Source organism: Pantoea sp., assembly GCF_028283705.1.
Taxonomy (GTDB): domain Bacteria; phylum Pseudomonadota; class Gammaproteobacteria; order Enterobacterales; family Enterobacteriaceae; genus Pantoea.
On sequence record NZ_JAPWKD010000014.1, the window covers coordinates 115,343 to 170,361 of the forward strand.

Consider the following 55,019-nt stretch of genomic DNA (forward strand, 5'->3'; position numbering starts at 1 on the left):
CCGAAGAAGTGAATCAGGGAAACAGTAAAAAACCGTTATTTCTTTTTGGCGCTTTAATCATTGCTGGTCTTATTTTCACTGGAACTCAATTCCTTGGCGATATTCAGCAAACCGGGCTGACATTTAGCAGCTATCTGCCCATCGTTCTTTTAGGTATTGCGCTGCTGGCCGCGCTGGGCTTTGAGTTCGTCAATGGCTTTCACGATACCGCCAACGCGGTCGCCACTGTCATTTATACCCGTTCGCTATCGCCCACTGTTGCAGTGGTGTGGTCCGGCATCTTTAACTTTCTCGGTGTCCTGTGCTCAACCGGGGCGGTCGCCTTTGGCATCATTTCTCTTTTGCCGGTGGAATTAATTATTCAGGGGGGCAGCAGTGAAAGTTTTGTCATGATTTATGCGCTGTTGTTCTCTGCCATCATCTGGAATCTGGCGACATGGTGGCTCGGGTTGCCTGCGTCCTCTTCCCATACGCTGATTGGCTCGATTATTGGTGTCGGTATTGCCAATGCGGTGATGCATGGCCGTAGCGCAATGAGCGGAGTGAACTGGGGCCAGGCGTTAAATATCGGTAACGCGCTTATCCTTTCGCCGATCGTAGGCTTTGTCTGTGCGGCTCTGCTGTTGATGCTGATGAAGCGGTTGGTGAAAAAACCAGAACTGTTTCAGACGGCGAAAGAGAAGGGCGCTCCGCCATTATGGATCCGTGGTCTGATGGTGCTGACCTGTACTGGTGTCTCTTTTGCCCATGGTTCGAATGACGGGCAGAAGGGGATGGGACTGATGATGCTGATTCTGGTTGCTGCGCTGCCGGTGACCTATTCCCTTAACCGTGCCCTCCCGCAGTCTGAAGTTCCGCATATGATTGCGCTGGCAGACAGCAGCAAAACTCAGCTGTTACAGCAAACGTCGGTTGCCCTCTCTGCACCCGCGGCGGATGTGCTGACCACCTATCTGCGTACGGGTGAAAGCAATGCCATGGTGCCAGCCGCGCTGGCGCAGACCACGGGACGAATTGGGGACACGCTGAGCCACTATGGTTCGTTGCAAACCATTCCTGCTGAACAGATGCCTGCTGTGCGCGATGATATGTATCTTGCCGCGCAGACCATCAAACATCTGACAACCGATAAGACGCTGACCTTACCGGCTACCACGCACCAGACTCTTCAGGCACTGGAGAAAGCACTGAATGCGGCCACGCAGTTTATCCCGACCTGGGTCAAAGTGGCCGTGGCGCTGGCGCTCGGGCTGGGCACCATGGTGGGCTGGCGTCGCATTGTCGCTACTCTGGGAGAGAAAATTGGCAAAAGCCACCTTAACTACGCGCAGGGCGTCAGTGCTCAACTGGTCGCAATGGGCACCATCGGGGCGGCTGATGCCTTTGGTTTGCCGGTGTCCACCACACATGTGCTCTCCTCAGGCATTGCAGGCACCATGGCGGCTAACAAAAGCGGCCTGCAGCTGGGGACGATTCGCAACATGGTGCTGGCCTGGGTATTAACGCTGCCTGCTGCTGCACTGCTCTCCGCTGCTCTCTACTGGATGATGGTCTCACTGTAACGCTCGCTTCGACAGGGATATAAGACGATGTCTGCACATGAAATTGATTACAACAATAAATCTGATGCGCGTTTTTTGCAGGAGTTCTTTGACAGTTACGATGAAGCGCTTGAGCTGGAACTGGAGGATCTGGATCCGGCAGCACGGCCTGACCCGCATGAAATGGCCTGGCGCCGCCGTTACTTTGGCGAGCTTCTGCATCTGCAGGGTGAATTAGTCAAGCTGCAAAACTGGGTGGTCCGCACGGGCCATCGTCTGGTGGTGATTTTTGAAGGCCGCGATGCGGCCGGTAAAGGGGGCGTCATCAAGCGCATCATGCAGCGACTGAACCCCCGCTATTGTCGGGTGGCCGCGCTGCCTGCACCCAGCGAGCGTGAACGTTCGCAGTGGTATTTCCAGCGTTATGTGTCACATCTGCCTGCGGCGGGGGAGATCGTGCTGTTTGACCGCAGCTGGTACAACCGCGCTGGCGTGGAAAAAGTGATGGGATTTTGTAGCGACGAGGAGTACGAAGAGTTTTTTCATAGCGCCCCGGAGTTTGAACGGTTACTGGTCCGCAGCGGCATTCAGATCGTGAAGTACTGGATTTCAATCACCGATGAAGAACAGGAGACGCGTTTCCTGAGCCGTATCCATGATCCATTAAAACAGTGGAAGCTAAGTCCTATGGATCTGGAGAGCCGCCGCCGCTGGGAGGACTACACCGCAGCCAAAGAAATCATGCTGGAACGGACCAACATTGAGGAAGCCCGCTGGTGGATCGTGCAGGGCGTGGATAAGAAAAAAGCCCGCCTCAACTGTATTTCCCATCTGTTGCAGCAGGTGCCTTACGAGGCTGAAGAAGGTACTCCAATTACCTTACCCTCGCGCATTCATCATGCTGATTATGCCCGGCACCCCGTTCCGGAGAGTATGCTGGTACCAGACTGTTATTAAATGCGTAGCCAGCTGGTCGGGAAATGATCACCTCTCCGCCAGCTGGCATCCTGCGCGGCATTATCTTTGTTATCCACAGGGTGTTGAGCCGGATATGCACCTTAACTGTGGATAACTGAGTCAGACATCCACTTAATATTCCACTCGATTTTTACCGCAAGAGTAATCAAGATGATTGAGGTCTCCCTGTGGCTGCAAACTCGCTCAGCCACAGGTCTCACCGCATAAAAAAACTAAGGAAGAAGAATGTTTTGGGAATCAGAGCGGTTACTGTACAGGCACTCAACTCCTGCCGATCTCGATGATTTGTTCAGAATATATGGTGACCCGGAAACGCATAAATTTAATCCCCGGGGACCTCATCCTGATATTGAATATTCACGTCATGCGCTGGAACGTACTTTGAATATCTACAGAGAGCACGGCTTCGGTGACTGGACGATATTTGAAAAGTCCAGTCCCGACAAAATTATCGGTTTTGGCGGTGTCTTCGTCAGCCAGTTTGATGGTCGCCAGACGAACAATCTGGGTTACCGCTTTGCCCCCGACGCCTGGGGAAAAGGGTATGCGACCGAGCTTTCCTTAAGAGCGCTGCGCTATGGGTTTGAAGAAGTCGGTCTGGAAGAAATTGTGGGTGTCGTTCGTGAGCACCACCTTGCCTCACGCAGGGTGCTGGAGAAAGCGGGACTGACATTTCTCAAAAAGGTCTGCGATTTTGATGGGTTGCCACCAAGCCTGATGTTTAACATCACCCGTGATCAATGGCACGGAGAGTAATGGTATTGCTGTTCCTCTCCTTTACAGCTTTTCTGGCTGCACCCGGAAATAGAACAGGCGTCACAGTTATTGCGCATGTATGAACCATAAAAAAGGGGCCGCCCCTGTGGCGACCCCTTCTGGTACTGCTAAGTAACATGAACTGTTATTTGTACAGTTCAGCAGTCATATGCACGAAGTTATTGTTGCTGGCTTCAGTAATTTTATAATGTGCGCCCTGTTGTGCTGCCTGAGCAGCGATTTGCGCTTCAGCACCATCCAGAGTTAAGTCAGAAGCAGTGACGCTCTGAGCGAAGCTACCGAATGACATCAGAGAAAGAGTGGCGACAGCGGCGATGGACATTGCTTTGATAGTTTTCATGGTCATTTCCTTAGTTTGTTTGGGTGGGAGACTGTGTGCCTCCGATGGGGATAATGATAACCATGGTTACTATTGCAATATTATCAATAAATGCTGAAATTGTTAACATGCTAACTATCACGGCAATAGGTGCTGCCAGTTGAAACCACCTTATTTTATTACCATGCGTAGGCTTCAGGTGCTTGTCCACCCGGACCCGGCCAGATTTCATCAAGGCAACGCAGCGTGTCTTCAGATAAAGAAATATCTAATGCCCGTAATGATTGGGTGAGCTGATCCGGTATTCTGGGGCCAACAATGGGTGCGGTAACTGCGGAATTATGCAAGAGCCAGGCGAGAGCCACATCTGACGGACGTTCGCCGAGATCATTGCAGAGCGTTTCCCAGGCTTCCAGTTGCTCGCGAAAACGCGCAATTTTTTTCTCCATAGCCGGAGATGCCCTGCGGCCTTCGCGTGTCTTCTGCAATACACCACCGAGTAATCCGCCGCCCAGAGGACTCCACGGAATCAGGCCCAGGCCAAAATGGCGAATGGCAGGGATCACTTCAAGTTCGATGCTTCTTTGCGTCAGGTTATACAGGCTTTGTTCTGATGACAGGCCGAGGACATGACGTGAGATGGCTGAGCATTGCGCTGTGGCAATATTCCAGCCTGCGAAGTTGCTGCTGCCCACATAAGTAATCTTACCTTCGCGGATCAGTTGCTCCATCGCCTGCCATATTTCTTCCCAGGGCGTAGACCGGTCAATATGGTGCATTTGGTACAGATCGATGTGGTCTGTTTTCAGACGCCTCAGACTTTCATCACAGGCACGGCGTATATGATAAGCCGAAAGGTATTTATCGTTGGGTCCGGTTTCCATCGGCTGATAGACTTTAGTCGCCAGTACAATCCGGTTTCGTTTACCACTTCGGGCAAGCCAGCGGCCAATAATCTCTTCAGATAAACCATAACCTTTGGCCATGTCCGGAGATTGTGGACCGCCATAAACATCGGCAGAATCGAAAAAGTTAATTCCAGCGTCGATCGCGGCATCCATAATATTGAAACTGGTTTGTTCATCAGTTGTATCGCCAAAATTCATGGTGCCGAGACAAAGGCGGCTGACTTTCAGTCCGGCACGGCCGAGATGGGTATATTGCATATAAAATTTCCTGTTAACTTAATTAATTCCCGTAACAATGAAGTACGGGAATCAATAAAATGTTAATCCCTGAAAGTTAAACCGGGGAGAGCATGAGCGGCTGATCTGACAGTGGCGGAATAATGCCATCGACAGGATGTGGCACATAAGGTGCCTCCAGCGCAGCAATTTCTTCATCAGATAGCGAAAAGTTCAGTGCGCCAAGAGCGGTTGAAAGATGGTCTGGTTTTGTTGCGCCAATAATCGGGGATGTGATTGCTGATTTTGAAAGCAACCAGGCCAGCGCGACATGGGCGCGCGGCACACCATGATAGGTTGCGATACGCGTGACGACTTCGACGACCTGCCGGTCATGTTCTGCGGTGTTCTGATACATCTTAAGCGCAAAAGCATCGTTCTGGGTACGGAGCGTTGCTTCGCCCCAGTCTCTGGTGAGCCTGCCACGCGCCATTGGACTCCAGGGAATAACACCGACACCCTGGTCTTCACACAACGGCAGCATCTCGCGTTCTTCTTCCCGGTAGAGCAGGTTATATTGCGGTTGCATGGAAATGAATCGTGTCCAGCCGTGGCGTTCAGCGACGTATTGCATTTTGGAAAAACGCCATGCTTCCATTGATGAAGCACCGATATAGCGGGCTTTACCAGCCTTCACAATATCATGTAAGGCCTCCATGGTTTCTTCGACAGGCGTACTATGATCGAAGCGATGGATCTGGAATAAATCGACATAATCCATACCCAGGCGAGTGAGGCTGTTGTCAATTGACTGCATCAGTGATTTCCGCGAAAGAAAGCCAGCATTGGGTGAGTTTTTCCAGGGAAAGAACGCTTTGGTCGCCACAACTATCTCATCACGTCGCGCCATGTCGTTAAGCGCTCGGCCGACAATTTCTTCTGAACTGCCGCCGGAATAGATATTCGCCGTATCAAAAAAATTAATTCCGGCCTCCAGCGCCTGACGGAAAAAAGGGCGTGACGCTTCTTCATCAAGTGACCAGGCCTGTGGCAGACGATTGGGTTCTCCATAACTCATACACCCCAGACAAAGTCGTGAAACCTTCAGACCGCTGCGTCCAAGATTGATATATTGCATAGATGGTCTCCTGAGAAAATATCATCGCTTAATGATTTTTATCATAATTTCTCAGGCACCATGAAACCAGCTATGCTTATTTAACGTCGTGCTGAGTTTTTCTCATCAATCAATTACAAGCCGAGCGGCTGAATTTTTCGTATTAAATCGATTAATAGTCTCAGACCTGTTGGTAACTGGCGGCGACTGGAGTAGTAGATATGAAAACCGGAACCCATTGAGGCCCAATCGGTAAGCACCAGTCGCAGGCTGCCTTCTTTGACGTATTTAGCAATTAACGGCTCAGGGTAATACATCAGGCCCACGCCTTTCAGTACCGCGACAAGCCCGGTCTCAGCCTGATCTACCGTGATTAGCGGCGGTACTTTAATCGCCAGCGATTCGTCGCCCCGGTCGAATTCCCACCGATAGATGCGGTTGTCGCCCAACCGGTTACTGACACACCGATGTTTGTCGAGATCATTCGGGTGCAGGGGAGTCCCAAAACGATCGAGATATTCCGGAGAACCCGCCACCACCCAGCGGATATCAGCGGATAAGCGTTGGGCAATCATATCTTCCGGGATTGTGCCGCCGTAACGGATTCCGGCATCAAATCCTTCTTCCGTCATATCCACGATGCGGTTGGTGGCCACAATATCCAGTTCAACGTCAGGATAGAGGTCGACAAAATCAGGCAGTATCGGGGCCAGCAATAACGTCGACGCTTCAACAGCGACATTCAGGCGAATACGACCAGCAGGCGTGTCACGGAATAAATTAAGTTTCTCCAGTGCCGAATCGATTGTCTCAATGGGTGATTGCACCGTCTGTGCTAAGGTTTTTCCCGCTTCTGTCAGTGTGACGCTTTTTGTCGTTCTGTTCAGGAGACGAACACCCAGGCGAGCTTCAAACCCTTTCAGGGCATGGCTGAGTGCAGATGCGCTGACGCCCAGTTCAATGGCGGCCCGGCTGAAGCTTTGGTGCCGCGCGATGGCGCAAAAGTAGATTAAATCTGCCATATCGGCTCGGTTCATTTGCATAGTGGCGACTCAAAATGTGTGTTCTGGCAAATTATGAATGCAATCACCGCTGTTCCCAGAGACAGGCAAGCGGCCAGAATCAGGCTGATATGGAAACCCGGTATAAAAGACACGGATTGCGCAAGGATGGCACCAAATACGGCAATCGCCATCCCGCATGCTATTGATGCCAGCACAAAAAGGGATAGTCCGCCACCAAGGGCCATGCGCGCACCGATCAAATCACACAGCGAACCAGCAATAAGAAGCAGTGCGGCAAACGCGAGGGTATAGCTGTCCACAATCCACTGGAGATCGGTAATACTTGCCTTCAGTGCCGCCCTTGACTAGGCACCGTGCATCGATTCTATTTTCCAGCAACCGTCGCAAGGTGTTTCTCCAGCGCTTCGCGTGCGCGTTGTGCGGATTGTTCATCGACACGTTCCGCCAGTACCTGGGTCAGATGGCGTAACTGGTCTGCAGATAAACCGGTATTCATGCCGATCCGCATATGGGCCTGTATCTGAGCATCGACACCCTGAAGGGCAGACAACATGCTTATCGTCGCCAATTCACGGCTTTGCCAGTCGAGGTTATCCCGCTCAAAAATATCACCAAATAAATGTGTTCTGAGGTATTGGTTAATCGTTGGTGCAAAGTCGAACAGTGGTCCCTGGACAGGGGCACCAGACAAGCATGTCTGATTGTGGGTACCAGCCTCAAGCAATGCGCTTCCTTCGGGAATAGCCCGCGTCGGTTCATTACCTGGAACATCCTCAATTCCTTGCTGTTTACGTTTTTCCAGTACCTTCATCATCTCGCCAAGAGCATTCAGGCTGCGCGGAAAACCCGCGTAGGCATAGAGTTGAATCAAAACCTCTTTTACTTCATTGACTGTCAGGCCAGCATCCAGGCTTTCGCCCAGCGCGGTATTAAGTTTGTCTATGGTGCCTGCTGCACCGAATGCCGCCACTGGAATAATGGCTTGCTGGCGAGCAGACAAAATATCGGTTTTCACTTGCGTCGGGGAATTATCAGAACTTTGCATTGACTTTTTCTCACTAATGTCAGGGGCTGCATCGCTAAAAGCAGATGTCAAACCAAGAAGTGTAACGATGGCGAAATTTTTAGCGCGGTGATAATTAAAAAGGGAAGCGTTTAACATCGGATTAATTCTCCGTTATTAAATTGCATGACCAGACGATGTAATAAAATAGTGATGCCGCTAATTCTTTTCAGAAATAACAATAAGCTGAGGGGGTGAAAATCCAGCTAAATAGGTTTTGCCTGAATAGTGGAGGGACTATACCTGCAAACAAGGCATTTGATAAGCAACGATAAATTGAAAGTGTTATGAGAATTACTCATTAATCATGCTGCAAAATGTTAAGACTCCGATCGAATCCTGGTGTCAAGTAGAATGGTATCGCGGTTAAAAGTTTTGCCATCTGAACAAGTGAAAGGGGTCTTTTTGGCACGAGAAAATTTGAACGATCTTACGGCTTTTATTGTTGTCGCACGTTTGCAGAACTTCACTAAAGCTGCCGCGCAGCTTGGTATATCGCAATCCGCGTTGAGCCATAGCCTGCGAACGCTTGAAAGCCGGCTTGGTGTGAAACTTCTTACCCGAACAACACGCAGTGTCTCACTCACGACAGTCGGTGAGACGATGCTGAATGATATCGGGCCATACATCGATGGCATTCAGGATAAATTGCTGTCCCTGAAGGATTTGAGTAATCAACCCGCAGGCTGCATTCGTATATCAACATCGGATTACGCCATTAATACCCTGATTTGGCCCAAAGTTGGTCAGTTTTTACGCGATTACCCGGAAATTCAGCTGGAACTTATTGATGACTATACGCTGACTGATATTGTCTCTGGCCGTTTTGATGCAGGAATCCGCTTTGGGGAACAAATCGCCAATGGGATGGTATCCGTTAAGATTGGGCCAGATGTTCGTTTTGCTGTTGTCGGTGCGCCGGAATACTTTGCGAATCATGATAAACCGCAACAGCCTAACGACCTGCTCAAACACAGCTGTATCAATTTACGCTTTCCAACCCATGGGAATTTGTATGCGTGGGAATTTGAGAAAGAAGGTAAGGGGATTAATGTTAAAGTGCAGGGGCAACTCATATTTAGCCGGATCTACCAAATATTAAATGCTGCTATTGAAGGCTATGGCCTGGCTTATGTCCCACGGGATATTGCCCAGCAATATCTCGATTCAGGGGCGCTGATCAGCGTGCTTGACGACTGGTGTCCTTACTGGGATGGCTATTATATCTATTATCCAGGACGCAGACAGCCTTCAAAAGCCTTTAGTTTACTGCTTGATGCATTGCGGTTTTATAAATAATGACATTGAAAAGACCTGCCTGGTGAAATATCTATTTTTAATTTAAATCGTGAGTGTTGACCTTTTTATTCAATAACCTTATGGAGTTTATGATGCTTAAGAACAAAACTGCTGCATTTTCACTATCATTAGGCTTGTTGTTTTCGTTATCGGCACTGGCCAATGAGATGCCAGCGATGACGATTTCTAAAAGTGGCAGCCGTGATTTTATTCAGAGACCACAGGAAAACTTCACCGGCCGGGTATGGGTCGATCCCCTGTTCAGGCCTGCTGCTCCTCAGCGTACGTAAGGCACTGGCATGGCGCAACGTCAACAACCAGCGTTTCCCATATCGCTATTCAGGAAACCAGCAACGAAGGAACCAATGTTAACTGGCTGGAAAAAGTGGGAGACGAACAATATCTCCAGTGAGAGCGTGTATTCACCCGTCATCAGTCACTGGATGGGTTCAGCCACCAAAGGCGTGACTGCACAGGTCAGACACGCCTTGAACCGGTGAGGGTAATTAGAGTTCCTGGCTGGTGGGGCGATAAAGGATTTCGTTAATATCCACTTCCGCAGGCTGACAGATCGCAAATTCAACAACGCGTGCAAAAGAATCCGCGCCTACGGCATGCTGTTGGTAGAAATCACGGATACCCTGGCCAATGTCTTTTTCCGTAATATGATCGGTCAGTTCGGTTGCAACGGCGCCGGGCGAAATAATGGTGGTGCGCAGATTCCATGCTTTCACTTCAGAGCGCAGCCCTTCGCTGATAGCCCGGACGGCATGTTTGGTAGCGCAATACACTGAACCCGCTGGCGTCACTTTATGGCCTGCAACGGATGAGACATTAATGATGTGGCCGCTTTTTTGCGCCTGCATATAAGGCAGCGCGGCAGCGATGCCATATAGTGTCCCTTTTAAGTTCACATCAATCATATTGTCCCATTCATCCGTTTTCAGGCTGTCGAGGCGTGATTGCTGCATCAGCCCGGCGTTATTGAGCAACACATCAATACGACCAAACTTATCAACCGCTGCCTTAAGCAAGGCTTCAACCTGTGCTTTACGCGTCACATCCGTGGCGACGGCGATGGCGATACCACCTTGTTTTTCAATATCGGCAACCAGTGATTGAAGGCGCTCTGCACGGCGGGCACCCAAAACAAGAATGGCACCCAGCTTACTCAGGTGGCGTGCAGTACATTCGCCCAGGCCACTGCTGGCACCAGTGATAACAACCACTTTATTTTTAATACCGTTACTCATTGGTCTATCTCCGTAATCTGGATAATGAAATGGTATCGCCACCATCAATATATTTGGAATGCCATTTCTCAGGATAGTGTTATGAGTAATTATCACAAATGAATGAAATAATAATGATGAACAATGAGTGATTAATAGAGGCGGATATTTATGCTTAATCAGGCTGTCCTTCGACAATATAAGTACGTGAATTACCTGAGCGATGACGGATCGGAATAATTTTCTGATACCCTGCAGAATTGTACCAGTCCTGTGCCTGTTTTAAGCTGTCAAATTTGATGATAACCAGTCGCCCCTGTGCACCGAAGCCTTCTTTGACATCCAGCACTCCGCCACGAACAATAAAGCGTCCGCTATAAGGTTTAAACGTCGATTCAACCTGTTCGCTATAGGGTTTGATTCCTTGCGGATCCGTGGCCTGAAATTCAGCAACATAATAAGCAGGGCGACTCGCCATGGCGTGAGCTGTCATGGACGCCATCACCAGAGCAGACAACATTATTTTTTTTAACATGCGGTATTCTCTTGTTAAGTGAATAAATAATTATCGATTAATTTATGCATGATTCAGAGGCGATATCAGCGCGTCCACACCTGTTTATTGTCTTTAGTCTGAGGCGTATTTTGTGCCATGATGCCGGAAAGGTTATGTGGCAAATAACATTCCTCAAGGAAGATGATTTCTTCTTCGCTCAGGGCGAGCTCCACCGCTTTTACTGCACCCTCTATATGGTGCTTTTTCGTTGCGCCCACTACAGGGGCAGTCACTTTTGTTAATAACCATGCGAGAGAAATTTCCGTCATTGAGATATGATGACGGGCGGCAAGTTCAGCCACGCGGTCAATGATTATCTGGTCTTGCCCGGCGGTTTTATCGTATTTGCCTTTCGCATAATCATCTTTAGTTGCTCGCTGGGTTTGTACGTCGCTTTGGCGGGAAAGGCGTCCGCTCGCCAATGCGCTGTAAGGCGTCATGGCGATATTGTCTTCATGGCATAATCCAGACAGTTCGCGCTCGTCTTCACGCATAATCAGGTTGTAATGACTTTGCACCGAAACGAACGGGGTCAGACCCTCGCGTTCAGCCAGCGCATTTGCTTTGGCGAGCTGCCAGGCATAACAATTGGAAATGCCAATGGCACGGACTTTCCCAGTGCGGACGGCACGATCCAGGGCTTCCAGCACTTCCAGAACCGGCGTGTTATAGTCCCAGATATGGTAGATATAGAGATCGACATAATCCATGCCGAGATTGTGCAGGCTGGTATCGAGTGATTGGGCGATAGCCTGCTGGCCGCTTATCCCGTCGGCAATTTGTTTTTTTGTCCGTGGCAGGAATTTGGTGGCAACCACCACTTCATCGCGTTTAGCCATATCGCGCAGGGCTTTGCCGACATAACGTTCACTCGAACCCAGTTGATAGGCAATGGCGGTATCATAAAAATTGATGCCGTTTTCTAGACCATATCGAATGATATCGCGGCTTTCGGTTTCTCCCAGTGTCCAGTTATGCTGTCCAATGGTGGGATCACCAAAGCCCATACATCCCATACAGATACGGGAGACCATCAGGTCGCTATTACCAAGTTTGGTATATTGCATTGCATAATCTCCGACATTTCTTTCGTTACGCTAGCTGAAATTTCTCCAGATCGGATGAAATCATTTTCGGGATAAATTCACGGATTTCATAATTGGCCAGATCGGGATAATAAGAATCCTCGCTGAGAATAGTCTCCAGCTCACTGTGGCTTTCAGTGCTGGCAATGATAATACCCGCACGTTCCCGATCAGCATAAGGGCCGATCATAACGAACTTGCCTGCATCGAAATATTTTTTAAACCAGGCGGCGTGTTGCGGAAAAAGACTTTCGTGCTGTTCTGCACTGATCTCTGCATTAACAGTTATATTGATGATGTACATTTTATTCCACCATGTAATGGATGTTTATTAATTCAGGCAGCCATGCTTTTGATGAAGCTAATCAAACGCGAGGCATGTTCTTTTGCAACAATCATCTGCTCAGCCGTTTTAGCTTCGTCACGGCCAGCGTAACTGATGCCACAGGTATAAATCGGAGTTTGCAGCTCAAGATTGCACAACGCGGCCGTGGTTTTGAACTGAATTAAATAATCCTCAAGATCATGCCCGAAAAAGCCTTCAGGTGAGTACAGTGACTGTGGAGCTCCCGTGGTAAATGACAGGATGAGTTTTTTACCATTAAGTTGCGCCGTTGAACCATGGGCAAAACCGTGAAGAAATACCTGATCAATCCATAATTTCATTAAACCGGGGACTGAATACCAGGAAAAAGGAAATTGCCAGACGATCACATCTGCTTTTAACAACGCGGCCTGTTCTGCAGCGACATTAATCTGATAACCCGGATAAAGTGTATCCAGATAGCGAATTTCCACTCCGGGCAGGGCAGCGGCAACTTCTTTCAGGATAGTGGCATTCCCGACAGACTGCGCCAGGTCCGGGTGACCGGAAATAATTAACACATTTTGCATTTTTGATTCTTAACAATGAGTTGGTTGAATGGTGTCCAGTATAGGTCGGGTGTGTTCTGTTTTTTAGAGCATCAATAGCTTAAAGACTATTAGCCACTGGCTAATAATCTTTTTACTTAAACTGGCGTCTGTAATACCCGGCCGATGGCATGAGAAAGCGTTAAATCATCGGTTTTTCCCACGAACCACGCGTATCTACGCCGGTCGCAGCCGCAAGCCGCTCAAGCGTGGAGACCTCCTCGGCAGTCAGATGGAGTGATGCTGCTTTTGCTGCGTCGAGGACATGATGGACTTTGGTTGCTCCGATGATTGGCAATGTTCCTTTGAAAATTGCCCAGGCTATTGCCACCTGTGCAGCATTGGCTTCCCGGGTTTCGCCGATGGTCTGCATTGCCGCGGTTAATTTTTCCAACTGCGGTAATATCTTGTTGTAGGTCTCGGCACGGCCACTACCGGAAGGCATAGGGTTGCGGGTATTGTACCGGCCACTCAGGGCACCCTGTTCCAGCACCATATAGGAAAAGAAGGTAATGCCATTCTGGTTACAGTAATCAAGAATTCCCGCATCTTCAGATGAACGATAAAGCAGACTGTAATGATTTTGTACGGCAGACACGGCGAATCCTGCTGCCTTAAGGATGTCATTAGCGCGCATGATTTGTGCCAGACTGTGGTTGGATACACCAACGCGTTGGACCTTGCCACTTTTTAGTGGCGGAATAAGCCCGGGAGTCCATTTTTCAACATCTGCAGGATTATGAATCCAGTAAATGTCGATATCCGCTACGCCAAGGCGCGTTAAGCTTTTGTTCAGCATATCTTCGACGGGATTTATTGCCTGTTGATCCACAATCTGCGGTGTGAATTTTGTCGATAATACGATTTGCTCACGCGGATATTGGCGTACGAGTTTCCCCAGTGCATCCTCAGAACTGCCCATGCCGTATACGGCGGCGGTATCCCATAAATTCAACCCTTCCTGCATTGCTGATTCAAATACGACTTTCATTTGATCGTCAGTCAGGTGGTTGCCAAATACGGTATCGCCTCCGGCAAATCCCGTGCCCCAGGACCGGGTACCTAACGCAATTTTTGGTAATTTTTTCATTTCGCTATTCTCTCTCGAATAAGAAGAGTGCCTGTGATACAGCGGCCCCCACTCCGTGAGCGGAAGTTGTATTTTGCCCGGTGATTAAACGTCCACCGATAATAATATTTTCAGACCAGTTTGGTGACGGGTGATGTTTTGCACCATGTTCAACCAAAGCGTTTTCAAGCAGGAACGGAACGATATCGTTACCTTGAACTTCGTCTTCTTCCCGGTTTGTAAAAGCCGTAACGCTTTTACCGTTCACAAGGTATTCACCGTTACCCAGTTTGACGTCTACCAGGGCTGCCGGTCCGTGACAAACCGCTGACACGTTAGTCACGGGAAGTATAAATTCGCTTTTCCCATAAGATTAGGTCATCCTTGACTCAAAGATTTTTAGCCTGCAGTTAATAATGGTCAGGTGCATTGCATCAGGATGAAGTAATGAACAACGTGATTTATAGCCAGATACGTATTTTCCAGAGCATTGCCCGGGAGGGCAGCATTTCCGCAGCGGCGAGGAAGTTGGGTATCACGCCGCCATCGGTAAGTAAGGCGTTGAAGTTGCTGGAACAATATACGGGGCATCCGTTGTTCATTCGCACCACTCGCCGCATCGAATTGACCGATGCGGGCCAGCAGCTATTGCAGCAGACGTCACAGGCCGTCGAATCACTGGAAACGGCGCTGGAAAATGTTCGGGACCTTAATCAGGTGCCATCCGGACTGGTACGAATCACCCTCTCACGATTTGCGTATGTGCTTATTCTCAAACCCTTTATGGCTGAGTTCTGCCAGTGTTATCCAGAAATACAGCTTGAGATATCCGTGTATGACGGGACGATCAACATCATTGATGAGAAGTATGATTTGGGGATTCGATTTGGCGACATCCTTGATGGGGGCGTGGTTGCCCGCCAGTTGATGAAACCTTTCCGTGAAGGCTTGTACGCTTCGGACGCATATCTTAAGGAATATGGTATGCCGCAAGTCCCTGCAGATCTTCAGCTGCATAAATTGATAGGGTATCGGTTTATCACCAATAACCGTATTCTGCCGCTGATTCTGGAAGAAAAGGGCGAGCAATTAACGGTGGAAATGCCGTTTCAGTTAATGAGCAACGATATTGATGTTATGGCAGATGGAATACGTAATGGCCTCGGGATTGGCAGAATTTTCGAACCCGTATATGAACTGCTCTCTGATAAAGAAAAATTCGTACCGGTGATGAAACCTTTTTGGAGAACCTATCCGCCCGTGTATTTGTATTACCTGAAAAGCGCAGGGAAAACAAAAAGAATCAAAGTGCTGGTCGATTTTCTCTTAAAGAAAATGCATTGAGGCGAGGAATCAAAGCTTCAAACAAAAAAAGGTCGCCCCGGGCGACCTCCTCTGATACTTCTTCTAACAACTCGCTGTTATTTGTACAGTTCAGCAGTCATATGCACGAAGTTATTGTTGCTGGCTTCGGTGATTTTATAATGTGCGCCCTGTTGTGCTGCCTGAGCAGCGATTTGCGCTTCAGCACCATCCAGAGTTAAGTCAGAAGCAGTGACGCTCTGAGCGAAGCTACCGAATGACATCAGAGAAAGAGTGGCGACAGCGGCGATAGACATTGCTTTGATAGTTTTCATGGTCATTTCCTTAGTTTGTTTGGGTGGGAGACTGTGTGCCTCCGATGGGGATAATGATAACCATGGTTACTATTGCAATATTATCAATAAATGCTGCAATTGTTAACATGCTAACTATTGCGGTGATAGGCAACGTCGATTGGCAGCATTAAGGCTGGATGCCATGCGGGGAAACTCCGTTCAGACTTTCCACATCATATTTATAGCTTCCAGTGCTTAAAATATTCTTTAACGTTTTCTGGCGTCGCCAGTAACAACTTTGGCAGCGGGATCTGTTCGTACATTTTTTTGTAGCTTTTTCGGTTTCCGGGAGTGACTAAGGTGATGTGTTTTATCATGTCCCATTTGACATGTTCCCTGCCAATTTTAAGACCACCTACTCTCGGCTTTGCTGAGTAACATCTGTGGATGTAGCGCAGCAGACTAATATGGGTTGGCAAATCAAGCAGAATAAAACCCGTCGCGCGTTCGAGGCGCTCCGGAATACATTTTTTGTAGTTACCATCCATAACCCATTTTTCCTGACTGATTGCATCAGAATGCAGGCGCAGAAACTCTGCATTGTCTCGTGGTACCCAGTTTGAATCAGGCATGTGATGAAGCCTGTCAAGGTGAATGGCGGGCAAGGATGTTTTGCGTGCTATTGCCTCAGCAAGCGTGGACTTTCCGCTGTTTGATGGCCCCATGATACATATGCGTGGGCCGAGCGCTTCTAATGGAATGATTGTATTCATACGTTAACCTCAGGCATTTCCATATGATTTTCTGAGAAATTGAAGACGCTATCGTTGATTTTCGTGCGCGGGATGAGGCCGACTGGTGTTCTCCAGTTCCGGTATCATTTGAACAATAGCAGATGCAGTCAATAACGAATTAGATTTTTTTCTTATTGAAACATGAATTTATAAGGGTAGTAACTGACACGGACTCGCATGATCAACTATGCTGGCAGAAAAGATAAGTGAGGAAAGTATGAGAGACTTGCTTGAGCTGATTGCAGATTTTTTTATCTACTGGCCGACGGGTAAGAAAGATAAAACCTTAAAGAAAAAGAGGACGTCAGAACTGCAACATCGCCCGGTTTGTAAGATCGTACGGACTGAGTTTACCGGCGAGAACGTTAAGAAGCAGGGAGATTCAGCAAAGAATCGATGATCGTCACAGCCGTTATATCGTCCCCAATTGAATGATACGGAAGTATCGGGGCCAATTTCCCGATTAATTTTCATTCAGTTTTTTTGAATCATTTCAGCAAATCCCTCAGCTTTTACTCGCCGGCCTACAGGTCTATTCTCTCTCACATCGGGGCACAACGCTCCACCCACTAAAAATTATCTCTGAGGAATTGACCATGAAATCTATCAAAACTTTCGTTGCAGTTGCGGCCCTGTCACTGGTTTCTTTCGGCAGCTTCGCACAGAGCATCACCGCTTCCGCTTCAACCCTGGATGGCGCAGAAGCCAAAATCGCCGCTCAGGCTAAACAGGCCGGTGCCTCTTACAAAATCACCGGTGCACGTGTGGATAACGGTGCTTACCTGTCAGCGGAACTGACTAAATAAACGGTTAACGCGGGAAGTAATGATTAGCCAGATCACAATGATCGCACTAATTATCAAGAAAGAAACAATAACTATGGTTATTATTATTTCCATCGAAGGCGCACAGCCTTCTAAACAGACAAATTAAGGATTAAGACCATGAAAACTATCAAAGCAATGTCCATCGCCGCTGTCGCTGCTCTTTCACTGATGTCATTTGGCAGCTTTGCTCAGAGCATCTCCGTAACCTCTTCAACTCTGGACGGTGCGGAAGCGAAAATCGCCGCTCAGGCAGCACAGCAGGGCGCGCAGTACAAAATTACCGAAGCGAACACCAATAACCGTGTTCACATGACCGCAGAACTGTACAAATAACGGATGGTCGTACAGGGAAGTGCCGGAAAAGGTCGCCGCAAGGCGGCCTTTTTCGTATGTTTGACTACAGGTCTTCAGGGCAGTGACATTTGAAACCTACTCTCAGGTCTTCAAGGCTAATTTCAGAGAAACGATCCAGGAGTAGTTGCTCAGCCTCATCCAGCACATTGCCCAGCGCCTGATTAACCGAAGCTTCAACCGCGCATTCCGGGTTTTCATCCCCTCCGCCGATGGCAAAAAGATGCTTAGCGCCCACCGCACGATAGATATCAAGCAGGCTGATACCCTTGAGATCACCGGCAATACGCCAGCCGCCGTGGTGGCCTTTTACCGCAGAGACAAAACCCGCATCGCGTAACCCAGCCAAAGTGCGTCTTACCACTGCGCTGTTCGTTCCAAGCATCATGGCAATTTGTTCCGAGGTATACACTTTGTCGTGACACGCCATGTGCAGTAAAACGTGCAGTGTCCGGGAAAGCTTGTTGTCCTGACGCATTTCATTTCTTCTCTCCGATTACATTCATGTATCTTACAATGTTACATGAGATTGACAACGGCAAATATCATGTGATTTTATAAGTTACATGAAAGGGCCGCAGCGTGATGTTCGCGGAAAAAATAGAAACCGTTGATGTAAAAGGAACCAGTCATGACTCCCGAGTTATCTTCAAATATCTCAACCTGCCTGATGATTGCCCTGGCATCTGCCAGTCTGTCGATGACAATTACCCAAACCGAACTTTTTGCACCGTTACGGGCATGGACAGCACGAAAAAATGGCATGCTGGGCCATCTTTTTAGTTGTTTTTACTGCATGAGCCACTGGATGGTTGCGGCGGGTATGTTGTTCTATCGGCCCACACTTTTGCATAGTGACATCGGCCTGGTCGACTGGCTGGTGACCGCTTTTGTCGTGCTGACAGTCGCTACATTTATCAATGGGTTATTGTTTAAAGTTTTTCAGACTGCGGTTCGCACTCATGTGATGAAACATGAAGCACAACAAACACTGAACTCACACAAGTAGAGGTATCATTTCGTTCTTCCGGCAGCTCCTTTTGCGATCTCAAACTGCATTATTCGAGCAACAAACAAAGCATCTTTTCTTGACAGCCAGACCACGCGCAGCTAAAAAGGAAGTGATCATTTCCTAAATGTGGATTAGCGATGAAATCACTTTCCCATGCAGATACTGCTCAACCCTCCCGGGGGCGGCCACGGGTTTTTGACGAAGAGAAATTTCTTGACGGGGCTATTACGCTCTTTCGCAGCCGGGGATTTAGCGGCGTCAGTATCACTGACATTACCGCAGCCACGGGCCTCACGACGGGTAGCATTTACAAAGCCTATCAGGATAAAGAAGGTGTCTTCGCCAGGGCTTTGGAACGCTATGTGTCACTTCGTGAAGAGAGCCTGAAATTACGGCTTGAAAAGGCTGCTAACGGCAAAGCCAAAATTGCGGAACTGCTGCGAGATTATGCTGAGCTTAGCCAGGGAAGAGACGGCAAACTGGGTTGTATGGTGGTTGCCGGTGTCACTCATATCGACCAGCTTGGCGCCGTTGCCGGTAATTTAGAAGGTCAACTTGCCAGGCGCAAGGCTGCCCTTGAGGCCCTGATTGAACTGGGTAAACAGGATGGTTCCGTCGCTATGACAACTAACGTGCATGCTGCTGCTGAAGTGATCCTGGCGTTACTGCAAGGGATGCGTGTGATTGGCAAGGCCTCGACTTTGACCAATGATGGCGACGGCTTCGTGGCTCAGGCACTAAAGCTACTGGAGTAAGTCCTGTTGATGTTCGTCATTGTTGCCATCCTTGCCGGAGCGATGTTGCCGCTCTGCTGCTGGCTGGCAGTGTGCTTTTACTGTAGGAGTCCGTTATGTCTGGTTTCATACCCCCTGATGCGCCCGATGGTTTTAGCCATCATTTTATCCGTGTAGAGGGTCTGCGTTTTCATTATGTTTCTGGTGGACGCCAGGATGGGATTCCGCTGGTATTACTGGCGGGGTTCCCCGAGAGCTGGTTTGCCTGGCGTCATGTGATGCCATATCTGGCAGACAAATATCGGATTGTGGCTGTCGATTTACCAGGACAAGGTGACACAGACAAACCCCTTTCCGGTTACGACACCAGAACGGTAGCCACGCGGCTGCATCGCTTCGTCTCTGCGTTAAACTTAGGCTCTTACTTCCTGGCCGCACATGATGTAGGTGCTTGGGTCGCCTTTCCCTACGCGATGATGTTCGGCGAGGAAATACGGGCTCTCACCTTGATGGATGCGGGTATTCCAGGGGTATCGTTACCGGACAAACTGCCGTCGTCTTCCGACAAATCATGGAAGACCTGGCACTTTTCCTTCCATGCTGTAGCAGACCTTCCGGAAGCGTTGCTCGCAGGACGTGAGCGTATTTATCTGGAATGGTTTTTTCGCGAAAAAACGGCCAATCCTGGTTGTTATGGCGAAGCCGAAATTACGGAGTATGAACGTTTGCTCAAAGCACCGGGTGGATTGCGCGCTGGACTTGAGTTTTACCGGGCGCTCTCTTTATCAGCGACACAGAACGCTGAACTTGCCAGAGAGCGACGCCTGACGATGCCGGTGCTGGGGCTGTCAGCTGACCAGGGGGCCATTCCTGATGTGGCTGCAACTCTGAGAGCATTTGGGGATGATATTCATAGTCAGCAGATTGTGGATTGTGGTCATTTTCAGCCAGAGGAGCAACCCGAAGCCGTTGCCAGCGCCCTGAAACGTTTTTTTGACCAATACAGGAATTGAATCGCTACGGATGAGCCAGAAGCCTCGCTGCTATTTTGGCTCAGCATTGGGGAAGTTGGCCTGTTCCAGAAATGCAAAGGAATGACAGGAAGAATGATGCAAACCACGTAGTCATGCGACTTTTCAGCAACAAATGCTTCTGCTCTCCCAGACTGAACGAAACTAGCGTGCGATTTTTACCATCACGTATCTTTTTTTACCGGAATGTTCGCAGATGCACGTTTCCTGTCATCTTATTCTTTCTCCCTGCCCGCCTAAAAAATAATTAATCCAATAAATATAAATAACTTACAACGTAACAATACCATTTTTTATATGCTAATTAAAAACTGGTCCCTGCTTTGCATTTTCCTCTTGTACATGACTATACGGGCTTTTCTTAATTTTTCTTATCAAGAGGAAGCATCATGACACGCAAGCTGGCTATTTACGGCAAAGGAGGGATCGGTAAATCGACGACGACGCAGAATACCGCCGCCGCACTTGCCTGGTTCCACGGTAAAAAAGTATTTATTCATGGTTGTGACCCAAAAGCAGATTCCACCCGTCTTATTCTCGGTGGCAAGCCACAGGAAACGCTGATGGATGTGCTTCGCGATCAAGGGGCCGAAAAAATCACCAATGAAATGGTGGTGAAAACCGGCGTATTTAATATTCGCTGCGTTGAATCAGGCGGTCCGGAGCCAGGCGTCGGTTGTGCCGGTCGAGGTGTCATTACCGCAATTGATTTGATGGAGGATAATAAAGCCTATACCGACGATCTCGATTTTATTTTCTTTGATGTGCTGGGCGATGTGGTATGTGGCGGGTTCGCAATGCCGATTCGTGACGGTAAAGCGCAGGAAGTTTATATCGTAGCATCGGGCGAAATGATGGCGATTTATGCGGCGAATAATATCTGCAAAGGGCTGGTGAAATATGCCAAACAAAGCGGAGTACGCTTAGGTGGCATTATCTGTAATAGCCGCAACGTAGACGGTGAGAAGGAGTTTCTGGAAGAGTTCACCGCCGCTATCGGCACCAAAATGCTCCACTTTGTACCGCGCGACAACATCGTCCAGAAGGCGGAATTCAACAAGAAAACCGTGACCGAATTCGACCCGAATGCCAACCAGGCGCAGGAATACCGGGAGTTAGGGCGCAAGATTATCGAGAACGAAGATCTGGTCATCCCGCGCCCCCTGACGATGGATCAACTGGAAAAAATGGTCGTCAAATACGGTTTTATGGATTGATGCCCGCTCACTAACTCTGGTCGATATATTTATCATCACTCCCGGAAGAGGGATTCACTATGCCTTATCATGAGTTTGAATGCAGTAAATGTATTCCGGAACGAAAACAACATGCGGTCGTTAAAGGCCCGGATGAAGATATAACCTCTGCACTACCATTGGGGTATTTAAATACCATTCCGGGAACCATTTCTGAACGGGGATGCGCCTATTGTGGTGCAAAACACGTTATCGGTACGCCGATGAAGGATGTTATTCATATCAGTCATGGACCGGTCGGTTGTACTTATGACACCTGGCAGACGAAACGTTATATCAGCGATAACGATAACTTTCAGCTGAAGTATACCTTTGCCACCGACATGAAAGAGAAACACATCGTATTCGGTGCGGAGAAGGTTTTGAAGAATAATATTATCGAAGCGTTTGATGCACATCCCAATATCAAGAGAATGACCATTTATCAGACCTGTGCCTCTGCTCTGATTGGTGATGATATCGCTGCCATTGCGCAGGAGGTGATGGATGAGCGTCCTGATGTTGATATTTTCGTCTGTAATTCACCAGGCTTTGCTGGTCCAAGCCAGTCCGGTGGACACCACAAAATCAATATTGCCTGGGTGAATCAAAAAGTTGGCACGGTAGAACCGACGATCACCAGCGATTATGTCATCAACTATGTGGGTGAATATAATATCCAGGGCGATCAGGAAGTGATGGTCGATTATTTCAAACGGATGGGAATCCAGGTGCTGTCCACCTTTACCGGCAACGGTTCCTATGATGATCTGCGTGCGATGCACAAAGCACATTTGAATGTACTGGAGTGCGCCCGTTCAGCGGAATATATCTGCAACGAATTGCGCGTGCGCTATGGCATTCCACGTCTGGATATTGACGGCTTTGGCTTTGGTCCGCTGGCAGATTCCCTGCGCAAAATTGGCCTGTTCTTCGGTATTGAAGACCGCGCCCAGGCGATTATTGATGAGGAGGTAGCCCGCTGGAAACCTGAGCTGGATTGGTACAAAGCGCGGCTGAAAGGCAAGAAAGTGTGTTTGTGGCCGGGGGGGGCCAAGTTGTGGCACTGGGCACACGTTATTCACGCCGAAATGGGTGTCGAAGTGGTATCGGTTTATACCAAGTTCGGCCATCAGGGGGATATGGAGAAGGGCATTGCCCGTTGTGAAGCCGGTGCACTGGCGATCGACGATCCCAATGAGCTTGAGTCGCTGGAAGCCATGTACAAACTCAAACCGGATGTCATTTTCACCGGTAAACGCCCGGGCGAAGTGGCGAAAAAAATCCGCGTGCCCTATCTCAACGCCCATGCTTACCACAACGGACCCTACAAAGGGTTTGAAGGCTGGGTGCGCTTTGCACGCGATATCTATAACGCTATCTATTCCCCCATTCATCAACTGGCGAAGCTGGATATCAGCCAGGATGAAATCCCCACCCAGCAGGGTTTTGCCACTGCCCGCATGTTGTCAGACGTCAGCCTGAGCGATGAGATACGTCATCACGACACCTGGCGCGAATACACCGGCGGCTACGACAGCGTCAGCAAATTACGCGAGCGTGAGTATCCCGATTTTTCCGGCGCGACACCAAATCAACAGGAGGCGGTATGACACAGGATGAACAGGTGGAACTGATGGTGGATTACATCATGAAACATTGCCTGTGGCAGTTTCACTCCCGCAACTGGGATCGGGAAAAACAGAATGCCGGGATTTTGGGCAAAACACGGCAGCTGCTCTGTGATGAGCCGGTTGAGTTGGGCACACCTGCCGATCGCTGCTACTGGGTGGATGCGGTGGTGCTCGCCGATGCGTACCGTACCCGTTTTGCCTGGCTGCAGGCGATGAGCAACGAAGCGATAACGACATTGATGACGGCGCTGCACCAGCGCCTTGATTACCTGACAATCACCGGTTCGCTTAATGCCGAACTGACGGATAAGCGTTATTAAAGGGGGGTTGACTATGTCTTGTGAATTGAAAGCGAAAGACCGCACTGGGGTGATCAACCCCATCTTTACCTGCCAGCCTGCGGGTGCGCAGTACGTCAGTATCGGCATCAAAGATTGTATTGGTATCGTCCATGGCGGTCAGGGCTGCGTGATGTTTGTCCGCCTGCTCATTTCTCAGCATCTGAAAGAGAGTTTTGAAATTGCGTCGTCGTCGGTACATGAAGACGGGGCGGTGTTTGGTGCATTGGATCGCGTAGAACAGGCGGTCGATGTGCTGCTGATGCGCTATCCCCACGTTAAGGTTATCCCGATCATTACCACCTGCTCGACTGAGGTCATCGGTGATGACGTTGACGGCGTAGTCCGCAAACTCAACGAAGGATTGTTGCAGGAGAAGTATGCCGGGCGCGAAGTACACCTGATCCCGATCCACACCCCGAGTTTTGTCGGCAGTATGATCAGTGGCTACGATGTGGCGGTGCGCGATATCGTCAAATATTTTGCGCGTAAAGGGGAGCCCAACGGCAAAATTAATCTGATCACCGGCTGGGTGAATCCTGGCGATGTGACGGCGCTGAAGCACCTGTTGCAGGCCATGGATATTGATGCCACGGTGTTATTTGAAATCGAAGATTTCGACTCACCGCTGATGCCGTCCGGCAATACGGTGTCGCACGGTAACACCACCATTGCTGATCTGGTCGATACCGCCAACGCCAGCGCGACCCTTGCCCTTAATCGTTATGAAGGGGCGAAAGCGGCGCGCTATCTGGAAGAATCCTTCCAGGTCCCGGCGATGGTCGGCCCCACGCCTATTGGCATCCGCAATACCGATACCTTCCTGCATAACCTGAAAAAGTTAACCGGTAAGCCGATCCCACCGTCGCTGGTGCGTGAGCGTGGTATTGCGGTTGATGCGCTGACCGACCTGGTCCATATGTTCCTTGCCGATAAAAAGGTCGCAATTTATGGCAACCCGGATCTGGTGGTGGGGCTGGCGGAGTTTTGTCTCGATCTGGAAATGAAACCGGTATTGCTGCTGCTGGGTGACGATAACGCCACCTATAAAAGTGATCCACGTATTCAGGCGTTGCAACAACAGGTGGATTACAGGATGGAAATCATCACTAACGCTGACCTGTGGGAGATGGAAAAGCGTATTACTGACGGCGAGCTGGAGCTGGATTTGATCCTCGGTCATTCCAAAGGGCGCTTTACCGCGATTGATAACCAAATTCCGATGGTGCGTGTTGGTTTCCCCACTTATGACCGTGCCGGGCATTACCGGCACCCGGTGGTGGGCTATGCCGGGGCGATTTGGCTGGCGGAGCAGATGGCAAACACCCTGTTTACCGATATGGAATACAAGAAAAACAAAGAGTGGATCCTGAATGTCTGGTAACCCGCTACCCCCGGCTTCTAATCACAGGATAACGCTATGACTCAGTTATTGTTCGAAAGTGATGAACAACGCTTTACCCGTTGTTACGAACATGCGTTTGGCTACCATCGTCGCGCCCGGTTGTTGGTGCAGCAGTCCCGTTCACCCAGTCTGGTGTTTAACGTTGCTGCCATTGCGGTGGAGTGCTACCTGATTGCGCTTTGTTCGTTGCATGGTGAAATGCCGTTCAACCATAACTACCGCAGCCTGCTTGCCAGCGCAGAGGAAAAAAGTACCTTTAGCGAGACGCTGCGCAGCAACATTCTGGCACTGGATACGATTTTTGGTATCTGCTCGGTGGATGACTACCACCATGGAACGCCAGATGAAGATGACAAACTCCGCATTCTGGCGGTGTGTGATGAGCTGGATGCGCTGATTAATCGCGAACGGCACGATGCCACCTGGAGGACGCAGTGATGAGCAGCACACCATTAGCCCATCCGCACGGTGCAATGCGACGCGAAGAGCGGGAGATTACCGATCCAGCGCAGATAGACGCGGTTTTGCAGGAGGGGCGCGTGATGTATATCGCCCTGGCCTGCGAGGATATGCCGTTTTTGCTACCGGTGTTTTATGTCTGGGATGGCACAGCACTATGGTTTCACTCGGCACGTAGCGGCAGCAAGATCGACATGATGAAACGTAACGCCAATATCTGTTTTGCCGTCTCCAGCTATGGCGGAATCATCGAGGATCTACTGGCATGTAATTTTGAGGCGCGGCATCGCACAGTGATTGGTCTGGGTAAAACCCATTTTGTCGATGATGACAGCGAAAAAGTGACCATGCTGCACCGGTTGATGGCGCGTTTTAGCGATAAAACCTTCACCTTCCCAGCCGCTAACCTGACAGCGACGCAGGTCATCCGCATCGATATTACTTCGCTGAAAGGTAAACAACACGGCTATTGAATCCGGGGGAGACCATGAAAATTGCCGTTTTTCTCAATGAGCAGGGTGTTATCGCAGCGCTAACCGAACCCGGTACGGTGATGCTGTACACCCGCGAAAACCAGCACTGGCGTATCTGTCGAGAGATGCCATTTACCCTTGCCGGGACGACATCGCTGGCGGAGATCCGCCAGCACACGCTGGCAATGCTGGCGCTGATGCCGGAGTGCCGCCATTTTATTGCCCGGGAGATCCATGGCGCGCTACTCGCCTGGTTTGATGGCTCGGGACTTACCATGTGGCAATCTGCGGGTACGCCCGAGGTCGCGCTAAACCTCATCGCGCAGCAGCAGCCAGCGCCCCCTGAGCCGGTAGCGCAGTTGCCTCAGGCGTTTGTACATGCGGGACCCAATCCGGGAGAATTTCATGTCGATCTGATTGCTGCCTTGCGCTGTGGCGGCAGTCATACCTCAAAGCAATTGCTGGTGCCGCTGATGCAACAGGAAAGTTTCACGCGCCTGGAAATTCGCTGCGACCATGTGCCGAAGTGGTTCGACCGTCTCGCTGAGTACCAGCTGTTTGTGGTCAGCGACTGTGCACCTGATGGAAATTTGCAGGTGGTGGTCAGCAAAAAGGTTCCCTGAGGTACGAAATACGACATCACTGTTCCAAGAGGAACAACGTTTGCGCTTAGGTGGAACGCATTATTATTTTTTATGTTTATTTATCAAACCGTTATGTATCGCGTTTTTTTATCTGACATGGCGCTGATTTTGCACCATCAGGCAAATGCGGTGATGCCGTAACCGCCTACCTTGCCGCTGTTCGCCCTTGTGCCTGATGTCAGATTTACCGGGAGAAACGTGATGCGCCATGAGAAAAGAGGCCTTGCTATGAGTAGCAGGTTGCCGCCAGTGTTGTCATTCAGTTGTCGTCTGGGAGAATGTCGCTCCGAATTAATGCCGTTGTTGTCGGAAGTGAGCAACGTGGTGAGCGCCGGTGGAAGCTTATCGCGCACGTTAAAGCTCGTGCTGGAATTGATGCAAAAACACATGCAGGTGATTCGGGGCATGATCACTTTATACGATGCCAACAACAATCAGATTTATATCCATGAAAGCTACGGGTTATCACCCGAGGAGGCAGAGAAGGGCGTGTATGCGCTGGGGGAAGGGGTCACCGGCAAAGTCATCGAGACCCGCCAGCCGATTATTGTGTCGCATATTGCTGACGATCCGCTGTTTTTAAATCGCACCGGCAGTTGGGATAAACAGCGCGACGGGCAGCATTCCTTTATCTGCGTGCCGATCATTCGTGGCTCAAAAGTCATGGGTACGATCGGTATCGAGCGGATATACAATAATACCCAGCTGCGTTTTCTTGATTTAGAAGTCCTGCGCGTGATTGCTGCCATTATTGCTCAGGCGGTTGAATTGCACCTGCTGGAACGCGCGCACCAAAAAATCACCCAGGCACACAGCTCGCTGCTGGCCAATGGCCAGTTCAAGCCGGATAACATCATCGGCAACTCGCGGGCGATGCAGTCCGTGTATCGCATGATGGCGAAGGTGAGCCATGCGCGCACCACGGTGCTGATTCTGGGGGAGAGCGGCGTAGGCAAGGAGCGCGTTGCGACGGCCATTCATCAAAACAGCCCCTGTGCCGGAGGGCCATTCATCAAGTTTAACTGCGCCTCGCTGCCGGAAAGTGTGATTGAATCTGAGCTGTTCGGTCATGAGAAGGGGGCCTTTACCGGTGCCATCTCGCGTCGAGCCGGGCGTTTTGAAGAAGCGGATGGGGGCACCATTTTTCTCGATGAAATCGGGGAATTGTCTCCTTCTGCGCAGTCTAAGCTGCTGCGGGTCATACAGGAACGAAGTTTTGAACGGGTAGGCAGCAACGAGACCTTACGCGTGAATGTGCGCATTCTTGCCGCCACGCACCGCGATCTTCATGAAATGGTGGTACAGGGAACATTTCGGGAAGATCTCTATTATCGACTGAACGTGTTTCCTATCACCATTCCCCCGCTGCGCGAACGTGGCAACGATATCCTGATTCTGGCGGATTACTTCAATGCCTGCTTTTCCCGTGAACAGGGCGTGGATCTCCCCGCCATCGCGACACCGGCATTGAATATGCTGCTTAATTACGAATGGCCGGGGAATGTTCGTGAGCTGGAGAATGTTATGGAACGGGCAGTGTTATTAGCGGATGAAGGCATTATTCACAGCTACCATTTGCCGATTAATCTGCAGCCGATCATTGAGCATCTTACCGAGCAAGAAGGACTGGAAGCACGCCTGGCGCAGGTGGAATATGACCTGATTGTGGATGCAATGACGACCTTTCAGGGCAACGTTTCCCGCGCAGCGGCACATCTGAATATCACCCGGCGAGCGCTGGGACTGAGGCTGGATAAATATCAGCTCAACTACAAATCTTATCGCGGCAGAGTGTGATAATGATTACTACACACTTCAGCGCCGTCTGATGCTCAGTTACCGCCATTTCGATAATCCCGGTTATCTCTCACGCGTTTCCTCACTGGATAAAGCTATTGCCACTAAGGTGTTCGTGCGGTGGCATCGCGCGTTTACAACCCGAAAAATCTGGTGATTTACACCGTACTGCCGCAAGAGACGAAATCATGAAGAAGAAGCTGGCCACGGTGTGGCAACTCAGCCGGGCACCCGTCTTTTGCTCCCACAGAGAGCCTATATTGGACAGGGTAAATTGCGTGAGGTTCTTTGCTATCCGTAACAGCCCGATCCTGACTCGGAAAAGCTGGCCCGATATCTCATCACTGATGGCTTACCGGTATCTGCAGGAAAACAGCCACGTTATTGTTGGCGCGCTGGTGGATGGTGCTGCTGGATAATCTCAGGAGCGCAGAAAAATGAATATTGATACCGCAGGAACAGGTTCGCTGATCATTATTCTGGTGATGGCGGTGGTCACTCTGGTAACCCACTGGGCGGGAGTTTACATTATGTCATTGGTGCCGATCGGTGACAGGGGATAACGGTGCGTGCATGGCATTGCTGACTACGACAATTATCATGCTGTTGCTGAAAAAGCCGTTACCGGCGTTCAGTTGCGGTATCGTCGCGGCAGCTTTAATCAGGAACTTTTAGTTATTCTCACGTAATGGGGATCGCAGTGAAGACGTATCCATACTCAATTGTTCTGATACCAGGTTACATGCTGGATGAGACACTATGGGATGAATTCAGGAAACACTTGCCGCAACAATGGTCCGTCTTTGACGCATCACTGGCCGGTGGCAAAACGATCAGGGAAATAGCCCATGCTATTGCCGATCATCTCCCGTCCAAATTCGTACTGATTGGTTTCTCGCTGGGTGGATATATTGCCAGGCAGCTGGCCGCGGATTTTCCGGACCGGGTGGAATCATTAGTGATCATCGCCAGTTCCCTGCGCGAAGATACCGAACAGCAGATGGAGTCAAAACAGCAAGCCATACAAGCGCTCTCCGCATCAACTTTCAAAGGATTGAGCCGTATATCGATCGCCAAATCACTGCATCCGCATAATGCATCGGATACAAAGCTGATTACGCATATTAAACAGATGGGATGCCGTTTGGGTTACCAGGCGTTTGTCGAACAATCAACACTACGCCGTACTGACGTTCCGGCAGCAACCATCCATTGTCCTGCACTGGTTATTGCGAGTGCCAATGATGGTCTTCGCTCCCTGGATGAAGCGAGCGAATTAGTTGCCGCAATGCCCAACGCCTCACTTCAGATTTTTGACAGAAGTGGGCACATGATCCCATTGGAACAGCCTGAAGATCTGGCTCAAACTATTATCCATTGGCTGAGGGTGTCGGAATCGAATCAGGAGAGAGAGGGCATAAAATAAAACAGTTATGTGGGGAGTTAGCCCCACATAACTGTCAGCAATAATTAAGACTGAAACGTAATTAAATCAGGAAGTCATCCAGTGATTTACCGCTGTCGATGGCAGCTTTAATCGGAGCGGGGGTACGTCCCTGACCAGTCCAGTTTTTTTCCTGGCCGTTTTCATCGGTATATTTGTACTTAGCAGGACGCGGCGCACGTTTGGCACGCGGTTTACCAGCGCCTTGCAAGGCTCCCAGTAATTCATTGGGATCAATACCGTCTTCCAGCAGTAATTCACGATATTTGGCCAGCTTTTCTGCTTTCTCACGAACGGCTGCTTCTTCAGCATGGCTTTCTTCACGACGCTCAGCCACAACCACGCTAAATTTCTCAAGCATTTCTTCCAGATCAGCCAGAGCCAGCTCACGTGCCTGGGCGCGCAGTGTACGAATATTATTTAACGCTTTAAGTGACTCACTCATGGAGATCTCCAAAATCTGAGTTGTTAATTGTATAAAGAAGGTATCTTTTAAAAATAGGATACAGCCGTGAACTGAGTATATACATACACAGCATTACTGAAAAGTAAAACATGGAGGTTAATAAAAAAGACGTTAATTTGTGTCTTTCATGCACAACAATATTTTTTAACAACTGCGGAGACTTTGATCATCGTTCGATTTTTCAGACAAATATTAATCTCAGCGCACAAAAAAATATTTACTTTTGTTATTTTCCACCATTTCGCAGAGAACACAGCACCCGTGTAATCGAGCAGATAATTTATGTGCGAAATGATTACATCCCATTGCACTCTGCGAGCCAGGAAATGCTGAATGTCGATGAGCGCTCAATGAGAAAATACTGTGCTTAAAGCTCATGCCGTATTCCTGAGCGGCATAGCGGTTATGCATGTGAAAGCGTTTCTGGCTTCTCTGTGTCTCTTTATGCTTTTCTCATCATTCAATGAGAGAGCGACAAATGAACACATTATTTACCCCCATAACTGCTGGAAAACTGCGTCTTCAGCATCGTGTCGTTATGGCACCGGCAACGCGGATGCGCACCGATATTGGCGGCATCCCCGGTGATTTAATGGTTGAGTATTACCAGCAGCGCGCCAGTCAGGGGGGGCTGTTGATTGCCGAAGCTACCGCAATTTCACCTTTCGCCAATGCGTATGCCGATGCTCCCGGCATCTTCAATGATGCTCAGACTGCGGGATGGAAACGTGTGGTGGATGTCGCACATGCCCGGGGGGCCCAAATTGTGCTGCAACTGTGGCATCCTGGACGGCAATCGCTACCTGAGCTGTCAGAGGGACATCAACCCGTCGCACCTTCTGCTTTGCTGGCGCGCGATACTTACGGCGTGGGTAAAAATGAAGACGGTAGTTATGAGGGCAAATTGTTCCCTGAACCCCGATCGCTGGATACGCACGAAATCTACGAAATCATAGAAGAATTTCGTCTTGCCGCGGTCAGGGCAAAGTCTGCGGGTTTCGACGGTGTTGAACTTCATGCAGCGAACGGATACCTGCCCGAACAATTTCTTCTGGACGGCAGTAACCACCGTCAAGATGAGTGGGGCGGGAGCCGGCCAAACCGTGCACGCTTCCTGCTGGAAGCTGTTTCAGTGCTGACAGACGTATGGGGAGCGGGTCGGGTGGGGGTGCGTATTTCGCCCAGCGGTATTTATGGTGATATGCACGATACCGATCCGGCGGCGACTTTCAGTTATCTGGCCGGGAAGCTAAATGACGCAGGGCTCGCCTATCTGCATATTATCGAGCCTCGGATTGTCGGGCCTGAAGATCGGGAGACGGGTTACTACGCTGAACCCATTGCCAGTCGTCAGCTACGGGAGTTTTATCACGGCATCATTATCGCAGCAGGTGGCTTCAAGCCTGATGCCGCTGAAAAAATGCTGGATGCGGGTGAGGCTGATTTAATTGCGTTCGGCAGGTTGTTTACCTCGAACCCTGACCTTCCGGTGCGAATCAGGAATGGGCATCCGCTGGCACCTTATCAGCGTGATACCTTCTTTGGCGGGAACGCCCGGGGATATACTGATTTTCCAGCTTATGCGAAATAATTAATGAGGGCAGCCCTATGGCTGCCCTTATCTGTGGGCACTACATCTGAGATACCCCTATCGAAGCGCCGCCATCGACATACAGCGTCTGTCCGGTAATAAACCCCGCCTCTTCTGATAACAGGAAATGAATAGCAGCCGCAATTTCATCAGGTTTCCCGAAGCGTTTCATTGGGACACTGGCGAGATAGCGTTGCTCACCTTCACTGCCCGGCGCATTGCTGGCGCGGAACAGCTCCGTCTCAGTCGGGCCAGGTGCGACGGCATTCACCGTTATGCCCCGCGTAGCCAGTTCCAGCGCCCAGCTGCGGGTAAAGCTGACTAATGCAGCCTTGGCGGCAGCGTATGACGTTCGCTGAGGCACGCCGAGTACCGTCAGGCTGGCAATATTGATAATCCTGCCCCAGCCGCGAGCCTGCATACCCGGCAAGGCAGCCTGAGCTGCTAGCAGCGCGGGATGTAAGTTAACCTTCAGTACCTCATCGAGTACGTCAGGTGTCACATCCGGCATTAACTGTGGGCGCACCAGGCCAACGTTATTTATGACTCCGTCGAGAGTAAATTCAGCATTTAAGTCGCGCATCTTCAGCTGAACTGCCGGAGTATCGGCGAGGTCAAGCGTGATGAAATGGCCGGGATAATCCCGCTCAGGGGCGTGACGGGCAATGCCAATCACGGAGTGCCCTGCCGCTGCCAGGCGTTGAGATAATGCGTAACCAATGCCTTTGCTGGCGCCGGTAATGAGAAATGTTCTTTGCGGATTCATAGCATCCTCCAGTAGATGGAACGACAAAACCGGCGCAGTGATCTGCGCCGGGAAAAATGGATCCTGGGATTGAGGTTAAGACGCAGATGCTGCCTGTAAAGCCACATCGGCAGCACTGATCCCTTCCAGCGCCAGACCGTAACCCGCTCCTTCATCAATGATGCGACGCAATTTCTGTGTCAGGGCGATACGGGTATAACGGCTCGTCAGTGGTGGCAGGGCGGCAAGCGATTCTGCCAGCTGATGGGCGCGTGCCAGCAAGGTGTCACGCGGTAAAATCTCATTCACAACGCCCCAGTCTTTTGCTGTTGCCGCATCCAGCTCCTGACGTGTCAGCAGAAAATAGCGGCCACGCACGCTGCCTATCACTTCAGGCCACAGCAGGTTGACGCCGTCTCCCGGCACAATGCCAAATTCGAAATGAGGCTTGTCCTGAAATACGGTATCGGGTGTTGCCAGTACGATGTCAGAGAGCAGTACGTATTCTGAATGCAGACGTACCGGGCCGTTTAATGCAGCGATCACCGGTACTTCAATGTCCAGCAGATTCATCAGTACCTTTTTGCCTTCACGATAGATTTTGTCGTAGCCACGAGGCGTGAAGAAATCGAACCCGTCCGGGCTGATATTTTCCATAAAGGCATTGCCTGCCCCTGTCAGGATAACCACGCGGTTATCCGGGTCGGCACCGATCTGATGAAACAGTTCGACAAATTCTTCGTGCGTATGGCCGTTAAACAGCAAAGCGCCACCATCGGTGTGAAACATCACTTCCAGTACACCGGTGTCTGAGCGGGTAAGGCGCGCATTGTTGAAGCTGTTACGGTAATTTTCGAGACGGGACATAGTCATTTTCCTTCTGGGTTATCAGGATTCGATTAAGGCGTTCAGTTTTGCGACAGCACGCATGACTGCGGGACGTGCAGATACGGTTGAAAACCAGCGGGTGAGGTTAGGTAGTGTTTCGAGACTGACGCCGGCAAATTCACGTCGCCACATCCACCCGTAATGAGCGATATCAGCGATGGTGTATTCATCACCTGCAAGCCAGGGGGTTTTAGCAAGCTGGCGTTCCAGCAGGCTGGTGACCCTGATGGCCTCAGCGTTAAAGCGTTGCTGTGCCAGTGGCTGGGGTTCACTGGCAAGCCGGGTGAAGAATCCGGCCTGTCCGAATGCCGGGCTGACCGCCGAGGCATGGAAAAAAAGCTGCTCAAAAACCCTGGCGCGGGGCAGTCCTGATGAGGGAAGCAGCAAGGCGTGCTTCTCAGCCAGATAAACCAGAATGGCCGCTGACTCACTCAGCACCGTATCGGTATTGTGGTCAAACAGAACCGGTACTTTGCCGTTGGGATTCAGTTGCAGAAAGTCATGATGTTTTTGCTCACCCTGGCGAACGTTAATAGTGTGCAGTTCCCACGGTTGCCCAAGTTCTTCCAGCAGGATGGCGGGTTTAATGCTGTTGGGTGTGGCGAAGGCGTAAAGTTCGTACATAGTCTGGCTCCACATTTGGCGGGTTAGCGGGCTGTTAATTCAGCCGCGTTGTCGTTGAAGTGGAGTATCTGCTAATGTCATGGGGCATGGCAGATGGCCAAAAATCATAATTGCTATTCCTGGGAGGAATACCATGGATCGCTTTCAGGCGATGCAGATGTATGTTCAGGTTGTTGACGCAGGTTCGTTTTCGGCAGCGGCGCGCATACTGGATATTGGTCAGCCCGCAGTGTCGAAGACCATCGCTCAGCTGGAAAAGCATCTCGAAGTCCGTTTATTGCTGCGAACCACGCATGGGCTAACACCAACCGAAGCGGGGCAACGATTCTATGAACGCGTCCGTATTGCTTTGCAGCAAGCGGAAGAAGCGGAGATGGCAGCGCGCGGCGCTGACAAGGGGCTTTCAGGCATATTGCGGGTTGCCGCCGCACCGACCTTTGCCCGGCTTCATGTCATTCCGCACCTGCCAGAATTTATGTCGCAGCATCCGCAGCTGAAAATCGATATCAAACTCGACGACCGCCCTATCGATTTGGTTGCGGAAGGTATCGATATCTGTCTGCGGATGGGAACCCTGCAGGACTCAGGGGCCGTGGCGCGCAAGCTGGCAACCTCACCACGTTCGGTACTGGCAACGACGGAGTATTTAACCCGTCACGGTTACCCGACGCATCCGAAGGCGTTGAATCAACATGAAGCGCTGGTTTTCAGCCAGCTGACTGATGCGTGGCAGTTCAGCCGGGGAAATGAGGTAGAGAATGTCGAGTTAAAAGGGCGACTGCATCTCAGCGCAGCGGAAGGGGTCCGGGCAGCTGTGCTGGCGCATATGGGGATAACCGTTGCGTCAGACTGGATGTTTTCTCAGGAAATAGCCGACGGAACCGTCGAGCGATTGGTCAGCGACTGGACATTGCCAGACATAGATCTGTGGGCAGTTTTTCCTGGCGGACGTATGGCAACCGCCAAAGCCCGCCAGTTTGCGGCGTTTGTTGAGAGCGTGATACAGGGGTAATTTGCGGCGCGTGAACCGCTCCAGAATAGATGGGGCCCGCTCACGCATAAAGCCTTCTCCATCAGGCGTTTTACCAGACTACAGCATGTTGTTTACCAACATCAGCATCTGTTATCTGGTCTTCAGTCATTCTGATGCAGGATGCTATTTACTCCTCCCCAGACACTGCTATCCGTTGATAACACCTCCACTGTGCCCGTGAGACTATTCCGGCGGAATAACAGATTATTTTTACCTGATAAATCTCGTGCATAGCTGACCGTTCCATCTGGTAAAGTCACTTTGGTGCCGGACGTCACGTACAGACCGGCCTCGACAATACATGAATCACCGAGAGAGATACCTATCCCCGCATTGGCACCCAGCAATGAGCCTTTGCCGATGCGGTTTTTCTGTTTTCCACCGCCGGAGAGGGTTCCCATGATAGATGCCCCGGCACCGACATCACTGCCATCTTCAACCGTGACGCCAGGGGTTATTCGTCCTTCAACCATGCACTGTCCTAACGTGCCCGCATTAAAGTTAATAAAGCCTTCATGCATCACTGTCGTGCCCTGAGAGATATAAGCGCCGAGGCGAACTCTGTCGGCATCAGCAATACGAATACCGGAAGGAATGACGTAATCAACCATACGGGGAAATTTATCAATGCTGAAAACATTGAGCTGATGATAGTCCCCGGCGACAAGGTGTCGCAGTCGTTGGACATCATCAGGAAATACCGGGCCTGCCGTTGTCCAGGCAATGTTTGGAAGATACTGAAAGAGCCCTTCAAGGTTAATTTCGTTTGGTTTGTATTCACGTAAAGACAGCAGGCAGAGTCGGAGGTAAGCATCTTCTGTAGATATGATGTCTTTTGAAATATCAATCTCAATTTCAAAAGGTTCGCACCGAATGATGTTATGTTTCACCGCGAGGCAGGAACGATTTTGGAATTCTCCCTGCGGATAATAGGCATCAATCGTTTTATTCGTCTGGATATCAACGTAGCGGTTACCGTTTCGTTTAACTCTATTTTCCATCGTTTTTGTTTCCTGTTCAGGTTCAGCCACTGAAAATTTTGTTCCTTACGGGTAAAAACCTCTGGTTTCTGTAACGACACAATTTACGTCAAAAATTCACGTGGGGTTGTGCCCAGTGTGGAACGGAATGTTGCGGTAAAAGCAGCAGGGCACGAAAAACCGAGCTGATAAGCGACCTGTTTGATGGGAATGCCATTGGAGAGCAGATCGAGCGAAGTGCAAATCCTGGCCCTCTGCTTCCAGGTTCTGAAGCTGAAACCAGTGTCCCGAATAAACAGGCGAGAAAAAGTGCGCTCCGACATGGCCGCGATATCAGCCAGGTCGCTCAATGACGCCTCCCAACGGTGGTTGACAAGTAACTCCCGCGCAGCACGCGACAAACGTTCATCCTGCGGCATAGGCAGCTCGGCTGACAACTGTTCTGCTTCACTCAGGATTTCCATTAACAAAAGGGCCATCGTCCGGTGGCTGGCTGCCTGATACTCATCACTGAACAGCCCGGTTATCAGTTCTTTCACCAACGCCGTAGCCGTAATCACATGCACGTAGCTGCTTTTTGTAAAGCTGGTGCAGGCCTCAATCAGGCTGCGGCTGAAATAAATGGTGCGGAGTTCAGTGTGTGAAAGCAGGCTGTAGCTGTGCTCCTGAAGCGGCGGCAGCCAGAGCGCCCGTTGGGGTGGGATCACCCAGCGGTTCTCTCCGGTTTCAACCAGCATCACCCCCCGGGTCGCAAACAGTAGCTGTCCCTCTACATGGTAATGAGGGAGATCCACCTCACCCCGTCTGTAACTTTTGGCGAGTTTCGACCATCCAATCGCCTCGTCGTGTCTTGGCGCTTTGTCTACATTGTTTGGCATTTCAGATTAAGGCCCTGCAATTATGATTATCCTGCGGTTGACGTCCAGACCGGTAAAACACCGCTATCAGGGACAACTGTAGCAATAAACACAACCTCAAATCGAATCACCTTCATCTGCAAAGAGATATGTATATGGCTTCAATTTCATCCGGCTCCGGTAATACTTCAGCGACGACTGCTGATAAAACGCCCGGGCCAGCTCAGGGTTTTTTAGTCAGCATTGTGGGAGCAACGGCACTGGCTCATGGATGTAACGATATGATCCAGGCAGTGCTGCCCTCCATCTATCCGATGCTTAAAGCCAGTTTTACGCTCTCCTACACCCAGATTGGCCTGATATCTTTGGTTTATCAGTTAACCGCCTCTCTGCTGCAACCCTGGGTGGGACTTTATACCGATAAACATCCCAAACCCTTTCTGCTCCCCGCGGGGATGGGGGTGACGCTTCTCGGAATTGGATTGCTGGCCATTGCCGGTAATTTCATGATGATTTTAGTGGCCGCTGCGCTGGTGGGGGTGGGGTCATCAACTTTCCATCCGGAGGCATCCCGTGTCGCACGCATGGCGTCAGGTGGACGTTTTGGTACCGCTCAGTCTGCCTTCCAGGTGGGTGGGAACGCGGGTTCCGCTTTTGGACCATTACTGGCAGCGCTGCTCATCATCCCTCATGGTCAATTGTCCGTGGCCTGGCTTATGATTTGTGCGCTTATCGCCATTGTCGTTTTGACGAAAATCAGCCGGTGGTCAGTACAGCATGGCCACGCACATCTGGCACGCCACAGTAGCGTGCCTCTGCAAAAATTAACCAAAGGTAAAATGATTCAGGCGCTGGCCGTCGTCGGTATTCTGATGTTCGCCAAGTTTACCTATATCGCATCACTCAGTAATTACTTCACTTTTTACCTGGTTCAGCGTTTTAGTCTGCCGCTGCAGCATGCCCAGATGTGCCTGTTTGCATTCCTTGCCGCTGTGGCTATCGGTACCTTTGCAGGTGGGCCGGTAGGTGACCGCATTGGCCGTAAAGCTGTTGTCTGGCTGTCATTCCTTGGCGTGATCCCTTTCGCCTTAATCCTGCCGCATGTGGATCTTCTGTGGACGATAGTGTTGACCATCGTCATCGGGCTTGTGCTGTCCTCAGCTTTCGCTGCGCTGGTTGTCTACGCCCAGGAAGTGGTTCCCGGCCGGGCTGGCATGGTCGCCGGAATTATGTTCGGCACGATGTTCGGGGTCGGTGGCCTCGCAGCTGCCGGTCTGGGCAAACTGGCGGATATGTACGGTATCGCCTGGGTGTACGGCTTATGTGCTTTCCTGCCGTTACTGGGCTTTGCGACCTTATTTATGCCCGAGACCCGTACAGGGCAGAAAAAAACGGCCTGACCACGATCTTTTTCCGGCTGCAGGCGCGGCCGGGTTAAAGCCGGTAGCAATCGAAGCATTCAATGGAGCAATGGCGGATGCGCATACATTTTATCGTACATGAATATTTTGAAGCCCCAGGAGCCTATGAAACCTGGGCGAACAAGGCGGGACATCAGGTGACTTTCTCCCGCGTTTATCTGGGAGAGACACTTCCGAATGATGTGACTGGCATTGATTTTCTGATTGTCATGGGAGGACCACAGGACCCCGCTACGACACGCGAGGCCTGTCCTCATTTCGATTCCGTCGGCGAACAGGCGGTGATTGCCGCTGCGGTGGCGGCGGGTAAGGTCGTGATAGGCATATGTCTTGGCTCCCAGTTGATTGGCGAGGCCCTGGGTGCCTCTTTCAGCCACAGCCCTGAGAGGGAGATTGGAAAATTTCCTGTCACGCTGACAGATGCGGGAAAAGCGCATCCTCTGTTCTCGCATTTCGGTGATGTTTTAGATGTGGGACACTGGCATAACGATATGCCCGGGCTGACGCAGGATGCGCAAATCCTTGCCTTCAGCGAAGGTTGCCCACGGCAGATTGTGGCCTATAGCGACCGTGTTTTTGGTTTCCAGTGCCATATGGAGCTAACAACGGATGTTGTGGAACGACTGATTCAGCATTCCGAACATGAACTCAGTCGGGCCGCAGAATACAGGTTTGTGGATACGCCAGAGACCTTGCGCAACCATGATTATGATGAGATGAATCAGGTGCTGTACGCGTTTCTGGATAAGGTCTCCGCTGTATACCTCGGCCACTAAACCCGCACAGGCAATATTTGAGTTCAGATGAAACTCAAATTAAAGAGGCGGCCCATGCCAATTCTGCCACTGTCGGTCATGTTCACTTCGCGGTACCCGTGGATGCGGGTTATCCATTCTTTCTTAAGAAAAAGATCCATGAGTGCCGCGCCCGCATTACCGCCCAGATGGAAACCTCTTTCGCTCCAGTCAAGACAAGGACAGCAGGGCTTACGGCGAGAGTGTGAGTTAAGTACCACACCAAGTTTCTCAAAATGGTTTTTGCCTGCCAACGTCAGCGCCGAACCATCAGCTTCAAGCCACTTCTCCCGCAGCATAAACTCATAAATATTCACTGCAAGCTCGCCCGCCAGATGGTCATAGCAGGTGCGAGCATAGCGAAGAGATACCGGCGTGCTGGACGCAGGAGCCTTGGGAGTTTGCATGGATACCCCCATCAGGTTTTCCAGCAGTCCGGCGATATGATGGCCCGCAAGGCTGTAATAACGGTGACGCCCCTGCGTTAGACAAATAACCAGCCGATTGCTGAGGAGCCGACTGAGATGTCCGCTGGTAGTGGATGCGGCAATGCCAGCCACTGCGCTGAGTTCAGTGGCTGTCCACGCGCGCCCATCCATCAGGGCGCACAGAATACTGACCCTTGATGGGTCAGATATCGCAGAAGCAACCATTGCCATTGATGTTTCAAGAGCATCGTCCGGTTCAGAATCACGCTGACTGTTATGGAGATTCATTTCGAAGGTATTGCCCATTTTTGAGTAACTTCAGCCGCCCGAATATCATCATCCGTCACCAGAATGAGTCGGTTACTGTGGTCGCTGTACTGTACCAGAATATTAATACCATGCCTGGCAAGGGTGGCAGCGATTTCTCCCAGCTCTCCAGGCCGTTCCTGAGGCAATTTTCTTATCACAGGTTGCCTGATGCTACTGACGTCAAAGCCAGCATCTGACAGTACCTTACGGGCTTTTTCACCGTCTTCAACAAGGAAATGCGCGTGTCCGGCATCGGGCGCTGAAAATACTCCGCCGCCTTCAAGCCCCACACCATTCTTGCCCAGCACAGTACCAAGTGAAGCAAGCGAGCCCGGGGTATTGCTGAGAATAACGTGAATGTCATACATGCTGATGTGCCTCCTTGTCAGAACAGTAGTCACGGAATGTCTATCCACATTGATAATGTCACCCTGATTTCCCGGTTTTGAATGTCACTTTCTGCTGCTTTCTGATGAAGAGAAAAGGGCAGGGTATTCCCCGCCGTCGCCATGCCCGCCCAGCCAGAACCGAGTTAACTGCCCGAGCTGCTCCGAATCGCGCCCGCCTCCCCGGCATATGCCGGGCGCCAGCACCTCCCGCCCCGCCCGCCCCGCTGTCCGGCCAGTTTCAGCACGCGCCCAGTCTCTAGTATCAACGATACACCCCGGCGACGCGGCGAGCTTATCGAATACCCGATATTTCAACATTCTGCGCCATAGCGGAAAGCCAGCGTACCGTCAAGAGGACATGCCCCGGATTCTCACCGCGGGCATGCTGAACCACGGCCGCTCACCAGACCGCAAGGCATCACCACACCCGGAGCGTCAGCGTGAGCCAGCCCCAGCACGAATATCTCAGCCCGCTCCGGAGGGCACGAACAAAGGCGGGGGGGGGGGGGAACGAATAACGGAAGGGGGGCGGTCACGGAATACACGGGCAATGCGTATTCTGTAGAATGAAAAAATTGACTGCTTACCTTCTTTCTGTGCTGCCTTATGCATAACATTTTGCTTCCATCCGGCGACAGACTCTTCATCTTCCCACCATGACAACGAAAGGATTTTTCCCGGCGTATTCAGGCTCTGAAAGCGCTCAATAGAAATAAACCCTGGTGTGTCTGACAATAAAGGCCTCAGCTCAGCAGCAAGCTGAAAATATCTTTCCTGAGCCTCAGGCAGGGCATCTGCCTCGAAAAGTACCGCAATCATGTGTCCGCTCCATCGTTAATTTCAGGTTAGTTTATTGCTGACGGAGGCAGGTTGCTTCGGTCAGCACCGAAGGATGCATGTGCGTTAGAAGGCTGTCGGGATGGAAAGAGAACGAGGTGCGAGGGACAGTTTTGAAATTTGCAGGCGGCCTAATATGACCTCACCAAATAAGGTGACAGAAAATCCTCTACTTCTTGCTTGCCGATACCTGTCGTATAGCTGATACCTGCATTCTTTAAAATATTGAGTCCTTTCCCCCTGTTTCCTGGATGCGGATCTTCAATAGCAACAGAGATATGTTGTGGCTTCAACTCAGCGAGTGTTAAAGCACAGGAGGGGGTTCTGCCTTGAAAGGAGCAGGGTTCAAGCGTGACAAATATTTCACATTCACCAATTGGAAAGGTTAGTTTTGAAATGGCGTCTATCTCAGCGTGATGGTGGCCTGGAGATTGTGTGAAACCTTTGGAAACCACTATACCTTTATGGACAATCACGCATCCTACAGGTGGATTTGGTCTGCATAGTGGTAACGCCTGACGGGAGTATTCAAGCGCCAACAGCATGAATTCCAGCTTTTCGCTCATACATTTTTTCTGCCTGAGTATGTAAGTCATAGATTTACGATTTTTAAGGTATCAGGCATAAATGTCCATAATTCAGATTAATTAAATAACAGCTATGGCCACGCCCGTCGATTAACAAGGATTGATGCCAGGAATGTCCGCTCCTGGCACTCAGGTGATGCAGGAAAGGCCACAGGCAGCTTTGAGCGAGGAGCGGAAGTTTGACTTATGGGAAAGGTTATTTCCATGGCATAAAACATTACATCCCTTATCTGAACTTCATTCATGAAGCCAGGACTGCGAAATGTTTCCTCACGCTATCCGTAAGCTCAAAAATACAACTGAGATGCGTGCTGCTTTCCACAATGTGACTGCTTAAATTCGAATTTCCGCTACTCTTAAAAAAATCATCCATTTGGCTCACATCAAACAGTTCATCCTGCTCAGCAAGCAAGATTATTACTGGAAACGAGAGCTTTTTAAGTTGCCTTGCAGGGTTGCGGGGGGTCAGGGCATTAGCCATATTTACGCTATACACCTGAACAAAATCAGGTCTTGAGCTAATAATCTCCTGGGGAAAATTAAGCTTCACACCAGCACGATGCCCCCCAAAAAAACCTGCACTGAGCGCATTGAATATGAAAGCCCAGCGGTTAACTGACGCAAAAGGAATGGACAAATCCGTGTGTAAAGCCGGTGGTGAAAAAGGACCAAGTGCAGGCGCGAGCAGAAGTAGACTGTCTACCTTTCGCGATAGGACGTGCTGGGTGAAGTAATTTATCAGCATACCACCGCCGCTGGAGTGCCCAAGCAAGTGAATCCTGGCATCTGTGTAAGAGGTGTGGACATAGTCAATAACAGTATCCACATCCTGCCAGATTTGGCCAGGGCTTAAAGCATCGCCCCTGTGCCCACACGAACGACCGTGCCCGCGAATATCGACAAGACAGACGCAGACGTGTAAAGCATAGCTCAGTTGTCGTGCCAGAATATCGTAACCTGCATCAGAGTTAACCCCACCACCGTGGTACACGATAAGAACTTCATCTACTACCGTTTTGGGCTCATATACCCTGATATACAATCCACTGATTTGTACTTCGCTAATTTTATCCGGGTAAGGTAACAAATCGTTGAGCTGCTTATAGCGCTCCTTAAAGCGGGTGAAGTCAATCACGCCATAAATTCCTTGTTAATAAGGCCCACTGCCTGTGAAGTTGTGAAATGAAGCATGCACTATTTTTTGTAGGTACGGGACAGCTTTTGACAAAAAATACTTACTGGTATTGCCACACGCCACATCAGCGCGACCCTGCCGCGTGCCGTCCGCTCCTGGCACATCGGGGAGCTAATCAAGGAGAGCGATTTCTCCTCTTAGCGAGCAGCCAGCATCTCATTTTACGAGGGCTGAGGCTTCAGCATTAGGATTTGGTTATGAGATGATTGCAGAAGTCGAAGCGGATTTAAAATACAAGGTGTTGTGTCAGGGGGGTTAAGTTTTAATGTGATTTAAGGTTTTTTATAATTGGATAAAGCATGAGTAGTGGTATCGATAATAATCCACAAAGCATGTATACTAAAATAAAAACATTCCATGAGGGACCGTTCAGAGTAAAATAATAACTCCACGTTTCTTTTTTCATTACTATTAGTGCTAACTTATTTGTAACAAAAAAAGAAAATGGGTACGTGACTGCACTTATTGTTAAATAGGCGGCAATATACGGAATATAAGGTATATATGCAGGGAAGATTAATCCATCGTGTAGATCTTTCAGAATGTTGTAAACAAGATATCCGAAACCAATAAAACCCCAAAAACAGTGTCTAAAATAACATTTCCCGGTCATTTCATATGGTTGTTAATTGATTTGTTCAATGGATTTTATCTGAAAGGGATAAGAGTGGCAAGCACGTAAGACAAGCACGCATAAAATTCAAAACCTCTTAAGGTGGCTTGAACTGCTCTCCGCTAACTAACTGAGACTCATGTTAGTAATTTCCGCTTCTGGCACAACTCTGCCAATCAACAGAACAACCTGTCTGCTAAGAGCGTTCAACGAACACGGCCGGTTCAGGCTTATGCCTTAGAAATTTAATGCTGCTAAAAATGAGGATGAGATATCATAATCACAGATAAGGGCATTTGTATCGTAATCAGATAACTAGCAATTTGAATAACCCTATACGCCCTGCAAATTGTCTGGGTAGCTGCTTTAAAAATAATAACTTCACAAGGAAAGTCACATGAAACTTGCAGTAATTTCAGATATCCATGGAAATCTTGCAGCCCTGGAGGCTGTGCTGACGGACATACAGTCTCAAAAAGTCGATCATATTCTGAATCTGGGTGATATCGTGTCGGGAGGGCTATTTCCTGCAGAAACTGCTGAAAGGCTGATGCCTCTTCATTTTCCAACTATACGAGGTAATCACGAACGGCAACTCCGTGAACAGGATTTTTCAGATATGAGCCTGTCTGACAGGCATGCGTTTGAACAGCTTAGCCCTGAACATTGGCAGTGGCTCAAACAGCTGCCAGCGGAGTTAACTTTTAGTGATGATATTCTGATGGTGCACGGCGTTCCGGGTAATGACCTCATTTATCTTCTCGAAGAAGTTACAGCCTCCGGCGTACGACAGTCGCCTGAGGCGCGCGTATTGTCGCTTGTGGCAAATACCCACGCATCACTGATCCTTTGCGGACATACGCACATTCCCCGTAAATTGCAGTTGGCTGATGGTCGACTTATCGTTAATCCCGGCAGTGTAGGGTTACAGGCCTATGATGATGACACTCCCTATCGGCATGTCATGGAAAGCGGTTCCCCACATGCACGTTATGCAATTTTGGAGAGACATAACGGAGTATGGGATGCTGAGTTCAGGGCGGTGGATTATGACTGGGAGTCGGCTGCGACAGTAGCGATCAGAAATAATCGCCCCGACTGGTTGAACGCATTAAAATCAGGGCGAATGTAGAAATACTAAGATTTACTTTTACCGATTCTGGCTCTTTGTGAGTTTCGTTCACCTGCCGTCTGCACTAAGCCGGCTATCTGCTTAGTGAGTCATGGCTTCTGTAATGAGCGAACAGCGGACGTCCACATTTAGTGACAGACGCCGGGATGTGGTGAGAGTGATATGCAGTGGACTGATTACTTAACTCGTTTACCGTCTTCATCAACCACTTTTTCACCATCCTCTTTTGTAAAAGGGCCTTTCTGGTTTTCTGGTAGAATATCCAGCACCGTTTCTGAAGGACGACAAAGACGTGTGCCAAGCGGTGTCACCACCACTGGTCGATTAATCAGGATTGGATGCTGAAGCATAAAATCAATCAACTGTTCATCTGTAAACGTGTTCTCGGCAAGACCCAATTTCTCATAGGGTTCAACGTTCTTACGCAACAATGCGTGCACGGTAATTCCCATATCTGAAATGAGTTTAATAAGCTCATCGTGGGTCGGTGGCGTAACGAGATAATAAATAATATTTGGTTCGTTACCGCTGTTACGGATCATCTCCAGCGTGTTACGTGAGGTTCCACAGGCCGGGTTGTGATAAATGGTAATGTTGCTCATATCAGTATCTCATTACAAAGTGACAGAGAGCCGCCACGCCAGCGCGGCCAGAGTGACAAACAGCACGGGCAGGGTCATGATAACGCCGGTGCGGAAGTAATATCCCCATGTGATGGTCATATTTTTTTGTGTCAGAACATGCAACCACAGCAGGGTAGCCAGACTACCAATAGGGGTGATTTTCGGGCCTAAATCGCAGCCAATCACATTGGCATAAATCATCGCTTCTTTGACGACGCCGGTCGCGGCACTCCCGTCAATCGACAGTGCGCCAATCAGTACCGTTGGCATATTGTTCATCACAGAAGAGAGAAAAGCTGTCAGGAAGCCTGTACCGAACGTTGCGGCCCACAACCCCTTATCTGCCAGAAGATTCAACACGCCAGACATATACTCCGTAAGTCCGGCATTGCGCAGGCCGTATATCACCAGGTACATGCCCAGCGAGAAAATCACGATTTGCCAGGGCGCACCGCGCAGCACTCTCCCGGTATTAATGGCATGGCCCCTCTTCGCCACTACAAACAGCACTGCTGCGCCAGCTGCTGCTATCGCGCTGACAGGTATTCCCAGCGGCTCCAGTACAAAGAACCCTACCAGAAGCAGTAACAGAACAATCCAGCCTGCCCTGAACGTCGCCAGGTCCTTTATCGCACTCGCAGGCTTCTTCAGCAGTAAAACGTCATATGTCGCCGGGATATCATTGCGGAAGAATAAATGCAGCATGACCACTGTGGCTGCAATGGCTGCCAGATTCACCGGGAGCATAATTGAGGCGTACTGCGTAAAGCCCAGCTCGAAGAAATCCGCCGAGACGATATTTACCAGGTTAGAAACAATCAGCGGCAGACTGGCGGTATCTGCTATAAATCCAGCGGCCATAACAAAGGCCAGTGTCGTGCCTTTGCTGAATCCCAGGGCGAGCAGCATCGCAATCACAATCGGTGTCAGGATCAATGCTGCGCCGTCGTTGGCAAATAGTGCAGAAACAGCGGCACCGAGAAGTACTATCCAGGTAAACAGCACACGGCCACGTCCGTTACCCCAGCGGGAAACATGCAGCGCGGCCCATTCAAAGAAACCGGACTCATCGAGCAGCAAGCTGATGATGATCACTGCAATAAATGCCGCTGTTGCGTTCCAGACGATGTTCCAGACAACGGGGATATCATCAATGTGGATGACTCCCGTTCCCAGAGCCAGCACGGCCCCGATACTTGCGCTCCAGCCAATACTCAGGCCTCTGGGTTGCCAGATGACCAGTATCAGCGTCAGTAAAAAGATACTCCCTGCAAGAAGCATTACAGACTCCATTATATATGATTTAACATATGTATTTTGCCATTTCAGCAGGAGGAGCAGGCTGATTTACCCAGCCATTCGCGCACATCATCCCGCAGACACTGCCAGGACGACATGATCGTTTCAGCCGCCCACGCCGGTATGTGGGGTGACAGACGATAGTGGATCCATTTCCCTTCCCGGCGATCAAGAACTAGCTCAGCTTCTCGAAGAATAGCCATGTGGCGCGAGATTTTAGGCTGAGATTCGGTGGTGGCCGCGCAAATATCGCAGACGCATAGTTCTCCAGACTCTCGGAGAAGCATGACAATGGCGAGGCGGGTTTCATCTGACAGAATTTTGAAAAGCTGAACAGGCACTAGCATTTTTTACTCCGTTCCCTTTAGAATATACATATGGTAAATCATATGTATTGAGTTTGAAACTACCAACCCATTCCGGAGGATAAAAAATGGAGCAATTTCCTGCCCTGAACGCTGACTGTTTTGATCATCACATCGCTGAGCGCCTTCATGTACAGGAGCAGCCACGGATCCTGATTTTGTATGGCTCTTTAAGAGAGCGTTCTTACAGCCGTTTTGCAGCGGAGGAAGCGGGTCGTCTGCTGACGGCGATGGGTGCAGAGGTCAGACTGTTTAACCCTTCCGGTTTGCCCCTGCCAGATGATGCCCCGGATACACACCCTAAAGTCACCGAGCTACGCGGACTGGTCAGATGGTGTGATGGGATGGTGTGGAGTTCCCCGGAGCGGCATGGAGCAATGAGTGCAATTATGAAAGCGCAGATAGACTGGATCCCCTTAAGCGAAGGTGCTGTTCGTCCTTCCCAGGGAAAAACCCTTGCGGTGATGCAGGTCTGTGGCGGTTCTCAGTCCTTCAATGCCGTGAACCAGATGCGCATTCTAGGCCGGTGGATGCGGATGTTCACTATCCCCAACCAGTCCTCAGTTGCAAAAGCCTGGCAGGAATTCGATAAGAACGGGCGAATGAAACCTTCGTCCTGGTATGATCGTATCGTCGATGTCGTCGAGGAGTTGTTTAAAATTACGCTGCTGCTCAAGGGACAAACTGATTACCTTGCCGATCGTTACAGCGAACGAAAAGAAAGCCATCAGGAACTTTCATTCCGCATCAATCAGGAAAAAGTATAGAGTTCCCTGTTCTTATATTCACTCCGAATGTATTCAGTAATGTGCGCTTGTGGCACAGGGCAGTAATTACCCTTAATCTCCCAACGACATTGGCCGCTCCCCTCCAGGCGGCAAACCAAACAACCTTCGCACCCAATTGAGAAAAGCCCCATAAGGCCGTCCCAGAAGCAGCATCATTAATGCGGCACCGAGTGTACCGCGAACTAATCCACTGCCAGATGCACCGCTAAAAGCAATGATGACCATATAGATAGGTACCTGAAAACTCATCAGCGCAACACTGTCCCACAGCAGCTTCGAAACCCGGCTCGATCCCGCACATTGCATCACCCAATCGCGCCATAAGCCATAAGGACGAGCTACCGGCACCATCAGAACTGCACCTATTAAACGTGCATGCAGCACCTGTTCCCACGCCATCCCAGCGATCCATCTTTCATTAATAATGCCCGTTGTAGTGAAAAATAAAATCAGCGCAGTGGTATCCGCAAAGAATGCAGTACGGTGCATGCTCGGATCCTGAAGTTTAGGCAAAATACATTTCCTGTTTTGGCATGATGAGGCAGGTTTTATCTACAGCCAGCACACATTCAGAAGTTGACTGGTGCATTTTTTCCGCAGTAAAGATAGTGAAAAATCGAACTCCTTTCCTGCCTATTGATTTGAAATACACCAAGGATTCTTATTGGCACTCCGGTGTCACTGGCAAGAGGGCTGCTAAGAGCGAGCAGCAGACCTTTCACTCATGACGGCTGAGTTTTTTCATTATATTTAACATAGCATTCTGGTTGGGCAATGAGATCCCACAGCCCAAGGGGATTTAAGGTTGTACATTCTGCATAGCAAATGTCGCTAAACTCTGATGATCCAATCGGAAGTACTGTTTTTCTTCTATCAGGGACGCACCGAGGGATAAGTAAAATTCGGCTGCTTTGGGGTTGGTGGTCTCAGCCGTCCAGTCAAATCTTGTGCAGCCATGTTCTATTGCAAAAGCCGCTATAAATCGCATAAGTGATCTACCGACTCCCTGGCCTCTCACTGCTGCTGATGTGAAAAGATCTTTCATATACGCTTGCCCGGAGCACTTTGGCGCAGGGAACATCAGAGTGAACGTAGCAAATCCGACGAGTGTCCCGTTTTTCCATGCTCCCAGTACGGTCACGCCCGAATAGACAGAGAAAACTCGGTGGGTCAGGTAAGAGAACATTTCGTCATAGCTGGCAGCGTCATTACCGAAGTAATACGATTCCATTTCGACAAAAACCCTCGCCAGTTCCGGAATATCCGACGCATCACAGATCTCAATTTTCATACGTTTTCCTTAATTTTTTTATTCGGCTATCATCTCTTCCGTGGCCTGAGCTTCAGGCTGCCAGCGCCTTATTTTAGCGTCTTTAAACCACATGCGATTTGTGTACTGGCAGGGCGAACGGCAGAAAGTGCTTTCATCAGGGGTTCCCGGTTTAATTCAATGATTTTTAGCCAGTTTTAGCGATAAATCATATATTCGGAAAGACAATCGTTATACCGACGTTATAAAGACTTCTTCATAAAGATACGGCTTGTCCCTTCCGGTTTGCAGTCAATACGCCCGAACTCTTCCCAGCCGTGCTTCTTGTAAAAATCAGGAGCCTGAAAGCTTATCGTATACAAAAAAGCAGCAGTGCAGCCTCTTTTACGCCCTTCATCCTCGAAGCGGCTGAGGACCTCTGTACCAATCCCCATTCCCCGCAACTCGGGTGGCAGATAGAAAAGATCTATAAAAAGTAGCCCCAATGAAGAACGCCCTTGCATTCCTCCGAATACTTCACCAGTTTTGCTTGATGTTATTAATACAGATAGTGGCTTACGATCACTCATCCCTGTCATTGAATCATTGAAATGATTGAGTCCTTCTTCAATAGGAAATAATTGTTCCGAATCCGGATTTTCACAGACTTCAAAACTTATCTCTTGAACTGCGCTGCTCATTCCCCTTATCCTTTTTATTGGCATCAGATGACTGTCTAAATATACAGGTGTGGGTCAAAATTGCCAACTTTAAGCCTTCTTGTTTTTCTCTGCTGCTTTTGCCTGTGTGTCATGAACTTCTGCTCCTGACACATAGAGGATCTACACGCAGACAGATGTCCGCAATGAGGGAAAACGGATGCTCATTTATTTTGTCAGGATAGAACTGTAACCGGCACTTTCATTAGCATTTGTATCCACCACTTTACGCTTTTACCCCTTAAGATAACTCGGTCTTCCAGCCTGTCAGACAGAGAAATCATAAGGATCAAACTAATGGAAATAGCTCTCCGGACTCCCCTCATACATTCACTGCCATTAAGTCAGCATTGTGGATGTAATGTCTGGCTTAAAATGGAATCTTCTCAGCCGACAGGATCGTTCAAGCTCAGGAGCGCAGAAAAAATTTGTTGCTACTATGCAGAAAGAGGCGCAACAGCATTCATCAGTTCATCCGGCGGCAATGCGGGAATAGCGGTGGCACATAGCGGCCGCAAACTGGGGTTGCCGGTCACTGTCGTTGTGCCGGAAAGCACATCTGCCAGAGCAAAACAGCTTATTGAGCAGGAAGGTGCCAGTCTTATTGTGCATGGGAAAGTATGGAGTGAGGCGAACGATTACGCCCAGTCACTGGCGACGGATGAAGTCATCTATCTGCATCCATTTGATCATCCACTTTTGTGGGAAGGCATCAGTACAATCGTGGATGAAGTCATCAGCTGCGGGTTAAAACCGGATGCGGTTATTCTTTCTGTTGGTGGCGGAAGCATGTTGTCCGGCATAGCTCAGGGGCTGGAGAAACATCAGATTGGCTATATTCCCGTTTACGCCGTCGAAACCCACGGTACAGCCTCTCTCAACGCTTCGCTTAATGCGGGTAAGCTGGTGCGCCTTGATAAGGTCAGCGGTATAGCCACGACGCTAGCCGCAAGCCAGGTATGCGAAAATGCTTTTAATGTGGCCAGCCGACTGGACGTCAGAAGTATGCTGGTTTCTGATCAGGAAGCGCTGAATGCCTGCCGGCGCTTTCTCGATGACCATCGAGTGCTCACTGAACCGGCATGCGGCGTGTCACTTTCACTTTTGTACGACCACAAAATCAGGTTTACCCATGCTGATAATGTATTGGTAATTGTTTGCGGCGGGGCGTCGGTCACGCTGGAAGGAATCGCGGGCTGACAAAATAAGAAATTGATCATGCCGAAGTTTATGAGCAAAAGAACTGGCGAACTGCCCGGTTAATTAACCTTTGAAGTGATTCAGGGTGTGCGCTTACTGGGTACGAATATTGAGCGAGAATCATGCGATGATCGCCGCTTTTCTTTCGAGCCAGTAGGTGCTCCACGGTGACCATGCGGCTTTTACGACCAGCCCCAACCACGCTCCTCGACCGCGACGGAACGAAAAGCGGGTGTAGGGGCCCTAAGACATGCTGCCGTTGTGCGCGTTACGGCCGCCTCGATGTTAGCCTGCGGCCAGAATGATAAAATCAGCAACGACGAGCGGATGCGACAACATCGGAACATGGCTGGAAGCGACACGTTTGATCGTGGCATTCATGCGCGCGGCCATGCGTTCCTGCTCCACGGGCAAGATTGCCAGATCGTTTTCACCAATCAGATAGAAACTAGGGCGACTACGCCATGCGGCCTGTGTCAAGGCGCTGCCGAGTGCAGCGCCATTGATAGGACCCTGCGTTGCATGCAGTATTGTCTGTTCGATGGGATCGAGATCCTGTGCAAACAGGGTGGCGATACCTTCGGGAGTGAGCGACAGAAAGCCCTCTGCGTCTTGTCTGATCTCGTTGTTGAGCGGAGCTGCTTCAAACTGGGCGAAAAGCGATCCTGCCGACTCTCCCGCGTCCGGTGCAAATGCGTCGATGTAAACAAGCCGTTTTACCTTGGGGTTGTTGCCCGCTTGTCCGATCACTGCACCGGCATAGCTATGCCCTACAAGAACGACATCTCCCTGCGCCATCGCGATTGCACGGCTAACCGCCGCGACATCGGCATCGAAACTGGTCAGCGGGAGTTGGACGGCGGCGACAGCCATGCCTTTGTCGCTCAGCAGCGGAATGATTTTGGCCCAGCTGGAGCCATCTGCCCAGGCGCCGTGAACAAGGATGATGTTAGTGGTACTCATGATACTTCTCCTAATCTGTAGGCCGGTATTCGAAGAAGACCTTGTAGCCGACCCACTCATCTTCGCGGCAACTGTACCTGGCAGCAATCGCCTTGCTACGCTGAAAGCTGCCAAGTGCCTGTGATAAACTGCCAAAGTCCGTTTTAGTGGGTGAGTGACCGGGAATGCGGATCATTTTTGACAAAAGTAAGAGGGCCATGATGGCAAAGAGAGACATTGCACTTGTCATTTTCGAAGGCGTTCAGGCGCTAGATGTTGCAGGTCCTCTGGATGTGTTCACAACGGCTAATGACTTTTTGCCCGAAGAGGACCATTACCACTGTATCCTGGTCGCGGCCAGCACACAGCCCTTGCGCAGTTCCAACGGAATGTTGATGGTCGCTGACCTCACCTTCGAGCAGGCCGAGCGATCTTTTGACACAGTTCTGGTGGCCGGTGGTCCGCACCTTCCCACTACTCTACCCGACACGGCCATGTCAGCGTGGCTAAGGACGTGGGGTGTTGCGGCCCAGCGATATGGCTCGATTTGCACCGGCGCTTTTGTTCTCGGTCATGCCGGGCTCCTCGATGAACAAACTGTCACGACCCATTGGCTGTGTTCCGAGCAGCTTGCAAGTCAGTTCCCCTCAGCGCGGGTCGAGCAAGATCGGATACATGCGCGCGACGGTCGCCTGGTGACATCCGCTGGCGTGACAGCCGGCATTGACCTTAGCCTCGCTTTGGTTGGAGAAGATCATGGACCGGCCATATCGCTTGCATGTGCCAAGATACTCGTCGTTGTGGCGCAACGGCAGGGTGGCCAATCCCAGTTCAGCCCGTTGCTCATTGCAGACCGCCCCCCTGAAACACCACTGGGAAAGGTACAAGCCTATGTTATGGAGCATGTGGGCGAAGCCTTTCCGGTTGAGCGGCTGGCAGATATTGGCGGCGTCAGCGCGCGCAGCATTGCGCGTCTCTTCGTCACTGAATTAGGCATCACACCGCATGAATTCGTGGAAGGAGTACGCCTGGACCAGGCCCGCAACTTGCTTGAATCTACAGAACTGCCCCTTAAGACAATCGCTTTCGACTGTGGTTTTTCCGGTCCCGATCAGATGCGTAATGCTTTTCAGCGGCGGATCAACGTCACGCCTCTGCAATATCGAGGAAGTTTCAGACGCGTGTAAACGACCACTGCCGGGTCATCTTTCACACAGCATGGGCTTATAAAAGGCGGGGACGACGTTTGCGATGGGGCGGTCGTCGCCTGTGATACCAGGTTTAGCCTGTGCTTTGATGGTGGTTTCTGACTCGTCATCCGGCAAGAATTCTTGCTAATTAAGGTGCCTGCTGCCGGCCGTATTTCGTGTACCGGCACGGGTGGCGTCATCATCCGATTTAAAGACGCGGTACAGGGGACAGAACGTGAATTGTTTAGGCAGTACTTAACTCGGTCAATCGTGATAGAAACAGCTTCAGTACCGGGGAAGTATTGGTCTTGCTGTAGCCGATCGACAGATCGATCATCGGCACATCACCGCCCAGCGGACGGCTGGTGACCGACCACGGCATCAGGTTCTGCACATAAGCTGGAATAAGGGTCAGACCGCGCGTGGACGCCACCAGCGACATCACCATGGCAGGGTTGTCAACCTCTTGACTGGGCAATACCTGCACGCCTTCAAGGTCCAGGTAGCGGTCGATTACTGCACGCAACTCGCGCGCTTTTGAGGCCATGCCGATGAACGGCTGGTCCACCAGATCCTGTGCCCGCACGAACGGGCGGGCGGCCAATGCATGGTCACTCGGCATCAGTACCACCAGGGGCTCCTGTGCCACGGTCTGATAGGTCAGGTCGTAATCCGGTTCGGCTCGCATAAAGGCGAGGTCCAGCTTGCCACGCGCGACCGCATCCGCGAGATCGGTCGAATAGTCGCTGGAAACCGTGACGTCTATATTTGGCAGCTCCTCGCGCAGCACCTGCATGGCCTTGGGCAGCCAGTTCATCTCCTGTCCCGTCAAGAATCCCAGCGCAAATCGCTGTTTGGCCGGTAGCACCGCGCGCCGTGCCGCTTCCACTGCCGCATCTACCTGGTGCAGAGCCAGCCTCGCATGGTCGATGAAGGCTTGCCCGGCTGGCGTCAATTCTACCCCGCGAGCACTGCGGTTAAGCAGCGGCGTGCCGACTTGATCTTCGAGATCGCGGATCTGCCGGCTCAGTGAAGGCTGCGAGGTGAACAGCCGATGTTCGGCCGCCTCGGTCAGGCTACCAGTCTCTGCAACTGCGATGAAATACCGTAGATGTCGTAACTCCATATCCCTCCCACGCCCCTGGTCATGCTTTTCAGGCATGCCAACCAGCTTATTAAGTCTTTTTGTATTCTGCCATAAATCTCTAGATTGCCTTCTGCAGCGAACGTTTTTTGTCCGAATCAACAGGAGAGCATCATGTCTGAACATCCCGTCATTCTTATCACCGGCGCACTGACTGGTATCGGCCGTGCCACCGCTGTGGCATTTGCCGACACAGGCGCCCGTCTGGTCGTCTCGGGCCGTCGTGTTGCTGAAGGCCATGCCTTCTGAGCTGAGAAAACTGGGGGCCGACGCTGTCTTCGTCCAGGCCGACGTACGCAAGGAGCAAGAGGTGGCGGCCCTGGTCGACCACGCCGTGTCTCGTTTCGGTCGCCTGGATGTGGCCGTCAACAACGCTGGCACAGAAGGCGAACCGGGTCTGATCGTCGACCAAACTGCCGACACCTACGCCGCTACGTTCCAAACCAATGTGCTCGGCACGCTGCTAAGCATGAAACACGAACTGCGCGTGATGACCACCCAGAAGCAGGGCTGCATCATCAATATCTCATCCACTTACGGGCATGAAGGCGCGGCGTACGCCTCAGTCTACGCCGCCAGCAAGCATGCGGTGGAAGGCTTGACCAAGTCTGCTGCGTTGGAGGTGGCCGCCAGCGGCGTGCGTGTCAACGCCGTGGCACCGGGGCCAACCAACACCGCCATGTTGGACCGCTTCACCGGTACGCCGGATAACAAGGCAAAGCTTGCCGGCAGCGTGCC

General features: G+C 50.4%; 65 protein-coding genes and 3 pseudogenes (2 of these 68 running past the window's edge). 33 read left to right on the plus strand and 35 right to left on the minus strand.

Features of this window, described 5'->3' with window-relative positions:
* The 3 genes from PW844_RS12095 to PW844_RS12105 all read left to right on the plus strand — a co-directional run.
* On the plus strand, positions 1–1,562 hold the 3' portion of the coding sequence (locus tag PW844_RS12095; RefSeq protein ID WP_299451858.1) for an inorganic phosphate transporter. It extends 58 nt beyond the left edge of the window; 1,562 of the gene's 1,620 nt are visible here — the last part of the coding sequence; its start codon lies beyond the left edge, outside the window; it ends in the stop codon at positions 1,560–1,562.
* 27 nt (positions 1,563–1,589) lie between these two features.
* Entirely contained in the window at positions 1,590–2,498 is a 909-nt protein-coding gene (gene ppk2, locus PW844_RS12100) for a polyphosphate kinase 2 (protein WP_299451859.1), read from the plus strand.
* Between the two features lie 246 nt (positions 2,499–2,744).
* Positions 2,745–3,275 carry a GNAT family N-acetyltransferase gene (locus PW844_RS12105; protein WP_299451861.1) on the plus strand — a complete coding sequence of 177 codons (531 nt, stop codon included), beginning with the start codon at positions 2,745–2,747 and terminating at the stop codon, positions 3,273–3,275.
* 145 nt (positions 3,276–3,420) lie between these two features.
* On the opposite strand, the gene PW844_RS12110 is transcribed toward PW844_RS12105, so the two are convergent.
* The 6 genes from PW844_RS12110 to PW844_RS12135 form a co-directional block, all read right to left on the minus strand.
* Positions 3,421–3,636: a YdgH/BhsA/McbA-like domain containing protein gene (locus PW844_RS12110; RefSeq protein ID WP_299451863.1), complete on the minus strand. Its 216-nt coding sequence runs from the start codon at positions 3,634–3,636 to the stop codon at positions 3,421–3,423.
* A gap of 158 nt (positions 3,637–3,794) precedes the next feature.
* Positions 3,795–4,781, minus strand: coding sequence for an aldo/keto reductase (locus PW844_RS12115; RefSeq protein ID WP_299451864.1), 987 nt, complete (start codon positions 4,779–4,781; stop codon positions 3,795–3,797).
* A gap of 76 nt (positions 4,782–4,857) precedes the next feature.
* The gene (locus tag PW844_RS12120; protein ID WP_299451865.1) at positions 4,858–5,877 is read right to left on the minus strand and encodes an aldo/keto reductase; all 1,020 of its coding nucleotides are present in this window, start codon (positions 5,875–5,877) and stop codon (positions 4,858–4,860) included.
* A 113-nt stretch (positions 5,878–5,990) separates the two neighbouring features.
* Positions 5,991–6,899, minus strand: a complete 909-nt coding sequence (locus PW844_RS12125) for a LysR family transcriptional regulator (RefSeq protein ID WP_299451866.1) — start codon at positions 6,897–6,899, stop codon at positions 5,991–5,993.
* On the minus strand, positions 6,890–7,180 hold the full coding sequence (locus tag PW844_RS12130; RefSeq protein WP_299451868.1) for a hypothetical protein: 291 nt from the start codon (positions 7,178–7,180) through the stop codon (positions 6,890–6,892). Before PW844_RS12130 ends, PW844_RS12125 begins: the two co-directional genes overlap by 10 nt.
* 65 nt (positions 7,181–7,245) lie before the next feature.
* Positions 7,246–7,926 carry a carboxymuconolactone decarboxylase family protein gene (locus PW844_RS12135; protein ID WP_299452040.1) on the minus strand — a complete coding sequence of 227 codons (681 nt, stop codon included), beginning with the start codon at positions 7,924–7,926 and terminating at the stop codon, positions 7,246–7,248.
* Positions 7,927–8,349: 423 nt separating this feature from the next.
* Here PW844_RS12135 and PW844_RS12140 point away from each other — a divergent pair, with 423 nt between their 5' ends.
* The 3 genes and pseudogenes from PW844_RS12140 to PW844_RS29440 form a co-directional block, all read left to right on the plus strand.
* Complete coding sequence (locus PW844_RS12140) at positions 8,350–9,243, plus strand: LysR family transcriptional regulator (protein ID WP_299451869.1); 894 nt, start codon at positions 8,350–8,352, stop codon at positions 9,241–9,243.
* An 89-nt stretch (positions 9,244–9,332) separates the two neighbouring features.
* Complete coding sequence (locus PW844_RS12145; protein ID WP_299451871.1) at positions 9,333–9,533, plus strand: hypothetical protein; 201 nt, start codon at positions 9,333–9,335, stop codon at positions 9,531–9,533.
* A pseudogene (locus PW844_RS29440) lies at positions 9,530–9,655 on the plus strand (cupin domain-containing protein); the annotation flags it as partial. The gene PW844_RS12145 and the pseudogene PW844_RS29440, both read left to right, overlap by 4 nt.
* A 94-nt stretch (positions 9,656–9,749) precedes the next feature.
* Here PW844_RS29440 and PW844_RS12150 read toward each other — a convergent pair.
* The 7 genes and pseudogenes from PW844_RS12150 to PW844_RS12180 all read right to left on the minus strand — a co-directional run.
* Entirely contained in the window at positions 9,750–10,496 is a 747-nt protein-coding gene (locus tag PW844_RS12150; RefSeq protein ID WP_299452043.1) for an SDR family oxidoreductase, read from the minus strand.
* 154 nt (positions 10,497–10,650) lie between these two features.
* On the minus strand, positions 10,651–11,010 hold the full coding sequence (locus PW844_RS12155) for a DUF1330 domain-containing protein (RefSeq protein WP_299451873.1): 360 nt from the start codon (positions 11,008–11,010) through the stop codon (positions 10,651–10,653).
* Between the two features lie 65 nt (positions 11,011–11,075).
* Positions 11,076–12,098: an aldo/keto reductase gene (locus tag PW844_RS12160; RefSeq protein ID WP_299451875.1), complete on the minus strand. Its 1,023-nt coding sequence runs from the start codon at positions 12,096–12,098 to the stop codon at positions 11,076–11,078.
* Positions 12,099–12,123: 25 nt separating this feature from the next.
* Positions 12,124–12,420 (minus strand): YciI family protein, encoded by a 297-nt coding sequence (locus PW844_RS12165; protein ID WP_084878981.1) that lies wholly within the window; start codon positions 12,418–12,420, stop codon positions 12,124–12,126.
* 32 nt (positions 12,421–12,452) lie between these two features.
* A complete protein-coding gene (locus tag PW844_RS12170) occupies positions 12,453–13,010 on the minus strand; it encodes an NAD(P)H-dependent oxidoreductase (RefSeq protein WP_299451877.1) in 558 nt (185 codons plus the stop codon).
* A 160-nt stretch (positions 13,011–13,170) separates the two neighbouring features.
* Positions 13,171–14,118, minus strand: a complete 948-nt coding sequence (locus tag PW844_RS12175) for an aldo/keto reductase (RefSeq protein ID WP_299451878.1) — start codon at positions 14,116–14,118, stop codon at positions 13,171–13,173.
* A gap of 4 nt (positions 14,119–14,122) precedes the next feature.
* Positions 14,123–14,431: pseudogene (locus PW844_RS12180) on the minus strand (type 1 glutamine amidotransferase domain-containing protein); the annotation flags it as partial.
* Positions 14,432–14,544: 113 nt separating this feature from the next.
* Here PW844_RS12180 and PW844_RS12185 point away from each other — a divergent pair.
* Entirely contained in the window at positions 14,545–15,441 is an 897-nt protein-coding gene (locus PW844_RS12185) for a LysR family transcriptional regulator (protein ID WP_299451880.1), read from the plus strand.
* Between the two features lie 77 nt (positions 15,442–15,518).
* Here the strand turns inward: PW844_RS12185 and PW844_RS12190 are convergent, their stop codons facing one another.
* Both PW844_RS12190 and PW844_RS12195 read right to left on the minus strand, forming a co-directional pair.
* Positions 15,519–15,734, minus strand: coding sequence for a YdgH/BhsA/McbA-like domain containing protein (locus PW844_RS12190; protein ID WP_299451863.1), 216 nt, complete (start codon positions 15,732–15,734; stop codon positions 15,519–15,521).
* A 200-nt stretch (positions 15,735–15,934) separates the two neighbouring features.
* Positions 15,935–16,468 (minus strand): AAA family ATPase, encoded by a 534-nt coding sequence (locus PW844_RS12195; RefSeq protein ID WP_299451882.1) that lies wholly within the window; start codon positions 16,466–16,468, stop codon positions 15,935–15,937.
* Positions 16,469–16,676: 208 nt separating this feature from the next.
* Here PW844_RS12195 and PW844_RS12200 point away from each other — a divergent pair, with 208 nt between their 5' ends.
* From PW844_RS12200 to PW844_RS12210, 3 genes are all read left to right on the plus strand, one after another.
* On the plus strand, positions 16,677–16,889 hold the full coding sequence (locus PW844_RS12200; RefSeq protein WP_299451883.1) for a hypothetical protein: 213 nt from the start codon (positions 16,677–16,679) through the stop codon (positions 16,887–16,889).
* A 196-nt stretch (positions 16,890–17,085) separates the two neighbouring features.
* Positions 17,086–17,295 carry a YdgH/BhsA/McbA-like domain containing protein gene (locus PW844_RS12205; protein WP_013508023.1) on the plus strand — a complete coding sequence of 70 codons (210 nt, stop codon included), beginning with the start codon at positions 17,086–17,088 and terminating at the stop codon, positions 17,293–17,295.
* A 138-nt stretch (positions 17,296–17,433) separates the two neighbouring features.
* Positions 17,434–17,649 (plus strand): YdgH/BhsA/McbA-like domain containing protein, encoded by a 216-nt coding sequence (locus PW844_RS12210; RefSeq protein WP_084878987.1) that lies wholly within the window; start codon positions 17,434–17,436, stop codon positions 17,647–17,649.
* A 64-nt stretch (positions 17,650–17,713) separates the two neighbouring features.
* Here PW844_RS12210 and PW844_RS12215 read toward each other — a convergent pair whose 3' ends face one another.
* The gene (locus tag PW844_RS12215; protein ID WP_299451886.1) at positions 17,714–18,145 is read right to left on the minus strand and encodes an Rrf2 family transcriptional regulator; all 432 of its coding nucleotides are present in this window, start codon (positions 18,143–18,145) and stop codon (positions 17,714–17,716) included.
* Between the two features lie 153 nt (positions 18,146–18,298).
* Here PW844_RS12215 and PW844_RS12220 point away from each other — a divergent pair, with 153 nt between their 5' ends.
* The 14 genes from PW844_RS12220 to PW844_RS12285 all read left to right on the plus strand — a co-directional run bounded on the left by PW844_RS12220 (position 18,299) and on the right by PW844_RS12285 (position 29,855).
* Positions 18,299–18,676 (plus strand): DUF1360 domain-containing protein, encoded by a 378-nt coding sequence (locus PW844_RS12220; RefSeq protein ID WP_299451887.1) that lies wholly within the window; start codon positions 18,299–18,301, stop codon positions 18,674–18,676.
* Between the two features lie 140 nt (positions 18,677–18,816).
* Entirely contained in the window at positions 18,817–19,434 is a 618-nt protein-coding gene (locus tag PW844_RS12225) for a TetR/AcrR family transcriptional regulator (RefSeq protein ID WP_299451889.1), read from the plus strand.
* A gap of 95 nt (positions 19,435–19,529) precedes the next feature.
* Positions 19,530–20,426 carry an alpha/beta hydrolase gene (locus PW844_RS12230; RefSeq protein ID WP_299451890.1) on the plus strand — a complete coding sequence of 299 codons (897 nt, stop codon included), beginning with the start codon at positions 19,530–19,532 and terminating at the stop codon, positions 20,424–20,426.
* A 407-nt stretch (positions 20,427–20,833) separates the two neighbouring features.
* Entirely contained in the window at positions 20,834–21,661 is an 828-nt protein-coding gene (nifH, locus tag PW844_RS12235) for a nitrogenase iron protein (protein ID WP_084878990.1), read from the plus strand.
* A 59-nt stretch (positions 21,662–21,720) separates the two neighbouring features.
* Positions 21,721–23,292, plus strand: a complete 1,572-nt coding sequence (gene anfD / locus PW844_RS12240) for a nitrogenase iron-iron protein, alpha chain (protein WP_299451893.1) — start codon at positions 21,721–21,723, stop codon at positions 23,290–23,292.
* Complete coding sequence (gene anfG / locus PW844_RS12245; RefSeq protein WP_299451895.1) at positions 23,289–23,633, plus strand: Fe-only nitrogenase subunit delta; 345 nt, start codon at positions 23,289–23,291, stop codon at positions 23,631–23,633. The genes anfD and anfG overlap by 4 nt, the downstream gene beginning before the upstream one ends.
* Positions 23,634–23,646: 13 nt before the next feature.
* Positions 23,647–25,035 carry a Fe-only nitrogenase subunit beta gene (gene anfK / locus PW844_RS12250; protein ID WP_299451896.1) on the plus strand — a complete coding sequence of 463 codons (1,389 nt, stop codon included), beginning with the start codon at positions 23,647–23,649 and terminating at the stop codon, positions 25,033–25,035.
* Between the two features lie 36 nt (positions 25,036–25,071).
* Positions 25,072–25,494: a hypothetical protein gene (locus tag PW844_RS12255; protein WP_299451897.1), complete on the plus strand. Its 423-nt coding sequence runs from the start codon at positions 25,072–25,074 to the stop codon at positions 25,492–25,494.
* A complete protein-coding gene (locus PW844_RS12260) occupies positions 25,494–25,988 on the plus strand; it encodes a pyridoxamine 5'-phosphate oxidase family protein (RefSeq protein ID WP_299451898.1) in 495 nt (164 codons plus the stop codon). The genes PW844_RS12255 and PW844_RS12260 overlap by 1 nt, the downstream gene beginning before the upstream one ends.
* A gap of 14 nt (positions 25,989–26,002) precedes the next feature.
* Entirely contained in the window at positions 26,003–26,611 is a 609-nt protein-coding gene (locus PW844_RS12265; protein ID WP_299451899.1) for a Fe-only nitrogenase accessory AnfO family protein, read from the plus strand.
* 249 nt (positions 26,612–26,860) lie between these two features.
* Positions 26,861–28,429, plus strand: a complete 1,569-nt coding sequence (locus tag PW844_RS12270) for a sigma 54-interacting transcriptional regulator (protein ID WP_299451900.1) — start codon at positions 26,861–26,863, stop codon at positions 28,427–28,429.
* Positions 28,430–28,617: 188 nt separating this feature from the next.
* The gene (locus tag PW844_RS12275; protein ID WP_299451902.1) at positions 28,618–28,848 is read left to right on the plus strand and encodes a hypothetical protein; all 231 of its coding nucleotides are present in this window, start codon (positions 28,618–28,620) and stop codon (positions 28,846–28,848) included.
* An 18-nt stretch (positions 28,849–28,866) separates the two neighbouring features.
* Positions 28,867–28,992, plus strand: a complete 126-nt coding sequence (locus tag PW844_RS12280) for a hypothetical protein (RefSeq protein WP_299451904.1) — start codon at positions 28,867–28,869, stop codon at positions 28,990–28,992.
* A gap of 137 nt (positions 28,993–29,129) precedes the next feature.
* Positions 29,130–29,855 carry an alpha/beta hydrolase gene (locus tag PW844_RS12285; RefSeq protein ID WP_299451906.1) on the plus strand — a complete coding sequence of 242 codons (726 nt, stop codon included), beginning with the start codon at positions 29,130–29,132 and terminating at the stop codon, positions 29,853–29,855.
* Positions 29,856–29,916: 61 nt separating this feature from the next.
* On the opposite strand, the gene PW844_RS12290 is transcribed toward PW844_RS12285, so the two are convergent.
* Entirely contained in the window at positions 29,917–30,318 is a 402-nt protein-coding gene (locus PW844_RS12290) for an H-NS family nucleoid-associated regulatory protein (RefSeq protein ID WP_084879005.1), read from the minus strand.
* A 499-nt stretch (positions 30,319–30,817) separates the two neighbouring features.
* On the opposite strand from PW844_RS12290, the gene PW844_RS12295 reads away from it, so the two are divergent.
* A complete protein-coding gene (locus PW844_RS12295) occupies positions 30,818–31,930 on the plus strand; it encodes an alkene reductase (RefSeq protein WP_299451909.1) in 1,113 nt (370 codons plus the stop codon).
* A gap of 40 nt (positions 31,931–31,970) precedes the next feature.
* Here PW844_RS12295 and PW844_RS12300 read toward each other — a convergent pair whose 3' ends face one another.
* From PW844_RS12300 to PW844_RS12310, 3 genes are all read right to left on the minus strand, one after another.
* A complete protein-coding gene (locus tag PW844_RS12300; RefSeq protein WP_299451911.1) occupies positions 31,971–32,696 on the minus strand; it encodes an SDR family oxidoreductase in 726 nt (241 codons plus the stop codon).
* Between the two features lie 75 nt (positions 32,697–32,771).
* The gene (locus tag PW844_RS12305) at positions 32,772–33,542 is read right to left on the minus strand and encodes an enoyl-CoA hydratase/isomerase family protein (RefSeq protein ID WP_299451913.1); all 771 of its coding nucleotides are present in this window, start codon (positions 33,540–33,542) and stop codon (positions 32,772–32,774) included.
* Between the two features lie 21 nt (positions 33,543–33,563).
* Positions 33,564–34,187: a glutathione S-transferase N-terminal domain-containing protein gene (locus tag PW844_RS12310; RefSeq protein ID WP_299451915.1), complete on the minus strand. Its 624-nt coding sequence runs from the start codon at positions 34,185–34,187 to the stop codon at positions 33,564–33,566.
* A 133-nt stretch (positions 34,188–34,320) separates the two neighbouring features.
* On the opposite strand from PW844_RS12310, the gene PW844_RS12315 reads away from it, so the two are divergent.
* A complete protein-coding gene (locus tag PW844_RS12315; RefSeq protein ID WP_299451917.1) occupies positions 34,321–35,199 on the plus strand; it encodes a LysR family transcriptional regulator in 879 nt (292 codons plus the stop codon).
* A gap of 122 nt (positions 35,200–35,321) precedes the next feature.
* On the opposite strand, the gene PW844_RS12320 is transcribed toward PW844_RS12315, so the two are convergent.
* Positions 35,322–36,251 (minus strand): DapH/DapD/GlmU-related protein, encoded by a 930-nt coding sequence (locus PW844_RS12320; protein WP_299451919.1) that lies wholly within the window; start codon positions 36,249–36,251, stop codon positions 35,322–35,324.
* Between the two features lie 53 nt (positions 36,252–36,304).
* Entirely contained in the window at positions 36,305–37,078 is a 774-nt protein-coding gene (locus PW844_RS12325; RefSeq protein ID WP_299451921.1) for a helix-turn-helix transcriptional regulator, read from the minus strand.
* Between the two features lie 134 nt (positions 37,079–37,212).
* On the opposite strand from PW844_RS12325, the gene PW844_RS12330 reads away from it, so the two are divergent.
* Positions 37,213–38,457: an MFS transporter gene (locus PW844_RS12330; protein ID WP_299451923.1), complete on the plus strand. Its 1,245-nt coding sequence runs from the start codon at positions 37,213–37,215 to the stop codon at positions 38,455–38,457.
* A 77-nt stretch (positions 38,458–38,534) separates the two neighbouring features.
* Positions 38,535–39,254, plus strand: coding sequence for a type 1 glutamine amidotransferase (locus PW844_RS12335; protein ID WP_299452046.1), 720 nt, complete (start codon positions 38,535–38,537; stop codon positions 39,252–39,254).
* 23 nt (positions 39,255–39,277) lie between these two features.
* Here PW844_RS12335 and PW844_RS12340 read toward each other — a convergent pair whose 3' ends face one another.
* From PW844_RS12340 to PW844_RS12360, 5 genes are all read right to left on the minus strand, one after another.
* Positions 39,278–39,988 carry a helix-turn-helix transcriptional regulator gene (locus tag PW844_RS12340; protein WP_299452048.1) on the minus strand — a complete coding sequence of 237 codons (711 nt, stop codon included), beginning with the start codon at positions 39,986–39,988 and terminating at the stop codon, positions 39,278–39,280.
* Positions 39,985–40,377, minus strand: coding sequence for an amino acid-binding protein (locus tag PW844_RS12345; RefSeq protein ID WP_299451924.1), 393 nt, complete (start codon positions 40,375–40,377; stop codon positions 39,985–39,987). Before PW844_RS12345 ends, PW844_RS12340 begins: the two co-directional genes overlap by 4 nt.
* A gap of 486 nt (positions 40,378–40,863) precedes the next feature.
* On the minus strand, positions 40,864–41,217 hold the full coding sequence (locus PW844_RS12350) for an antibiotic biosynthesis monooxygenase (RefSeq protein WP_299451926.1): 354 nt from the start codon (positions 41,215–41,217) through the stop codon (positions 40,864–40,866).
* A gap of 149 nt (positions 41,218–41,366) precedes the next feature.
* Positions 41,367–41,801, minus strand: a complete 435-nt coding sequence (locus tag PW844_RS12355) for a bifunctional diaminohydroxyphosphoribosylaminopyrimidine deaminase/5-amino-6-(5-phosphoribosylamino)uracil reductase RibD (RefSeq protein WP_299451928.1) — start codon at positions 41,799–41,801, stop codon at positions 41,367–41,369.
* A 262-nt stretch (positions 41,802–42,063) separates the two neighbouring features.
* Positions 42,064–42,957, minus strand: a complete 894-nt coding sequence (locus PW844_RS12360; protein ID WP_299451930.1) for an alpha/beta fold hydrolase — start codon at positions 42,955–42,957, stop codon at positions 42,064–42,066.
* Between the two features lie 1,070 nt (positions 42,958–44,027).
* Between PW844_RS12360 and PW844_RS12365 the strand changes: the two genes are divergently transcribed.
* Positions 44,028–44,762, plus strand: coding sequence for a metallophosphoesterase family protein (locus PW844_RS12365; protein ID WP_299451932.1), 735 nt, complete (start codon positions 44,028–44,030; stop codon positions 44,760–44,762).
* A 176-nt stretch (positions 44,763–44,938) separates the two neighbouring features.
* On the opposite strand, the gene arsC is transcribed toward PW844_RS12365, so the two are convergent.
* From arsC to PW844_RS12380, 3 genes are read right to left on the minus strand one after another with little or no spacing between them, the layout of a single operon-like run.
* A complete protein-coding gene (arsC, locus tag PW844_RS12370; protein ID WP_299451934.1) occupies positions 44,939–45,364 on the minus strand; it encodes a glutaredoxin-dependent arsenate reductase in 426 nt (141 codons plus the stop codon).
* A gap of 12 nt (positions 45,365–45,376) precedes the next feature.
* The gene (locus PW844_RS12375) at positions 45,377–46,666 is read right to left on the minus strand and encodes an arsenic transporter (RefSeq protein WP_299451936.1); all 1,290 of its coding nucleotides are present in this window, start codon (positions 46,664–46,666) and stop codon (positions 45,377–45,379) included.
* Between the two features lie 44 nt (positions 46,667–46,710).
* Positions 46,711–47,031 (minus strand): transcriptional regulator, encoded by a 321-nt coding sequence (locus tag PW844_RS12380; RefSeq protein WP_299451938.1) that lies wholly within the window; start codon positions 47,029–47,031, stop codon positions 46,711–46,713.
* Positions 47,032–47,117: 86 nt separating this feature from the next.
* Between PW844_RS12380 and arsH the strand changes: the two genes are divergently transcribed.
* The gene (gene arsH / locus PW844_RS12385) at positions 47,118–47,816 is read left to right on the plus strand and encodes an arsenical resistance protein ArsH (RefSeq protein WP_299451940.1); all 699 of its coding nucleotides are present in this window, start codon (positions 47,118–47,120) and stop codon (positions 47,814–47,816) included.
* Between the two features lie 72 nt (positions 47,817–47,888).
* Here the strand turns inward: arsH and alaE are convergent, their stop codons facing one another.
* The 3 genes from alaE to PW844_RS12400 form a co-directional block, all read right to left on the minus strand.
* Positions 47,889–48,326: an L-alanine exporter AlaE gene (gene alaE, locus PW844_RS12390; RefSeq protein WP_299451942.1), complete on the minus strand. Its 438-nt coding sequence runs from the start codon at positions 48,324–48,326 to the stop codon at positions 47,889–47,891.
* Between the two features lie 310 nt (positions 48,327–48,636).
* Positions 48,637–49,128: a GNAT family N-acetyltransferase gene (locus PW844_RS12395; RefSeq protein ID WP_299451944.1), complete on the minus strand. Its 492-nt coding sequence runs from the start codon at positions 49,126–49,128 to the stop codon at positions 48,637–48,639.
* Positions 49,129–49,349: 221 nt separating this feature from the next.
* Complete coding sequence (locus PW844_RS12400; protein WP_299451945.1) at positions 49,350–49,787, minus strand: GNAT family N-acetyltransferase; 438 nt, start codon at positions 49,785–49,787, stop codon at positions 49,350–49,352.
* Positions 49,788–50,102: 315 nt separating this feature from the next.
* Here PW844_RS12400 and PW844_RS12405 point away from each other — a divergent pair, with 315 nt between their 5' ends.
* Complete coding sequence (locus PW844_RS12405; RefSeq protein WP_299451947.1) at positions 50,103–51,005, plus strand: pyridoxal-phosphate dependent enzyme; 903 nt, start codon at positions 50,103–50,105, stop codon at positions 51,003–51,005.
* 285 nt (positions 51,006–51,290) lie between these two features.
* Here PW844_RS12405 and PW844_RS12410 read toward each other — a convergent pair whose 3' ends face one another.
* On the minus strand, positions 51,291–51,968 hold the full coding sequence (locus PW844_RS12410; protein ID WP_299451948.1) for an alpha/beta hydrolase: 678 nt from the start codon (positions 51,966–51,968) through the stop codon (positions 51,291–51,293).
* A gap of 197 nt (positions 51,969–52,165) precedes the next feature.
* Between PW844_RS12410 and PW844_RS12415 the strand changes: the two genes are divergently transcribed.
* Positions 52,166–53,134 (plus strand): GlxA family transcriptional regulator, encoded by a 969-nt coding sequence (locus PW844_RS12415; protein ID WP_299451950.1) that lies wholly within the window; start codon positions 52,166–52,168, stop codon positions 53,132–53,134.
* Positions 53,135–53,381: 247 nt separating this feature from the next.
* Here the strand turns inward: PW844_RS12415 and PW844_RS12420 are convergent, their stop codons facing one another.
* Positions 53,382–54,263 (minus strand): LysR family transcriptional regulator, encoded by an 882-nt coding sequence (locus PW844_RS12420; protein ID WP_299451952.1) that lies wholly within the window; start codon positions 54,261–54,263, stop codon positions 53,382–53,384.
* Positions 54,264–54,395: 132 nt separating this feature from the next.
* On the opposite strand from PW844_RS12420, the pseudogene PW844_RS12425 reads away from it, so the two are divergent.
* Positions 54,396–55,019, plus strand: a pseudogene (locus PW844_RS12425) (SDR family NAD(P)-dependent oxidoreductase) (it continues 121 nt past the right edge of the window).

Coding starts and splice junctions, on each gene's coding strand:
- ppk2 (WP_299451859.1), top strand. CDS start 1,590: ATGTCTGCACATGAAATTGATTACAACAATAAATCTGATGCGCGTTTT.
- PW844_RS12105 (WP_299451861.1), top strand. CDS start 2,745: ATGTTTTGGGAATCAGAGCGGTTACTGTACAGGCACTCAACTCCTGCC.
- PW844_RS12110 (WP_299451863.1), bottom strand. CDS start 3,636: ATGAAAACTATCAAAGCAATGTCCATCGCCGCTGTCGCCACTCTTTCT.
- PW844_RS12115 (WP_299451864.1), bottom strand. CDS start 4,781: ATGCAATATACCCATCTCGGCCGTGCCGGACTGAAAGTCAGCCGCCTT.
- PW844_RS12120 (WP_299451865.1), bottom strand. CDS start 5,877: ATGCAATATATCAATCTTGGACGCAGCGGTCTGAAGGTTTCACGACTT.
- PW844_RS12125 (WP_299451866.1), bottom strand. CDS start 6,899: ATGCAAATGAACCGAGCCGATATGGCAGATTTAATCTACTTTTGCGCC.
- PW844_RS12135 (WP_299452040.1), bottom strand. CDS start 7,926: ATGCAAAGTTCTGATAATTCCCCGACGCAAGTGAAAACCGATATTTTG.
- PW844_RS12145 (WP_299451871.1), top strand. CDS start 9,333: ATGATGCTTAAGAACAAAACTGCTGCATTTTCACTATCATTAGGCTTG.
- PW844_RS12150 (WP_299452043.1), bottom strand. CDS start 10,496: ATGAGTAACGGTATTAAAAATAAAGTGGTTGTTATCACTGGTGCCAGC.
- PW844_RS12155 (WP_299451873.1), bottom strand. CDS start 11,010: ATGTTAAAAAAAATAATGTTGTCTGCTCTGGTGATGGCGTCCATGACA.
- PW844_RS12160 (WP_299451875.1), bottom strand. CDS start 12,098: ATGCAATATACCAAACTTGGTAATAGCGACCTGATGGTCTCCCGTATC.
- PW844_RS12165 (WP_084878981.1), bottom strand. CDS start 12,420: ATGTACATCATCAATATAACTGTTAATGCAGAGATCAGTGCAGAACAG.
- PW844_RS12170 (WP_299451877.1), bottom strand. CDS start 13,010: ATGCAAAATGTGTTAATTATTTCCGGTCACCCGGACCTGGCGCAGTCT.
- PW844_RS12175 (WP_299451878.1), bottom strand. CDS start 14,118: ATGAAAAAATTACCAAAAATTGCGTTAGGTACCCGGTCCTGGGGCACG.
- PW844_RS12185 (WP_299451880.1), top strand. CDS start 14,545: ATGAACAACGTGATTTATAGCCAGATACGTATTTTCCAGAGCATTGCC.
- PW844_RS12190 (WP_299451863.1), bottom strand. CDS start 15,734: ATGAAAACTATCAAAGCAATGTCTATCGCCGCTGTCGCCACTCTTTCT.
- PW844_RS12195 (WP_299451882.1), bottom strand. CDS start 16,468: ATGAATACAATCATTCCATTAGAAGCGCTCGGCCCACGCATATGTATC.
- PW844_RS12200 (WP_299451883.1), top strand. CDS start 16,677: ATGCTGGCAGAAAAGATAAGTGAGGAAAGTATGAGAGACTTGCTTGAG.
- PW844_RS12205 (WP_013508023.1), top strand. CDS start 17,086: ATGAAATCTATCAAAACTTTCGTTGCAGTTGCGGCCCTGTCACTGGTT.
- PW844_RS12210 (WP_084878987.1), top strand. CDS start 17,434: ATGAAAACTATCAAAGCAATGTCCATCGCCGCTGTCGCTGCTCTTTCA.
- PW844_RS12215 (WP_299451886.1), bottom strand. CDS start 18,145: ATGCGTCAGGACAACAAGCTTTCCCGGACACTGCACGTTTTACTGCAC.
- PW844_RS12220 (WP_299451887.1), top strand. CDS start 18,299: ATGACTCCCGAGTTATCTTCAAATATCTCAACCTGCCTGATGATTGCC.
- PW844_RS12225 (WP_299451889.1), top strand. CDS start 18,817: ATGAAATCACTTTCCCATGCAGATACTGCTCAACCCTCCCGGGGGCGG.
- PW844_RS12230 (WP_299451890.1), top strand. CDS start 19,530: ATGTCTGGTTTCATACCCCCTGATGCGCCCGATGGTTTTAGCCATCAT.
- nifH (WP_084878990.1), top strand. CDS start 20,834: ATGACACGCAAGCTGGCTATTTACGGCAAAGGAGGGATCGGTAAATCG.
- anfD (WP_299451893.1), top strand. CDS start 21,721: ATGCCTTATCATGAGTTTGAATGCAGTAAATGTATTCCGGAACGAAAA.
- anfG (WP_299451895.1), top strand. CDS start 23,289: ATGACACAGGATGAACAGGTGGAACTGATGGTGGATTACATCATGAAA.
- anfK (WP_299451896.1), top strand. CDS start 23,647: ATGTCTTGTGAATTGAAAGCGAAAGACCGCACTGGGGTGATCAACCCC.
- PW844_RS12255 (WP_299451897.1), top strand. CDS start 25,072: ATGACTCAGTTATTGTTCGAAAGTGATGAACAACGCTTTACCCGTTGT.
- PW844_RS12260 (WP_299451898.1), top strand. CDS start 25,494: ATGAGCAGCACACCATTAGCCCATCCGCACGGTGCAATGCGACGCGAA.
- PW844_RS12265 (WP_299451899.1), top strand. CDS start 26,003: ATGAAAATTGCCGTTTTTCTCAATGAGCAGGGTGTTATCGCAGCGCTA.
- PW844_RS12270 (WP_299451900.1), top strand. CDS start 26,861: ATGAGTAGCAGGTTGCCGCCAGTGTTGTCATTCAGTTGTCGTCTGGGA.
- PW844_RS12275 (WP_299451902.1), top strand. CDS start 28,618: ATGAAGAAGAAGCTGGCCACGGTGTGGCAACTCAGCCGGGCACCCGTC.
- PW844_RS12280 (WP_299451904.1), top strand. CDS start 28,867: ATGAATATTGATACCGCAGGAACAGGTTCGCTGATCATTATTCTGGTG.
- PW844_RS12290 (WP_084879005.1), bottom strand. CDS start 30,318: ATGAGTGAGTCACTTAAAGCGTTAAATAATATTCGTACACTGCGCGCC.
- PW844_RS12295 (WP_299451909.1), top strand. CDS start 30,818: ATGAACACATTATTTACCCCCATAACTGCTGGAAAACTGCGTCTTCAG.
- PW844_RS12300 (WP_299451911.1), bottom strand. CDS start 32,696: ATGAATCCGCAAAGAACATTTCTCATTACCGGCGCCAGCAAAGGCATT.
- PW844_RS12305 (WP_299451913.1), bottom strand. CDS start 33,542: ATGTCCCGTCTCGAAAATTACCGTAACAGCTTCAACAATGCGCGCCTT.
- PW844_RS12310 (WP_299451915.1), bottom strand. CDS start 34,187: ATGTACGAACTTTACGCCTTCGCCACACCCAACAGCATTAAACCCGCC.
- PW844_RS12315 (WP_299451917.1), top strand. CDS start 34,321: ATGGATCGCTTTCAGGCGATGCAGATGTATGTTCAGGTTGTTGACGCA.
- PW844_RS12325 (WP_299451921.1), bottom strand. CDS start 37,078: ATGCCAAACAATGTAGACAAAGCGCCAAGACACGACGAGGCGATTGGA.
- PW844_RS12330 (WP_299451923.1), top strand. CDS start 37,213: ATGGCTTCAATTTCATCCGGCTCCGGTAATACTTCAGCGACGACTGCT.
- PW844_RS12335 (WP_299452046.1), top strand. CDS start 38,535: ATGCGCATACATTTTATCGTACATGAATATTTTGAAGCCCCAGGAGCC.
- PW844_RS12340 (WP_299452048.1), bottom strand. CDS start 39,988: ATGAATCTCCATAACAGTCAGCGTGATTCTGAACCGGACGATGCTCTT.
- PW844_RS12345 (WP_299451924.1), bottom strand. CDS start 40,377: ATGTATGACATTCACGTTATTCTCAGCAATACCCCGGGCTCGCTTGCT.
- PW844_RS12350 (WP_299451926.1), bottom strand. CDS start 41,217: ATGATTGCGGTACTTTTCGAGGCAGATGCCCTGCCTGAGGCTCAGGAA.
- PW844_RS12355 (WP_299451928.1), bottom strand. CDS start 41,801: ATGAGCGAAAAGCTGGAATTCATGCTGTTGGCGCTTGAATACTCCCGT.
- PW844_RS12365 (WP_299451932.1), top strand. CDS start 44,028: ATGAAACTTGCAGTAATTTCAGATATCCATGGAAATCTTGCAGCCCTG.
- arsC (WP_299451934.1), bottom strand. CDS start 45,364: ATGAGCAACATTACCATTTATCACAACCCGGCCTGTGGAACCTCACGT.
- PW844_RS12375 (WP_299451936.1), bottom strand. CDS start 46,666: ATGCTTCTTGCAGGGAGTATCTTTTTACTGACGCTGATACTGGTCATC.
- PW844_RS12380 (WP_299451938.1), bottom strand. CDS start 47,031: ATGCTAGTGCCTGTTCAGCTTTTCAAAATTCTGTCAGATGAAACCCGC.
- arsH (WP_299451940.1), top strand. CDS start 47,118: ATGGAGCAATTTCCTGCCCTGAACGCTGACTGTTTTGATCATCACATC.
- alaE (WP_299451942.1), bottom strand. CDS start 48,326: ATGCACCGTACTGCATTCTTTGCGGATACCACTGCGCTGATTTTATTT.
- PW844_RS12395 (WP_299451944.1), bottom strand. CDS start 49,128: ATGAAAATTGAGATCTGTGATGCGTCGGATATTCCGGAACTGGCGAGG.
- PW844_RS12400 (WP_299451945.1), bottom strand. CDS start 49,787: ATGAGCAGCGCAGTTCAAGAGATAAGTTTTGAAGTCTGTGAAAATCCG.
- PW844_RS12405 (WP_299451947.1), top strand. CDS start 50,103: ATGGAAATAGCTCTCCGGACTCCCCTCATACATTCACTGCCATTAAGT.
- PW844_RS12410 (WP_299451948.1), bottom strand. CDS start 51,968: ATGAGTACCACTAACATCATCCTTGTTCACGGCGCCTGGGCAGATGGC.
- PW844_RS12415 (WP_299451950.1), top strand. CDS start 52,166: ATGATGGCAAAGAGAGACATTGCACTTGTCATTTTCGAAGGCGTTCAG.
- PW844_RS12420 (WP_299451952.1), bottom strand. CDS start 54,263: ATGGAGTTACGACATCTACGGTATTTCATCGCAGTTGCAGAGACTGGT.